Here is a 57,617-nt window from a genome sequence, read left to right as displayed (position 1 = left end):
ATCCCTCGAATGCCCCAAGACCAGCTGACCTAAATGGCCAGATCTTCCCGACATAGGACGTTGTCAGATCGGATGTACTCTGGGGTGCCGTGCCTCAGGAGCAGCGGATAAAGCGCTTCCAGAACATCGTCGGCTCCCATCCTGGCGCGTACCGTCACGGCCATAATCCGAGCAAACACCCCCATGTCGCGCCACCACTTCCAGCGGTTGTACAAGCTCTTTGGTGGCCTATACTCACGAGAGACATCAGACCACCGCAACCCCTTACAATTGATAAACACAATCCCGCTTAGCACACGCCCCCTCTCATTGGTTTGATTTGCAATCAACGGCCGGGTTGTGGATCGTTGGCTCTCGGCTTACCGTGGCTATTCGGGAAGTACGGCAGAAGATGATCCATCTGCACGTCAGTCAGCCAGAATAAGTTGCTGATGATACATCCTCTTAAAACCAGCGGTTTGAATCACGTAGCCTGGATAACGGCAACCTAACAAATGGGTCTGAATCCTATGGCTTTTGCCGACCAAGCCTCCAACAGATTGCGTCGTTTATCGAACAAATCCGAACGAGCATAGGCAGCCTCGGCCTTATCCTTTATCCCATGCGCCAACGCTGCTTCGATCACCTCGCGGGGGAATCCGGTTGTTTCGCCCGCCCAATCACGGAAAGTGGAGCGAAAGCCATGAACCGTGATGTCGTTGCGCCCCATGCGTCGAAGAACCGCCGTCATGGTCATGTCGGAAATCGGCTTACCCTTCTTGGCTTCACTTTCAAAAACAAGAGAATCCGCGTCGCGCATGTTTCCAAGCAAAGCGATGGCCGCATCAGTCAGTGGAACGCGGTGCTCTTTGCCCGCCTTCATACGTTGGGCGGGGATGGTCCAAATTCCTGCCTCCAGATCAATTTCGGCCCAAGTCATGCCGCGCGTCTCGCCCGACCGCGCCGCCGTTAAGATGGTGTACGCCAATGCGCGGGCAGCAACACCGGACCGCTGCTCAAGCGTTGCCATGAAAGCCGCGATCTCCGCGTGGGGCAGGGCCGGGTGATGTTTGACCGCCCGCATCTTGGTCGGCTTCGGCAGGAGATTATCCAAATGCCCGCGCCACCGAGCCGGGTTGTCGCCCGCCCTTATGCCTAACGCCGAAGCGTAGTCTACAACCGCTTCGATCCGCTGGCGCACACGGTTAGCGGTTTCGGGTTTCTTTGCCCAGATCGGTTTTAGCGCCGCGATCACATCCGCCGTCTCGATCTTTGCCACCTGCATTTCACCCAGCTTCGGAAAGGCATATGCTTCGAGGGTTGATGTCCATTGTGCAGCGTGCTTGGCATTTTTCCAGCCGGGGCGCTTGCTTTCAATCAACTCAAGCGCGGCGTCTCTGAACGTTTTGGGCTTGGCTTGCTGTTTCTTGGTGATCGGGTCATCACCCATAACAATGAGCCGCCGCGCCTCAGACGCACGCTCCCGGGCCATGGCGAGGCTCACGTCTGGATACGGTCCAAGGCCCAGATCACGCCGCCGTCCTTGAACCTGATAGCGCAATACCCAAGAGCGCGCGCCGGAGGGTTTTACATACAGGAAAAGCCCGCGCCCATCACCATGCCGCCCCGGCTTAGCCGCCTTAACCTTTTGAGCACTGAGAGCCATATCGTTCCCACACTTGTTCCCACACATTTTCCTGATTTAGGGCGAACCCGTGCGAACGTCAATGAGGGTGTGCAAGCTTATCTTATTGGTTTTATTGTTGTATTGTGAGCAGGGGTGAACGATGGCACACTCATCTAAACGCTGATTATACGGACTTCGTCTCCGCCACTACCACATTTTCTACGATTTGATCTGGCCGCCTTGGGCGGCCTTTTCTCTTTCTATCGTTGAATTTAACCTGCTTAGTCGGTTGTCTTGAGTTTCTTTCGATGATGCCTGTACTCATTTCTTGAGTGGTATGATTTGTTGTTATTTGGATGACCATATGCGCGCTCAGATCTCTTGAAAAGGCGCCGCGCGTTGATGAGCACGTGGTCGCAATTCGTCACATCGCGGATCAGGTAGTGGATCCAGCATGTGGACAATTCACATCAACGAACCTGAGCTTTGCTGCCTTAGGCTATCCCGGTGGCATTGAGTGAGGCCACTCCAGAGGCAAGGGCTCGCGCGATTGACGTCATGCGACATGAAGGTGTGAGTCTCGGCTTCCGCAATTTCCCTTTGGGGAAGGAAAAGTCCGAGGAAAATACGCAAAACGCTGATTTTGTGCATTGAATGGCGTGGACGGCCGCAAGCGATACGTGCCGATAATGGGCCTGAATATGTCAGTGGCACGCTTATGGAATGGGCCGACAAGCGCAACATCCGGCTTGAATACATCCAGCCGGGCAAGCCCCAACAGAATGCCTATATCGAACGATACACTCGCACCGTTCGTGGCGAATGGCTGGGCCAATCCATCTTTGAAATCATACAGGAGGTACAAGACCAGGCAACTGAATGGCTCTGGACTTACGACAAAATGACCCAACAGGGGCATCGGCGGCATCACACCCACAATGAAATTGAAAACAGCCACCTGAGTTCTACGGCTGGACACCATTAAGAAGGGGGGATTACCGATTGATCACCGTAAAGGTCTGGAAAGTCCGCGTTCCGGTCGTTCGCCTTTCGAAAAGGCTGCACAATGCACGAATAGCTGATCTGGTGAAGCTGGGCTGCATTGGCAGTCCCTGTTGCTAAAGGCAGGACTGAGTCGCGTGCCATGGTTGAGGAAATGGCTTGGCTGGGTTTACCGCACGCGCAATCTGGATGCTTTGAACTCGAGTTTGCATACTGGGCCGCTGAGCGGCAGGCAAGCCGCCCTACTGTGGCCACACCTCCGTTCCGGGGTAAAACTGCGACCAGGCGAACCAGAAGGCTTGATGGCTGCCGAGATCGGTGCCGCTTTCATTGACGGCTCGGACGCCGCCAGCGTCAAGTACCAAGCGAATATTTTCGTATGCGATCTCTTCGCCATTTTTCAACGCGAGGAAGGCTTTGCTACGCTGAAAGGCAATGGGTTTGCCGGACGCAGTGATCGCACCGATAACGTCTTCGTGCACAGGTAGACGCGGATCGACATCGCCTACCGGAAAGATTGGGCCGTTGGCGTCGCGCGTGTTTCGGAAATCGTGATCCCGGCCGAGAGCCAGCGCTTCGACCAGCACGGTGGTTTCAGGGTGGCTGCGTTTCCAGGTGCCCCAATCGGTGGTAACGACTGTCGCTTGCTTGAGCCGCACACCCCTCGTGGCGAGAGGCCCCGTGACAGCGATCCCGAGAAACGTGTCGAAGACCGAATAGGTTTCGAGGTCGAACATCACCTTATTGGAGCGGCTGAGCAGACCCGAGGTCCGCAGGACCGGGCGTTTCACACCCTCGGGGAGCTTGTCGGTGAAATAGGCCTGTGCCGCGCCGCAAAGCGTACAGTAAGGGATGCCCAGATTGCGCCCGCCGAGTGTGTCATTGACCATCTCCCGCACCTCCATGATTCGGCGCGGATAGGCACGGTATTCTCCATTCACCTCGACACCAAAAACGATGTCCTCGTCCCTAAGCCAACTGGCGTCTTCCGCGCTCGTGACGTCGGGATTGTCAGCGGCTGGGATGCAATTGCAGGGCTCATCGGTTGTGTCAAAGGGGCGATCATCGATCAGCACACCTCCCCAGGAAACGAGGCGCCAGTCGATATCGCCTTCGACGAAGATCCGCTCCCATCCTGGTATGATGCTGGTGAAGATCGCGCGTTTGACGGGCAAGTAGTCGGGGGGCGCAGGAACATCCCAAGCGACAAGACGATCGGTGACAACGGCCCAGGCGTTTTGAAGTGGCACGTCGATGCCGAGCAGGTCTGACGCCGCCGTTGCGAGGATCGAGTTAAGTTGCGGATTGGCGGCAAAGCGCATCAGGTCGCTAATCGGCCAAGCGAGTCGAGGGTCGCCCGATTCCGCAATCGAACGCAACGCGCGCGTCTGTTCGTCGCCCCAAGACCGATCCGCCATGCCGTCAACAAACGCAGCCTGCACTGCCGACTGAAGCCCATCGGAGAGCGGGCCTTGAGGCACAGGCGGCGGTGATCCAAATTCCGCGATGACGTAGTCGGGTAGAGCGCGCGCGTCCTGCGCGCGCGCGGCACTAACCAACCCAATCGATATAATGACCAGGCTCGCAACAAGAACACGCCGCGAACGAGAGAGGAGGGCCACGAGCATGTTCAAGCCTTTCGCGTGCAATCTGAATCATATGGGTTCAGCGGGTGAAGGACCGGTCTGACGCCTTAGAAGTTTGATCCAACTCTGCCACGGATGCGCCACTTCCGGCCAATCACGTCTGGGTCAGAACTCGGTGAAGTTCCAAGCATTCGTTTTCTGCCACGCCGCGTACATCGCTGGGAAGTTAGTGGGTTCGATTGCGGCGAATGTCTGGTATCGAGGGCCACGGTACAAAAAAGTGGTGCGCCACGGACTACTGTGATCCCACAAACTCTTGTAATGAATGAGAGCGCCTTTGGGGCAGGTCATTGTCGTTCCGAATTCTCGGAGCGACTCTTGTGAAGCGATTTATGCCACCGCGGCGCGCCGCGCCCAGAAGGGGCTGTTTTTCCAGCGCTGTTCCTGGCCATAGATCCGTGATCTTGCGTCCAGATAGGTCTGCACGCCCTGTGCCACGCCGTCGGCATAGGCCTGCATCTTCTGGCGGTCTTGGGCGAGGAACGCGTCGGCGGCCTGGATGGCGGACCACAGCGCGGTGGTTATCCCGTGCGAGGACAACGGATCAAAGGCCGCAGAGGCATCGCCAATCGCCACCCAACCCGGCCCGATGGCAGGCGCCAACCAGGTGCTATTGCAGGCGATGCGCTTAACTTCGCTGCATATTTCATAGCCGTAATCTGACAGAAAAGCGGATATGGTCTTGGATTGGCGTGCATTGCGATCCAGTTTTGGATTTGCAAAGCCGTGCAAATCCGCATCGGTATAAAAATTTACCACCACCCGCCGGTCTGCCAGGACGGACAAATACCACCAACCACGCTCTTCGGCTTCGATCAGGGTAACGGGTCTGGGTGTGCTTTTTTCCGGGCATTTGAAAATTGCAAATTGGCAAGTCAGCCGATCAGCCTGAAACCGAGGCGCGAATTTCGATGCAACGATAGCCTTGCGTCCTGTGGCATCAAACAGAAACCGCGCTTTTTGTATCGTGTCTTCAAGCTTCAGTTCCCAGGTTTGCCCCGTGATCCGGACATCCACCACATCGCGCTCGATCCGCTCAGCGCCCGCAGCGATGGCCTGCGTTGAAAGGGCTTTTTCAAAGCTGATGCGATCCAGAACTGTCGGTGGGCCTTCAAGCTGAACAATCGCGTTGCGTTCAGTCAAGAGCGCGCTGCCCCATGCGGAATAGGTGCTATGGGCATGGCGATGGACTTCTGCCCGCAGCAAGGCGTCGGACCCAAGCACCTTGAGAAGCGGGAGGGCCGCTGCGCTGAGATGCTCGCCGGGTTTGAAACCTGTGCGCGGGTTACGTGATATCCAGAGAGGCGACGCTCCGGCCTGCGCCAGGCGCAGGGCCGCCGTCGCGCCCGCGATCCCACCGCCCAGAACGGCAACGTCGTGGGTCAATTCGGCAGCATTCCCTGGTCGGGGGTCCAACTGAACCGCGTCTCCATGTTGTCGGCATGGCCACGCTCCACGAAGACATCGCCGCCGGGCGAGGGCATCCGGACGACAAATCCCATGCGTTGCCATAGCGTGATCATGTTGGTGATCCCGTCCCAATAGCTGCCATTTGCATGATAACCGATCCCGGCCACGCCACGCGACCAGCTTACCCGGTTGGCAAAGAACTTCGCGCGCTCTTCCTCTGACAGCGTGTCATCCATGCCAGCGGCGTAATAGGCCTCTGGCAGCACATCGATGGGCAGCAGGGCGGGCCACCAAACTGCCGTCGGATAATTCTGTTGCATCAGAACCTGCTGGCAGCTGAAGGCATCGCATTGCCAGGGCAGTCCCATCCAGCGCGTCAGATCCCCCGCCATCTGCGGGCCAATCGGTGGCGGTGTCCCGTCGAACCCGTCAAACGCAACTTCGGGTGTCAAAAGACGACCCAGGTTCTGGTTCAGGTTCGGGCGATCCCCATGGGCGATCCGGAAGGGCTCAGCTTCGGGATCCATGTTGCGGGCATACATTTCCTTGAGGCGCAGATAATAGGTCAATTCGACCCCTGGATGGAACGCGCCCCCCGAACACGGCTCCAATGCGGCTTGAGTCAGCGCGCCCGGTTGCAATTCCAGCGGGATGTCTTCGAAAGCCCCGAAGTCCGTGACTACGTCTTCGGCGACTGCGCCTTCGTAGTCATTGACGAAATCACCAGCGGCCCAGGCCTCAAGATAGCTATATTGCAGTTTCGGGAACTGGAACCACTGCAGTGGGCTGCCGTCATAGTTCACCCCGTCGCCCAGCATGTAAGGGATTTTGAGCCGTTCCTCGAGATAGGCCGTATCGCTTAGATTGTAGGGGTCACGGAACAGTGCAAATATCTGTTGTCTGAACTCTGCATTGCCGGGATCGGGGTCGGCCAGCTGGGCCACATAATCAGGGTCTCTCAGATCGCCGATTGCCATCCAGCCCTGTCGAAGGTTGGCGGCTTGGGTGACCCACGCCATCAAGGCAACCCGGCGGAACGTCGGATAAATGTATGTCATGAACGACAGCGGCAGTTCGGGCGGCTGGGTCCATCCATGTTCAACATTCATGTCCTGGATCACGTCGTAAAGCGTGGTGATCGGCGGAATTTCGGGTGCAAAGTTCGGCCCCACGCAGGCGACCCAGGAAGGTTCGGCCTCAAAGACCTTCCCCCCAATCTCCACCGACGCTGTGACCGGGCCATCGCACCAATCGTCGTGCCAGGCATTGTTGTCGGCAAAGCTGGTAATCGCGGCGTCGCTGGGCGAGTTGGACACGCCGTCTGGCGGCACCACCATCAGGCGGCCCGCGTCGTCGGTACGCAGTTGCCCAAGGCCGACCGAGATCGCATCTGGCTGCCCTCCCCAGAACGTGCCTTCGAAGGTGTAAGCGGCCTCTGTCCCGTCGGCATTGACACCAGGGCCGGATATCTCAAGAAGCCTGCCGTCGATCATCAGGTTTTCTTCACGGTCGGCGTCAGTGACAAAGTACTGGTTGCGTTTCTGAGACGGCAATCCGGGGGCCAAGTCGCCATTGTCGAGGGCGTTGTTAAACCCATACCAACCGGCCTTGGTGTTGGCCAAATGTACGCCCCAGGTGATGCCCTGGCCAGTGACCTCGCCGATCACCCGGTTGTCGGCGTCAAAGGCGTATACCCGGAAGCGTTGAACCTGCTTCTTGATCTTTTCAAGCCCGTCTTTGAAGCCTCCTTGGCCGGGGTCTGCGGGCAGTCCCGGCACCTCGGGTGCATAGAACCATTTCTCAGATCCACCGACCCGACTGATCCCGAGCGCCGGGTAGATCCGTACTTTGGCAACGGGGGCATCAGGCGGTGCAAGCTCATAGGCGCTTTGCGGCGTCACATTCGCCCGCGCAGGCCAGGGCGCGCCAGCAATCAACGCAGCACTTGATGCCATTGTAAGAAATTGGCGGCGAGAACTTGATGGGGTCCGATCTGACATTCTTGGCCTCAAATTTCGTTTTCAATGAAACTGGAACAAAGCTTTCCCGCAAAGGGAGGTGCAGTCAATCATGGATTGCATAATGGCTAGCAAAAAACACGGTAAGGTTTTATGATTCACTGGAGGAATGCGCAGGCTGCGTGCAGGCCAGTCCAAAACGAGAGAGTATTCATGTCTGACCGTGATGTCAGGCAGTGCGGTCTTCGTTGACAATCGGCCAGCTGATCCTGAACCCAATCAGGTCACGCGGATCCAATTCATCATTCCAGCCATCTGATGCGACAGCATGTGGCAATGGAACATCCAGCTACCGGGGTTCTCGGCGACAAACGCGATCTCGCGGGTCTGTCCGGAATTGACCAGAAGCGTGTCGCGCCATGGCCCGAACGTACCGTCGGCACGGACTTCGCGAAAGTGCATGCCGTGCAGATGCATGGCGTGCGGAAACGCGGTGTCATTGGTTATCGGGATGCGCACGGTTTCGCCCAGACCGGCATCGACCAGCGGCTCGTCAGTCATGCCCGCCATCCCGTTGAAAGCCCAGAACTGGTCCATCATCGCCAATTCCCGCATATCCATGCGGTTGCCTTTCCAAACGGCGCCGTCAGGCAGCCCGCGCATCGCGCCGCCTTCCATGCGCAAGGGTACAGTTCGGGCGCTGTCCAGCCGGACCTCGGGGAGTGTGTTGGGTGGCAAGGCAACGGGTGCCGGCCTTGCCGCTGCAGAAGATCCTGACACCCTGAACCCTGCCAAAGCATATGTTCCGTCCCGTTCAACCGATCCCAAAATGGCTTCTTCGCCGGCCTCTGCAATCACATCAACAAACAGGTCGACGCGCTGGGCGGGGGCAATGACGACCTCGGTCGTTTCGACTGGAGCGGGCAGGGGCATCCCGTCCAAAGCCACAATCCACGCCCGCAATCCGCGCACCCGCAAATCAAAGATCCGGGCCGTGGCCGTGTTGATCAACCGCAACCGCAGCCGCTGTCCGGATTCAACGTCATAGACGGCTTCGGATCGTCCGTTCACGGTGATGTAATTGCCCAGTCGACCCGCATGCGACAAGTCATGCCGGTTGTCGAACGAGTCGTGAATTTGCGCTTCTTCGGTCATCCGCCAGTCATCCAGCACGATCACCTCATCTGCATCCACGTCCGGGTGATCGGGTTCATCTATGATCAAAACCCCGGCCAACCCGCGCGACACCTGTTCAAGAGAATTGGAATGCGGGTGATACCAGAACGTCCCCGCATCGCGGGCCTCGAACCGATAATCAAAGGATGAGCCCGCCGCGACGGGAGGCTGAGTCATCCCGGGCACCCCGTCCATTGCATTTGGCAGGCGAAGACCGTGCCAATGGACGGTCGTCGGCTGATCCAGCCCGTTCATCAACCGCACATCAACCATGTCCCCTTGACGATACCGGAGCGTCCGCCCCGGAACCTGGTCGTCATAGGCCCAGACGCCGGTTTTCGGATACTCTGGCGGCGCGATCTGCACGAGTGCGGCCTGCGCCGTCAGGATTTCGGCAGGGGTTGCGGCTTGTCCAGGCACAGTCCCCAAAAATGGGATTGCGGCAGATCCAGCAAGTAACCGGCGGCGGGTCAATGGCATCATGGATCTCCTGTAAAAAGCATCTTCCCTTATCCTGCGGCCAACCCGCGCCGGGTCAAGTCGCGATTGCGTGTAATGTACGGGATTCGGTTGCCGCCCCGATCCGGCATTGCTAGCGTGCAGATCATGAAAACAGCTCTTCTGACACACGCCGACTGCCTGTCCCATGTCACGCCCACCGGCCACCCCGAGCGGGTTGCCAGGTTGGAGCACGTCCTGCACGCGTTGGAGCCTTTGGATCTGACCCGCGTGACCGCGCCCTTGGCCGCCGAGGATGACATCCTGCGTGTCCACCCGAAATCCCATCTTGAGGAACTGCGCCGCACCCTGCCAGCGGATGGATATTACCAGATCGATGGCGATACCTTTACTTCGCCCGGCTCACTGGATGCGGCGTTCCGCGCCGCCGGGGCCTGCGTGAAAGCCGTCGATATGGTGCTGGGCGGCGAAGCCCCGAATGCGTTCTGCGCAATTCGCCCACCGGGGCACCACGCGGAAACCGACACCGCCATGGGCTTTTGTCTGTTTGGTAATGCGGCGCTCGCGGCGAAACACGCGTTGGATCATCACGGCCTGTCCCGCGTCGCCGTGGTCGATTTCGACGTGCACCATGGCAACGGCACGCAAGACTTGTTGTGGGACGATGCCCGCGCGTTGACCATCACCAGCCAGCAAATGCCACTTTGGCCTGGCACCGGGCGCGCCGATGAAACCGGCGTGCATGGCAACGTGCTGAACATCCCGTTGGGCCCCGACACCGGTGGGGCCGAAATGCGCAGTGCATGGCGCGATCAGGCATTCCCCCGCCTGCGCAGCTTCCGGCCCGAGTTGATCATCATTTCAGCCGGGTTCGACGCACATCAGGACGATCCGCTGGCCCAGCTGAACTGGAGCACCGAAGATTTCGCCTGGATCACCGCCGAATTGTGCAAGATTGCCGACGAGGTTTGTGACGGTCGCGTGGTCTCGACTTTAGAAGGCGGATATGATCTGACCGCGCTAGCTGCCTCGGCGAAGGCACATGTGGAAGAACTGATAAAGGCCGCGACATGACCGACACGCCCGTGAACGAAATGACCTTCGAACAGGCCATGAAAGAGCTGGAAACCGTGGTGGATCAGCTTGAGCGTGGCGACGTCGCGCTGGATGCGTCGATCAACCTTTACGAACGCGGTGCGGCGCTAAAGAAACGCTGCGAAGACGAACTGAAGCGCGCTGAAGAAAAGGTCGCCGCAATCACGCTGGATGGCGACGGCACCGCTACGGGCACGACTCCTGTCGAAGGCATGTGAATGTTCGCCCAAAGGCTGACCGAAGACGGGGGGCTGATTGTCACCCATTTTGATACTGTTTTCAACCGGCTCGATGACCTTCCGGTGACCCGCGCCATGGCCTATGCCACCACCGGGGGAAAACGCCTGCGCGGTTTTCTGGTATTGGAAAGCGCGCGGCTGCATGACGTGGCGCCAGCCACCGCCATCTGGCCCGCCTGCGCCATCGAAGCGTTGCACGCCTATTCTTTGGTGCATGACGATCTGCCTTGTATGGATGATGACGACCTGCGGCGGGGGCGCCCGACGGTGCACGTTGCATTCGACGAAACCACCGCCGTTTTGGCCGGGGATGCGTTGCAGACGCTGGCCTTTGAGCTGGCGGCCCATCCCGACTGCGGCCCGGCTCAGGTCCGTGCCGATCTGGCATTGAGCCTTGCGCAGGCCAGCGGGGCCCAGGGCATGGTGCTGGGGCAAGCATTGGATATTGCCGCTGAAAGCACTGACACGCCGCTGACGTTGGAGCAGATCACCCACCTGCAAGCGGGCAAAACCGGAGCGCTGATCACGTGGTCGGCCTGCGCCGGGGCTGTTCTGGCGCAGGCCGAACCCGAGCCCCTGCGCCAATACGCCCAGGCATTGGGCCTTGCTTTCCAGATCGCTGACGACATCTTGGATGAAGAAGGTGACGCTGAAAAAGCCGGCAAACGCCTGCGCAAGGATGCCGATGCCGGCAAAGCGACGTTTGTGTCGTTGTTGGGGTTGGAGGCTGCTAAATCCCGGGCCGCAGACCTTGTCGATCAGGCGTGTACCGCAGTTGATGTTTACGGTGATCGCGCCGAAACCTTGCGGGATGCCGCCCGCTTCGTTATCTCGCGCGAAAGCTAACCCTGCTGCCGCAAGGAGGCGCAGATGCCAATCCGACCCGAGACCCCGCTGCTGGACCAGATCAACCGCCCTGCGGATATGAAAGGTCTGTCCGATGCTAAACTGACTCAGCTGGCACAAGAATTGCGGGCCGAAACCATCTCCGCCGTGTCGGTCACCGGGGGCCATCTGGGCGCTGGGCTGGGCGTCGTCGAACTGACCGTGGCGTTGCATGCGGTCTTCGACACACCGCGCGACAAGGTGGTTTGGGACGTTGGGCATCAATGCTATCCGCACAAGATCCTGACCGGGCGACGCGACCGCATCCGCACGCTCCGCCAGAAAGGCGGGCTGAGCGGGTTCACCAAACGCAGTGAATCGCCCTACGATCCGTTCGGGGCGGCCCATAGTTCAACCTCGATTTCGGCCGCGTTGGGCTTTGCGGTGGCGCGCGATCTGGGCGGTGTGACCCCTGAGGGTCTGGGCGACGCTATCGCCGTCATCGGCGATGGGTCGATGAGCGCGGGCATGGCGTTCGAAGCGATGAACAACGCAGGCCATTTGAAAAAGCGGCTGATTGTGATCCTGAACGACAACGAGATGTCGATTGCCCCGCCGGTTGGTGCGCTGTCGTCCTATCTGTCGCGCCTGTATGCCGAAGAGCCGTTTCAAGAGTTCAAAGCCGCTGCCAAAGGCGCGGTGTCGCTGCTGCCTGAACCGTTCCGCGAAGGCGCCAAACGCGCCAAGGAAATGCTGAAAGGCATGGCCGTGGGCGGGACGCTGTTCGAAGAACTCGGGTTTTCCTATCTTGGACCTATCGATGGGCACGACATGTACCAGTTGTTGCCGGTGTTGCGCACGGTCAAGGCCCGGGCGACTGGTCCGATCCTGATCCATGTGCTGACCAAGAAGGGTAAAGGCTATGCTCCGGCCGAAGCCGCCCGCGACAAAGGCCACGCCACGGCCAAGTTCGATGTTGTGACGGGCGAGCAGACGAAAACACCCTCAAACGCGCCGTCCTATACGTCGGTCTTTGGGAAAACACTGGTCGATTTGGCCGCCGCTGATGACAAGATCGTCGCTGTCACTGCGGCCATGCCCGATGGGACGGGCCTGAATTTGATGGCGGAACGCTATCCGTCACGCTGTTTCGACGTCAGCATCGCCGAACAGCACGGCGTAACTTTTTGCGCTGCATTGGCGGCGGGCGGGATGAAGCCGTTCTGTACGATGTATTCGACCTTTTTGCAGCGTGGCTATGATCAGGTTGTGCATGATGTAGCGATCCAGCGGCTGCCGGTGCGTTTTGCCATCGACCGTGCCGGATTGGTCGGGGCCGACGGCGCAACCCATGCCGGGGCATTCGACGTTGCCTATCTGTCCAACTTGCCGGGCATGGTGGTGATGGCCGCCGCTGATGAGGCTGAACTGGCCCGCATGGTGACGACCGCCGCCGCCCATGACGATGGCCCCATCGCGTTCCGCTATCCGCGAGGCGAAGGGGTCGGGGTCGAGATCCCTGAAAACCCGGAACCTTTGGAGATCGGCAAAGGCCGCATGGTCCGCAAAGGATCAGGTGTGGCGATCTTATCTTTTGGCACGCGCCTTGCAGAAGTTCAGAAAGCCGCCGAGGCGTTGAGCGCGCGGGGTATTTCCCCGACCATCGCAGATGCCCGTTTTGCCAAACCGCTGGACCGCGACCTGATCCTGTCTCTGGCGGCCGAGCACGACGCGCTGATCACCATCGAAGAGGGTGCGATTGGCGGCTTTGGCAGCCACGTTGCCCAGTTGCTGGCAGACGAAGGCGTTTTCGATCGTGGATTGAAATATCGCTCGATGGTGCTGCCCGACATCTTCATCGATCAATCCAGCCCGGATGACATGTACGCCATTGCAGGTATGAATGCCGAGCAGATCGAAGCAAAAGTGCTGGACGTTCTGGGGGTGGCCTCGCTCACCGACAAACGCGCCTGAGGTAGGGGCTCCCGCGCATCTCCCAGGCCTGACGGCCCGTCCTCTGGTTGGGCCGGGCGCCGCGCTGGCGCGCGGCGCGGTCGTTTGCCTTGGCAGGGCGGATCTCAGATCAGCCAGAGCAGGATCCCGGCCAGGCCGCCGGCCATCAGGTATCCCAACAGGACGTAGAGCCCGTCATGCGTCAGCAGGCCGAAGGCCAGAAGTGCGACGGCTCCGGCCCCGATAGACGTGACCATCGGCAAAAGTTCTAGTGCGGGCCAGAGGATCGGGATTATCATACACAGCAGAAACGCCACGCCGCGCGCCGGGCCTGTGGTCAGCCCACGCAGCCGTGGGTGGGAATGGCGGTCGATCCAGGCGCCCGGTTTGCGCAGCCAAGAAACTGCCTTGCGGAACCGGTCGGCATTGACCCGACGGCGCAGGATGAACCCGGGCAGCCACAACTGCTGGCGTCCGATGACGCCCTGCACGCTGATCATCACCATCAGGATCGCCGATAGCGTTGGCACGCCTGGGATGCCCGACAGGGGCGACACCAACAGCACCGCAAAGGCCAGAATGATCGGTGTATAGCTGCGTTCACCGATCTGGTTCAGGATGTCGCGTGTGCTGACATGTGGGCCGCTTGCGGCATTTTCCAACGCATCCAGCAAGTCGCCCAGGCTGGATGGGGCCGGGGGATCATCGTCGGTCATTCCTGCTCCAGCAGGGCTGCCAGACCGGTGCGATAGTCGGGATAAAGCAGACGCACACCCAGATCCGACTTGATCCGGTCATTCCACACCCGCTTGCTTTCACCATAAAAACTGCGCGCCATCGGCGTCATCTCGGCCGTTTCAAACGGGATCTCGGGCGGCACTGGAAGGCCCAGCAGTTCAGCTGCCAGGGCGATGACGTCCTGCGGCGGGGCGGGCAGGTCGTCGCAAACGTTATAGGCCGCGCCCGGTTCGGGATGCAGCATCGAGGCGTCCAGCACCTGCGCGATATCCTCGACATGGGTGCGGGAAAACACCTGACCGGGCTTGATGATCCGGCGCGCGGTGCCTGCGCGCACCTTGGCAAACGGCCCGCGCCCGGGCCCATAGATCCCGGCCAGTCGGAACACATGCAGGGGCAAGTTCGGGATTGCTCCCCATGCCTGTTCGGCGGCGACCCGCCATTCGCCGCGTCGGCTGGCAGGGGTCAGGGGCGTGGTTTCATCAACCCAACTGCCCTGATGATCGCCATAAACGGCCGTGGTTGACAGATATCCGACCCAGTCCAACCGATCAGCATTGGCGGCGATCCGGTCGCCCAGAATGGCCAGAACCGGGTCCCCATCAGCGGTGGGCCCAGCCGAGACCAACAAATGCGATGCCTGATCCAGCGGGAGATCACCCAACGCATCGGGCCACAAAACCGGCTCGACCCCGGCCATCCGCATCGCGTCAGCCTTGTCGGCAGACCGTGTGGTGCCAATGATCCGCCAGCCCCGCGGAAGTAGCCGTTTCGCCAGCGCCTGGGCAGAATACCCATGCCCGAATGAGATCAAAACCTTGTCCATGCAGACTACATGATCTGCACGCATCGCGGATGCAAGACCACAGACCGCTTGATCCGAATCGCTTCCGGTGGGTTTGATGGGGCATGACAACCGACAAACCCGATCTTGAAACCGCCTATGCGCTGGACACACCCGATGATTCTCGCCGGCTCTATGCCGAGTGGGCCGGGGATTATGACCAGACCTTTGCCGCGCGTGAGGACTATCAACTGCATATCCACACCGCGCGCGCTTTTGTCGGCGCGGGCGGGCAGGGACCGGTTCTGGATGTCGGCGCGGGCACCGGGCTTTGCGGTGCGGTGTTAAGCGATTTGGGTGTTGGCCCGATTGATGCCACGGATATCAGCGCCGAAATGCTGGATCAGGCGATGCGCAAAGACATCTATCGCGACGCGATCGAGGCCGATCTGAACGAAGGTATCCCAGTGCTACCGGAAAGCTATGCTGGCATCGTATCCTCGGGCACCTTCACCACCGGGCACGTCGGGCCGGATGCCATCGACGGGCTTTTGCGCATTTCCCGGTCGGGGGCGCAATTTGCCTTGTCGATCAACGCGCGCCATTTCGACTCTGCTGGATTCAGGGCCAAGTTTGACGCTCTGAAGAAGGGCAAGATCCACAACCTGACACTGTCCGAAACGCGGATTTATGGTGATCTTGCTGCTGGAGAGCACAAGGATGATCAGGCACTGATTGTCCTGTTCGAAAAGGTTTAGAGGCTGGAAATCCTGTAACTGTCTTGCTGCTTGTGTCTGAGGCGACGACTGCAAAGCAGTCAGCTGTTGCCTGCCGTCATTGAAGCGTCGCTGACCCGTTCCGGGCCGCCTGATTAAAGACCGCCTGATCTGCTTCTGTATAGCCTTCCAGTGGCTGGTTTTTGTCTGCATCCACATTGGGCAAGTTGATGGTATGGCACGCGCCGCACAATTCGGCCTCTTTGACACAATCGTCGTAGATTGGCGTGACGCCCATCGCATTCTGCATAGGTTTCTGCCGCACGCCGTCGAAAGGTCCGATCAGACGATCCGCCTGAGTCAGCCGGTAAGCGCCCGTCGTGCCGTTCATCAGATAGGTGTCGAGTGTATTATAGTCCGGTTGCCCTTCGGCGCGCTATGGCGGGGCGATATGGTGGCAGACCGCGCAAGAGATGCCTTCGCGGGCGAGGTTGCCATACTGATGATATGGATAAGTGCCGTTAGCTTTCTGCGCCTCTTCTTCGGCTTCGGTCAGGGGCGCATGCAAAAGTGTGTATGCCACTTTGAAACCATTGGGGTCCAAGCCGGCATCCGGGTTGGCATGGGCGTCAATCGCATGCTTTTTTGCGCCATTGCCCCATTGCCCCATTGCCCCAGCCCGCCATGACAGCCGATGCAATTGTCTGACGTCAGAAAATGCTGCGGTCCGTCGGGGCGGGCTGGGGCATGATCAAGCCATTCGCTGGGCAGCGTCTGCACATCCTCGGGGGGATTGCGATGCCATCCATGGGCGGAAACATAGCCGTCAAAACCGGGTTCACATGCGTCGGTGACGGCGCTGCCTTTGCATTGGAGTCCGCAAGTGCGGTTTCGTCGTGGAAAAGTCCTGGATCAACGCGGCTTCGCCTTTGCCCATCCCCGGGCGCTGCACTGTGGGCAGGTTGAATGGGCCGGGGGGAAAGGCATCCATGTCACGCCAGCTTTCGTCGGCTCGGAAAATCAACGGTTCAACGGGGAAGCCTTCGATGTTTTCGAGGGTGGAAAAGATCAGTTCTTCGGCGGCAGAGGCATGGCACCGCATGCACATGACATCGCCTGCCTGCCCGGACGGAGGTGAAAATGGCGCGTCGATATTGTCCACGGCGGCTGATTGTCCGACCGATACAAAGAACCAGCTCCCATGAGACGAAGCACTGCCTTTGACCATAACTGTCCAGTTCAAGCCACGGATCGTACGAAGAAAGCCAAGCATCTCTGTCTCGACCTGTGCAGGGTCATCAGGATACTTGGCTTCCAGAGTTTGCTGATACTCAACATAGCGCGCGGTCGGAGGGGACGCCATTTCCTTGACCACCATCGCACCGTCGGGAATGGGGCCCTTTCTTTCGGCTTTCAGCCAGGCCAGGATCTGGGGTGCATAATAGATCCGCACGGCAGGATGAACACCGTAAGACGTGTCAAGAATGAACGGCCCCGTATCGCGCCAGCTTTTGTCGCGTATCCAGTCGTCTGTCGCGAACGTGCGGGCAGCGATGAAAGGGTAAAGCTGAGCCTCATAATCCAGAAGCGGGAGTGCCGAGGGAAGCGGCAGATTGGCGCTTTCGGATTGCACCAAGGTGGCTCCTGCAAACGTAAGTGCCAGGAGGGCGGCGAGGGCGCTTTTGCGGAGCAGGTAGCAATTCCCCGTTAGCCAAATATGCGTCAACAATGCAATTTAGAGTTGTATCTGGCAAGTTTCTGGTGGGTATTGCGGCTTCTGCCCGCGGCACATCTAATTTCGCGCTTGACCCAACTGTGCATCATTTCGGTGCGGTCTAAGACCCTGTATCCGCAAGGCCTGTTTGGCCGGTCTTCTGCCGTCTTTCACGATGTGCAATGAACAGGCCAGCTGAGAAAATGACCATCGCTCCGATCCATGTCAGAGCGTCAGGAAATTCGCCAAAGAACCATGCACCCAGAATGGTTGTCCAGATCAGTTTCAGAAAATCCAGCGGTAACACAGCCGTCGGGTCAGTTTCCTTGAATGACTGGCTTAAAGTGACCTGAGCGATTGATCCGCACAGACCAATAAACGCCAGCCATATCAAATTCCAAACCGTCGGAGTCTGCCAGACCCAAAGCGCGGGGCCGACCGAAAAAGAGCACAGGAAAATCCCCATCCAGGCGACAATTGCCACGCTGCTTTCTGTCCGCGACAAAATTTTAATGAGGATCATTGCCACCGCCCAAAGTGCTGCCGCACCCGCAGCCAGAAGGGCACCGGGTTCAAGCGTTACAAAGCCCGGGCGCAGGATGATAAGCACGCCCAGAAATCCGAAAAGAATAGCGATCCAGCGATACAGTCTGAACCGTTCCCCCAGAAAGACGACGCTGAGGACAGCAGCGAAAATCGGCGCTGCGAAGCTCAGCGCGGTGACCTTTGCCAGCGGCGTGATCGAGAGGGCGGTAAAGAACATCAGCATCGCGCAGATGTTGATCAAACCACGCAGGGCGTGCAGGCCGATACGTCGGGTACGCATTTGTGCGAAGCCCGCTCCAACCAGTAAGGGCACAAGAAAAGCCAGTCCAAAGAGGTTTCGAAAGAACGCGATTTGAAACGGTGGCAGTTCTGCCGAGACGAAGCGAACGGACGCATGCATTATGGCAAAGGCTACGGTCGACATACACATCAGCACGACACCACGCATCACGGGCGTTTGTCTGCTCCACATGTGCAGAGCCGCGTGTTTGCCCGATGCGTATCTATCCGACATTGCATGTTTCCCCTCGCAAAGGTCTTTGACACGTCTGATGCCAAGGCCTCTGCCATATCTTGGATAACCTTAACCTGTTCAGCAGGTCCAGTCATAGGTCAAGCCCGTGTTGCGTGCGGGTGCGTTCAGAGGGGCGTTAGTGCCGCCGCAATCAGGGCTTTCCTTTCAACATCGTTTCGACCAGCTTTTGGACCCGCAAAGCTTCGTGAGGTGTTGCAAGGCGGTTCGGTTGTCCCGCGATGCACAACAGAAGGTCGTCCAGTTGTGCTTTCAGACTGTTCGCCCGCGGATCTGTGGGCCGTGCTGCAAGCTCGTCAAATGGGCCACCGTGCGAAACAGCGTCGATGTAGAATTCGGAGATACGCCGACTGGCAGCTTCTCCTTTGATCGTAAGTTCCTGGCGATCCGGTTGAGCCCCGCCAACGCTGGCCATGACAGTTACCGGCAACCCATCTGCGTTCTCAAGCCGGGCAAGCATTTGTGTTTCGCAAAGCGCTGGATCCGTCGGATAAGACGGGCGCGCCCAGACCACCGAAAGCGGGCCGAGGATGCGTTCAGAAAAGAACAGGAAGTGTGAAATCACTTCCCGTGTCAGACCACCCTCGTCACGAAACCGAAGCCAATCCGCCGTCTTTTGCCAAGCGCGGGGCCAGGCCGCATAGGTGACGACGATGTCGGCCCCGACCAGATTTCCCAACCCGCCCGATTGGGCCGCGTCAGCCACTCCGGTCAGGGCACTTCCTGCAGCTTGGGTGAAATTGACCGCAGCCGGAACACCATGCGCGGCGAGACCCGCGACGAGCTCTTCGCTTTGCGAGATGTCCACGCCCAGCGGCTTTTCCAGGAAGACGGCCTTGCCAGCGGCGGCCGCCTCCAAAGCATAGGCTTTGCGCGGCACAGGCGGGCAGGCAAGGTAAACAAGATCCGCAGCTGCGATAGCCGCTTGTGGCGAGGCGGTGACCCGGGCGTCCGGTGCCACGCCCGCCGCAGCGCGACAAGCCTCGGCGTCGGGGTCCCACAGGGCGACAGGCGTATAGCCGGGATGCAGCACCATATGCTCAAGCAACCTGCGTCCCATGATTCCAAGGCCAATAACTGCCACTGATACGGTCATCCGTTTTGTCCTTCATTTAATCCGCTTGCGGGTTTAGCAAATTGGTTTCCATCATCATGTGAACGCCTTTGTTTCCGTTGACAGTCTGCGTGATCCGCAGATCCCCGGCGAGCGAACACAGCATATAGGCGTCTTCCCGGCTTAACCCGGTCCGTGCGACAATCCACGCGATCATGTCCCTCAACGCCATTTCGGCACACCGATCAAGGTCTTCGTGCATTCCCATCGTGATAAGATGTGTCGGAGTTTCTGCCCGGGGGTAATCCCAGTCCAGATCATCGCGCAGTACCAGCTTGAAGGTGCCTTCCAGTGCGGTCTCGATGGCTGTAACACAGACTTCACCGTCCCCTTGGGCTCCGTGCCCGTCGCCGCAGGAAAACAGCGCACCCTCGGCGAAGACTGGCAGGTACAGCGTAGACCCGGCGCCCAGTTCCTTGTTGTCGAGATTACCGCCATGTGCTCGGGGCTGGATTGTCGAAATACGTCCCCAATTCTGCGGCGGCGCAACACCCATGACGCCAAAGAACGGCTTCAAGGGTAACTCCAGCCCCCAGGAAAGTCGCGCGGTCATGGCTTTGAGGTCAAGCGGAATGATCTCGGTTCGGGCGGTCGTGAACTCCCCCGGCAACGTCCCGGACAGCGGACGGATAATGTTCCAACCCCAGTTCTGGCGCAGCTTCACGCCGATGATCTGAACCTCAAGCACATGCCCCGGCTTGGCCCCGGCAATCGCAACAGGGCCGGTCAGGATATGCCCTGGCAACTGGCGCTCGGAACGGTCATGAATATCAAGAAGCTCTGCGGGAATGTCGAACCCGCCATCTTGTGGTGGTAATTGATCTGGCCCCCCGGAAACTGTTTCGATGACCACTGTATCGCCGCTTTGAACTTCTACGACAGGCTGCATCGCGGCATCAAAGAAACCCCAGGCACAGGTTTCGGGGCTGGACTTCAAATGGGTTGTCATATTGGTTTTCTTGTCCTCACAAAAACCGGAAGCCGAAGATTTCTTTTAGTCCGGACAGAACCAGTGTGGGCAAGGCCGCGATGCTGGCGCATCCGATCAGCGTGTAGCCGGACAGGCTGGTGGTGCCGAGCACGAAATGCCCCAGTGGCGTGAACACGGCTATGGCGGAGAGGCACAGTGACAGCGCCACGGCCATCAGCAGCTTCGGGTTTCCGATCGGAGATTTGCGAAACAGGGTCGAGGTTGATCGCGCATCGAACACGTGCCAGATCTGGGCAAACATCAACGTCACAAAGGCCATGGTCTGGGCGGCCTGCAGGTCCAACCCTTGCGTCAATGCCGTGCTGAAGACGTAGAAGGTCACGCCACCCACAGCCAGTCCGCGCAACAGGATCCGTTCTTTCATCCCGCCGGCAAAAATGTCTTCGTCCCTATGTCTGGGCTTGCGCTGCATGACATCGTCTTCAGCTTCCTCAAACCCCAACGCCAAGGCAGGAATACCGTCGGACACCAGATTGACCCAGAGGATCATCAATGGCGTCAATGGCATCAAAGGGTCAGACCCCATAAGGATAAAGGCGAACAGGATCGTCGACACTTCGGCCACGTTCGCGGTCAGGGCCTGGCGCACGAACTTGAGCAGGTTGTCATAGATCCGGCGTCCTTCCCGCACGGCTTTGACAATGGTCGAAAAATTGTCGTCCAGCAAAATCAGGGCGGCACTGTCTTTGGCCACAGAGGTGCCCGTGATGCCCATCGCGATGCCAATGTCGGCTGTCCGAAGGGCCGGGGCATCGTTGACGCCATCTCCGGTCATCGCGGCGACTTCGCCCCGGCGTTGCAGTGCGCTCACAATGCGCAGTTTGTGTTCGGGGGTCACGCGGGCAAAGACGGCTGCGTGGTCAACCACCTGTTCAAGATCGTCTTCCGTCATCAGGTCCAGCTCTGAGCCCGTATGAACGGTCTGATCGTCCCGTGTCTTGATGCCGATCTGTTCGGCGATGGCTTGCGCGGTCACGGCGTGGTCGCCGGTGATCATGACGGTGCGGATGCCAGCTTCGGTTGCGTCTGCAACGGCGACTTTCACCTCGGGACGCGGTGGATCCATAATACCGTGGATCCCGATCAGGATGATGTTCTGTTCCGGGTTGTTCGGATCGAATGTGCCGTCATCGGTTTGTCGGTAAGCCACAGCCAGTGTGCGCAGGGCTTTGCTGCCAAAGTCGTCGATGACGGCCTCGATCTGGGCGCGGCGGTCATCTGTCAGGTCGTGCTGTTCGCCGTTGATCCAGACACCTTTGGCGCGGGCCAGGATGACATCCGGCGCGCCTTTGGCGACAAGGAAATTCTCACCCGCTGGCAGTTTGACATGAAGGCTCATCATCTTGCGGGTGCTGTCGAACGGAAACGTCTGAAGCGTTGCGACCTTTTTTTCGTGCAACCGTTGCCGTGACAATCCGACCTTGGCTGCCGCGACGACCAGCGCCCCTTCTGTCGGGTTGCCCTGAACACCGGGCCGACCATCCATTTCGGTCAGTTCAGCATCGTTGCAATAGGCCGAGATGTTGAGCATCTGGCGCAGATCGAACTCTTTACGGATATTGGCCGCGTTGCCGTCCGGGTCGATGAACTCGCCATTTGGATCAAACCCCTCGCCAGTAACGGTCCAGACCTTTCCACCGGCCCAAAGCCGCATCACCTGCATCTGGTTCTGGGTCAGCGTCCCGGTCTTGTCCGAACAGATCACCGACGTTGTGCCCAGCGTTTCGACTGAACTTAACCGTCGTGCCAACGCGTTGTTCTGGGCCATGCGTTGCGACCCGAGCGTCAGCACGATGGTCACCACTGTCGGCAGACCTTCCGGGATGGCCGCAACCGACAAAGAGATACCGGTATTCAGCATCTCGGTCAGGTCCATGCCCTGAAATACGCCGATGCCAATGACCACGGCAACAACTGCCAAAGCGGCCCCGATCAGTATCTTGGAAAGGTGTTCGATCCTTTGTTGCAGCGGTGTCTTGGGTTCTTCCGCCGTGGCCATCAGGTGCGCGATATGGCCCACTTCGGTCTTCATGCCTGTGGCCGTCACGATCCCCAGCCCTGTACCGTTTGTGACCTTTGTGCTCATGAAACCCATGTTCAGGCGGTCGGCCAGCGTTACGTCCTCGGCCTGGATTGCCAGAGTGTGTTTGTCGACTGGTTCGGACTCGCCGGTGAGCGCGGCTTCGTCGATTTGCAGACTGTTGGCTTCGCCGAACCGGACATCCGCAGCAAGAATATCGCCAGCTTTGCACCGGATGATGTCGCCCGGCACAATATCGGTAGCCGGGATCTCTTGCCACGGGCCATCCCGTCGTACGAAGGCCAGCGGAGCAGCCATGTCCTTAAGTGCAGCCAACGATTGCGCTGCCCGGTTTTCCTGCAAAAAGCTGATCAGTGCGTTGATGATAACAATCACCAGGATTGCGACCGCATCGACGATATGGCCGGTATACCCCGAGATCAGGGCACCAATGATCAGGATAACCAGAAGCGGATTGCGGAATTGGTTCAGGAACAACATGAAGGGCGACACACTGGCGGACTCGGTCAGGCGGTTCTGCCCGACGCGCTGCAAGACAGACGTGGCGGCAACTGCCGTCAGGCCCGTTTCAAGAGATGTATTCAGATCCGCGGCGACGACTTCTGCCGATTGCATCCAGGGAGCGTCGCCAGACTGTGTTTCGCTAGCATTTTGGTGAGGGTCCGTACTCATCACATTCTCCCATAGGTCTGGCTGTATCTGCCGGGCATCTGTTACAGCGTTATCAAATCGACCGTATCAGGATCGATCGTCGTGCCTTTTTCCCCGCGCAAAGCATCCGGAATGTCAGCCAACGCACAGATAACGGCGGGTTTGCCGGTTGCGCGTGCAAAATCCTGTGCTGACTTGACCTTTGGCCCCATCGAACCGGCAGGGAAGTCGTAGTTGTCCATCTGATCGGGGGACGCACGTCGGATAGCCAACTGGTCAAGCGTACCCCAGTCGATGTAAACGGAGTCCGTATCTGTTGCGACGACAAACGCATCAGCCTCGATTTCGCGCGCCAACATCGACGAACAATGGTCTTTGTCGATTACGCATTCGACACCTTCCAGATTTCCTTCGGAATCGTACATTGTCGGGATGCCACCCCCGCCGGCAGCAATCACGATCGAGCCTTTGTCGAGAAGCCAACGGATGGGGCGGACCTGAAAGATACGCTTGGGGGCAGGCGATGGCACCACACGGCGCCACATGTCGCCATCCTGTTTGACGACCCATCCCTTTTCGGTGGCATTGGCTTTGGCGTCTGCTTCGGTATACACTGGCCCGATAAACTTGGTCGGATCGGCAAAGGCTGCATCCTTCGGATCGACCTCGACCATGGTCAGAACCGTGGCCAACGGTTTGTCGAACGGCAAAAGATTACCCATCTCCTGCTCGATCATGTAACCGATCATACCCATGGTTTCCCCAACCAGCACATCCAGCGGGTATTCGTCGACGGCTGTATAAGCGGCCTCCTGCAATGCCAGAAGGCCAACCTGCGGACCGTTGCCATGGGTAATGACCAGATCATTCTCCATCGCCAACGGGGCCAGCGTTGCAGCCGCAATCCGTACGTTTCCACGTTGGTTGTCCGCAGTCATTGCCTGCCCGCGGCGTAACAACGCGTTGCCGCCCAAAGCCACCACGATGCGCATGGCTCAGTTCCCTAACGTGGCCACGAGGATCGCCTTGATCGTGTGCAACCGGTTTTCCGCCTGTTCGAACGCGATGTTCATATCGCTTTCGAATACCTCGTCCGTGACTTCCATTTCGGTAATCCCGAATTTTTCATGGATGTCCTTGCCGACCTGGGTGTCGGTGTTGTGGAATGCCGGTAGGCAATGCATGAACTTGACGGCCGGGTTTCCAGATCGCTTCATCAGATCCATGTTCACCTGATACGGCGACAGCAACTTGATCCGCTCGGCCCAGACCTCTTGCGGTTCCCCCATCGACACCCAGACATCGGTATGGATGAAATCAACGCCTTCGACAGCGGCCAGATCGTCAGTAATGGTGATGCGGGCGCCCGACTTTGCGGCGCGTTCCATGGCCAGATCGCGAACGTCGTCATGCGGCTGAGTCTGCTTGGGAGATATCATCCGAACGTCACACCCCATGATCGCCCCCAGCATCAAAAGCGAGTTGCCCATGTTCGAGTGGCAGTCGCCGGTATACGCATAAGCGATGTCGCGACGCGGTTTGTCGGCATGTTCAATCATTGTCATCATGTCGGCCAGCATCTGGGTCGGATGCCATTCGTCGGTCAGACCATTGTAAACCGGCACGCCGGCATAATCCGACAGTTCTTCAACCATATCCTGTCCGGCCCCGCGAAACTCGATACCGTCGAACATCCTGCCCAGAACACGGGCGGTATCTTTCATCGATTCCTTGTGGCCGATCTGCGACCCCGACGGATCCAGATAGGTGATGTTTGCGCCCTGATCGTAGGCGGCGACTTCAAAGGCACAGCGGGTCCGGGTCGATGTCTTTTCGAAGATCAGGCAAATGTTCTTGCCCTTCAGGGATTGCTGTTCGGAATGTGAGTATTTCGCCCGCTTCAGATCGCGTGCCAGATCCAGAAGGAACAGCATCTCGCGTTGGGTGAAGTCGGCGATTTTCAGAAAGCTGCGGCTGGAAAGGTTGAAAGCCATTGAAGTGTCTCCTGGAAAAATGAGTTCAGTAAACAGGGTCGCGCAGGATGGGGCAGGTCATGCAGTGGCCGCCGCCACGTCCGCGGCCCAGTTCCTGACCGCTGATCTCGATGACTTCGACGCCCGCGTCGCGCATTCTGTTGTTGGTAAAGGTGTTGCGTTCGTATCCGACGACAACGCCGGGTTCGAGAGCGACGACATTGTTGCCGTCATCCCATTGTTCCCGTTGGGATTGGAAATCGTTGCCACCTGTCGGGATAACGATCAGGTCGGACAAATCTTGCGCTTCTTTATAGACGTCAAAAATAGACCCGCTGTCCTTATGGGTGACTATGCCGCCGTCGTCGTCGGGGCGCAGGGAAAAGCATGTGATCGCCTCGGCGACTTCCATAAACGCCGTGACCTTGTCTTGTTCCAAACAGGTAAACACGGTGTCCAGATGCATCGCGGCGCGCGATTTTGGCATGGCGCAGGCCACCACGCGGGTTGCCCCGCCTCGGGCAAAAAGGCTTTGAGCAACCTGGGCCACCGCCTGCCGCGTGGTTCGTTCGCCCATTCCGATTAAGACTGTGCCATGCCCGATCGGCATCACATCGCCACCTTCGAGGCTGGCATTCTGGAAGTGTTCGTCGCTGTTTCCCCACCAGAATTCAAACTCGGCCTGCATGAACATCGGGTGAAATTTATACACCGCGCGCTGGAACAGAGTTTCGGGCTTGCGGGCAGGCCAGTACATCGGATTGCAGGTGACCCCGCCGTAAATCCAGCAAGACGGGTCGCGCTGGAACAGGGCGTTCGGAACAGCAGGCGAAAGAAATTCGCTGCCTGGCAACTCCTGTTTGACCAGTTCCGTCAGTTCGCCTGTTGGGACATCTTCGACGACGATGCCCCCCATTAGCTGCCGCGCCAAAGCGGCGCCGTCCAATTCACCCAGCCAGGGGCGCATGCCTTGTGCCATGCCGGGCCCGACCGAATTTGGGGTGATCAGTCGATCAAGCAGGAAGGCCCTTGTTTCAGGGGTCTGATCAATTGCCTCGGCCAACAGGTCCTGAATATCAAAAACCTCGACACCGCGTGCTTCCATGACTTGTACAAATTCTGCGTGATCCTTGCGGGCCTGTTCGACCCAAAGCACATCATCGAACAGCAGTTCCTCGCAGTTTCCCGGTGTCAGGCGATCATGTGCCAGCGACGGACGGGAAACCATGACCTTTCGCAGTTTTCCAACTTCGGAATGAACACCAAGTCTCATGGCCAACCTCTAATAGTTCTGTTTCACTTCATAATATCGGGTTTGTGTTGGGCGTGACCCGCACGGCCAACCCCGGCAACATCTCAGGACATGGCCGCCCCGACACTCAGAACAGCAACGATAATAACCGCAAGAACCAACAGCAGCGGTGCGATGAACTTTAGCCAGCGGTCATAGGACACCCGGCCAATCGCCAACCCGCCCATGACAACCGCAAAGGTCGGGTTGAACAGATTCACCCAGCCATTCGCCGATTGATACGCGGTTACGACCAGATCCCGCCCGACGCCTGCAAAATCGGCCAGCGGCGCCATGATCGGCATAGACAGGGTTGCCAGCCCGGAAGACGACGGCACCAGGAAAGACATCAGGATCTGGATGCCGAACATCGCATTGATGAACATGTATTCGCTCAGCCCCGACACGAGGCCCTCGGCACTGGCCAGGATTGTATCGGTGATCCTGCCAGCATCCATGATGACAACCACGCCGCGTGCCACCCCAATGATCAGCGCGACACCCAAAAGGTCGCGTGCGCCGTTGATGAAGGTTTCGACAAAGGTCGCTTCGTCCATGCGCGAGCCTTCGTCAAACTTGCCGACGCCCCAGACGACAATTGACATGGCAAGGAACAAGCCGGACATTTCGCCCATCCACCAATCCAATGCGACCACGCCATAGATCATGACGGCAAATGTCAGCCCAAACAGGATCAGAATGATGGAGCGGACGCGCGTGAAGTCGGGAAACTCACCATCCGTTGCATCAGCATGCTGCAGGAAATGTGCGCGGTTTTCGTCAGCCTGATCTGCGACAACTGACTTGGAGGGATCGGCTTTGATCTTGGTGGCGTATCGCATGACAAAGACGATCCCCGCAGCCATGCTGAGCGCCAACACGACAAACCGCAGAACGATCCCGTCGGTAAACGGGATACCCGCGCCCTGTGACGCCACGACCGTTGCAAAGGCGTTAAAGGTCGATCCCATCGTGCCAATGCCTGCCCCCAGCATGATCACAGCCACGCCGGTCAGCGCGTCATACCCGGCACGCATGAACACCGGGATGATCAGCGCGTAAAACGCCAGTGATTCCTCGGCCATGCCATAGCTGGTACCGCCAAGGCCGAAGACGATCATCAGGATCGGGATCATGAGGATCTCGCGGCCTTCAAGCTTGTGAAGCAGCCAGCCGATTCCCGCATCGATGGCACCTGTGCGGGTGACCACCATCAGGAAGCCGCCGATGATGAGAACAAACAGGGCGACATCAATGGCCGCACTGGACGAAGACCCCAGTAACCCCGGATCGTACATGCCCGCGATCGGGGCCAGCAGAACGGCGGTCAATCCCTGTGGATTGGCATCAACACGGTGGTAGCTGCCGGGAATCGGCGCTTCGCTTCCAAGCGCGTCGTTCATGGCGCGATCATATTCGCCTGCGGGTATGACCCATGTCATCAGCGCGACGAAGGCGATCAGCGCAAATAGAATTGTGAACGCGGTGGGGAACTTGAACTTGTTCATGAAATCAAATCCGTCCGGCAAGCACGAAGCACGAAATCATGTCCTGCCTCGACACAAGCCTTGCACCGCCACAGTTGTTTTGCAAGATTCGTTCCCGAGTGTCCGGGGCGCGGATGATCTGTACAGGGCCAACTGACCTTCCGGGTTAGGGTTGGTGCAAGTCCAGACACGTGACCGGCATCAGGAGAAAATCAAAGCCATGCTTTTGCATGCGATAGAGCAACTTGCGGACTGGATCGATTTCTTTGCAATCGGTCTACTGATCTTCGGATTGATCACCGCAATGACCCTTGCGTGCAGAGCAGCTTGGGCCGCAGAAAGCGGGTCGCGTCTGCACCTCTCAGCATCGATCCTGCGATCCTTCCGAATGACGTTGGGCCAGTGGATTCTCGTTGCGCTTGAAGTGCTGATCGTTTCCGACATCCTGCACAGCATCGCGCATCGCACGCTGGACCAATTGGCGTTTCTCGCGGGAACTGTCGTAATCCGCGTGATACTGGCCTTTTTCCTGGATCAGGAAGTCCGGCAATTAGAACGGTCGCAATTGGAACCCGACAGCACCCCCATCAAATCTGACAAGGGATAGCCAAGGACATGAGTGAACAGGCTAATTCGGACGAACAGAACAGACAGCCGGGCACAACGGCTGCATTGGTGCCGATTTTTGTGCTGATGATCCTTTTGGGGTTTGCCTATTATCTGTTCGAAGATGAGGCCGCCAGCGGCCCGAACCAGATCGCCTTGTTGTTCTCGGCCTTGGTCGCGGCGATGGTCGGGCGCAGATTTGGCTGGTCTTTCAAGGAAATGGGCGAAGCCGCAACCGAAAGTGTTACGACCGGAATTGGGGCCGTGTTTATCCTGTTGGCGGTCGGATCTCTGATCGGAACCTGGGCGATGAGCGGCACATTGATCGCCATGGTCTATTGGGGCCTTCAGGTGTTGTCGCCCGATTATTTCTATTTCACCGTGGTTCTTATCTGTGCGGTTGTTGCCCTTTGTGTCGGCAGTTCCTGGACAGTTGCCGGGACTCTTGGAATTGGCCTGATGGGGGTGTCCTTTCAGATGGGGCTGAACCCGGCCATCACGGCGGGCGCCATTATTTCGGGGTCCTATTTTGGCGACAAATCCTCGCCCTTGTCAGACGCGACCAACCTTGCCACGGCGGCAGCAGGGGCGGATCTTTATCAACACATCATCGAAACACTGTGGACCTCGGTACCCACGCTTGTGCTGACCCTGCTGTTCTTCTGGTTTCTGGGGCAGCCAAGTGACTTTGACGCTACGGACATGACTGCGGGCTTGAGGCAACATTTCAATGTGTCCTTTATCCCGTTTCTGCCGCTCGTTGTCGTATTGGTTTTGGCGATCCTTCGGTTCCCGCCGTTTTTGACTATTTTCGTCGGGGCATTGGCTGGTGGTATTGTGGCTGTCACCCTGTCGCCGGAAAACGTGCTGTCGCTCGCAGCGGATCCTGAGCTTCCTAATGGCCTTGGACTTCTCAAGGGAGTCTGGTCTGCGATGGCCAACGGGTATGTCTCGGACACCGGCGCGCCGGTTCTGGATCAGTTTCTAAGTCGCGGTGGTATGTCCAGCATGCTGGTCACGATCTGGCTGATCCTGACAGCGCTGGCGTTCGGCGGGATCATTGATCGGATCGGCGTTCTGGATCGGTTGATTGCCCCAATTCTTGCCGCAGCCAAGACCACCGGTCGCCTTGTGACATCGCTGGTTGTCGCGGCAATCAGCACCAATCTGCTGGCCTCGGATCAATACATTGCCATCGTCCTGCCAGGAAAGCTGTTTCAAAAGGCGTTCCGGAAAATGGGCCTCAGCCCCGTGGTTCTGTCACGCGCGGTCGGGGATTCAGCGACCGTGACCAGCGCGCTTGTTCCCTGGAACAGCTGTGGCGCCTACATGGCCGCAACACTTGGCGTGGCCACGATTTCCTATTTGCCATTTGCAATCTTCAATATTCTCAACCCGCTGATCACAATCACCTTCGCCTATGCCGGGTTTCGCATGATCCCGGCTGACGGGACCAATTTGGCAAAGACCTAAACGCCGTGACTGGGCGAGGTCAGAAGAAAAACGACAAAGTCGCTAGAATACGGCCGCCTTCAATGGCACTATGGATTGCGCGCAGATCAATCGCTGCAAAGTCCGTGATGCCCTTGGTCAGGCCGATATCTGCATAAACGGCATCCTCGCTCAGATCGCGCGAGCCAAAGTCAGATCCGACCCCACCGGACAAAACCATGTCCCAGGGCAGACCGCCAATTCCGCCGTGCAGATAGACGGTGGTGTAGTCAGCATAGACTTCGTGCCAGACCTTCAGGCCGACATGGCCGTCGTCAGAAAAGTCATAATTCGCATAGACATATGCCTCGCCATAGTCGGCCTTGTCGACGCGGTAAAAATACTGAACAAACCCGATATCAAGGTCTAGCTTACCGACCGACGGCCTGACGCCGACGCCGACGTCGTATTCGGTGTCATTCACACCGCCAAACCGTGCATTCGACGCAAAAAGGCTCAGATAAACCGAACCATAGGCAAATTCAATATAGGGCTGAATAGCCGGTCTGTCTTCGGTCTGAGTGAATCCTTTGGCCAAGTAATTTGACGTTATATCAATGCTATACGAGATTGCGATCTCTTGCGCGGCAAGAGGTGCCGGTCCCAGAAAACAAGCGGTTGCAGCCAGTCGGGCGACCCACCGCGTGTGCGAAGTCGGTTTGCGACAACGGCTGGCTGAGTTGTGTTTGAACGGCACAGCTTCATCTCCGGGCACTGAATTGGATACCTCAAAAGGATGCCTGTGATTTTACGGCATGGCAATGGGAGCGCTGTCTGGAAATGATCACGTTCCGGTTTCGCTGAGGACATAAAACGATCTGCCTGCGCGCTCACTATGGACCAAGCCGACCAATGCGATGTGCGAATGTGACTTGAAAAAATGCTAGTTGGGCTGCGTCAGCTTAGGGCAGGCCTAATCAAAGCTGACGCAGACTGTTCTTTTCCATACCCGGCCGCGTGGCACATTTAGGTCCAACCCAGATTGGGCGCACAGAGTCGCTGGCACCGACAATCATTCATTGGGGCCACCTGAAAGGGACACGAACATGTCAGTTGAGAAAGTAGATACGCTTGTTGTTGGTGCGGGTCAGGCCGGTATCGCGATGAGTGAGCACCTGACAAACAATGGCGTGTCCCATCTGGTTCTTGAACGCGAACGGATCGCCGAACGCTGGCGGACAGGACGCTGGGATTCACTGGTTGCCAACGGCCCGGCCTGGCATGATCGCTTTCCAAATCAGGAGTTCAAGGGCGTTGACCCGGATGGATTTCCCGACAAGGAATGCGTGGCAGATTACTTTGTTGATTATGTCAAAATGATCGACGCCCCCGTGCGGTGCGGGGTCGAGGTGTTAAGCGCGAAACGCAACGAAGGCCGCGCTGGATTTGTGGTCAAGACCTCGGACGGAACGATTGAGGCGCGCAATATTGTGGCCGCAACGGGTGCGTTTCAGCATCCGGTAATCCCGCCTCTTGTGCCTGAATCCGCAGACATAACGCAGATCCATTCGTTCAATTATCGCAATCCCGATCAGTTGCCCGACGGCGCGGTTCTGGTTGTCGGGGCCGGGTCATCCGGCGCGCAGATCGCAGATGAACTGATGCGGTCTGGTCGCAAAGTGTACCTGTCCGTCGGTCCGCATGACCGCCCGCCACGCAGCTATCGTGGGCGTGATTTCGTGTGGTGGCTGGGCGTTTTGGGCCTGTGGGATGTTGCAGCAATGAAGCCGGGCACCGAACACGTAACGATCTCGGTCAGCGGGGCTTATGGTGGCAAAACCATCGATTTCCGCAATCTGGCGTCCGAGGGTATGACACTTGTCGGTATGACCCAAAGCTATGAAGATGGCACAATGCACTTTGCCCCGGATCTGGCGCAAAACATCGCGGCGGGCGATGCCAATTACCTGTCGATGCTGAAAATGGCCGACGCTTATATCGATCGGAACGGGCTGGATTTGCCGGAAGAGCCCGCAGCCTGGGATTTGGGGCCAGCCCCCGAATGCGTGACGACCCCAATGCTGGATCTGGATTTGGCCAAGGCCGGTGTCAGCACGATCCTCTGGGCCACCGGATTTTCACAGGATTTCGACTGGCTTGAGGTCGACGCCTTTGATGATGCTGGAAAGCCCCGGCATCAGCGCGGTGTGTCGTCAGAGCCGGGTATCTATTTTCTCGGTCTGCCCTGGCAATCACGACGGGGGTCGACCTTTATCTGGGGGGTCTGGCATGATGCAAAACATGTGGCCGACCATATTGCCACCCAACGAATTTACCTATCCTATCGCAGTCCTGCCGATTGCGAAAAAACAGACGCCTGAAAGGACCCGAACACATGGCTAAAGACCTTGTCGACCCGGTTGATGAATTGCGCCAGAACACGGCGCAACCTTTTGAACGCGCCCATGCAATGCCGCCGTCCGTCTATACGTCTGATGCGTTCCTGAAGGAGGAACTGGAGCATGTTTTTTCCAAAGACTGGTTCTGCGTCGGGCGTTCGGATTCACTGGCCAATGCGGGCGATTACACGACCTGCGAACTGGCCGGCCAACCCATTCTGGTGATCCGCGATCGCGACGGCGAACTGCGCGCCCTGTCCAATGTCTGTTTGCACCGGATGTCGACCCTGTTGCACGGTCGCGGCACCGCCCGCTCGATTGTCTGCCCGTATCACGCCTGGACGTACAATCTGGACGGCTCCCTGCGCGGTGCGCCCGCGATGACCCTGAACGAGGGGTTCTGCAAAGATCAGTACCAGTTGCCCAAGGTTCGCTGTGAAGAATGGCTGGGTTGGGTTTTTGTCACCCTGAGCGAAGATGTACCCCCGGTGGCGACACAGCTGGCGCAGGTCGAAGACATGGTCGCCGGATACGATATGACCAACTATGCCGAGACGTTTTACGAAGAACACGTCTGGGACACCAATTGGAAGGTTCTGGCCGAGAACTTTATGGAAAGCTATCACCTGCCGGTCTGCCATGCGGGCACGATTGGAGGGTTGTCCAAGCTGGAAGATATGGTTTGCCCGCCGGGTTTGCCTGCCTTCAACTATCACACGATCCTCAAGGATGATCAGCTTCGCATTGCGATGGCGCATCCCAGCAATGACCGTCTGAAGGGCGAGGAGCGCCGCACGACCTTTTTGCTGGCAATCTATCCCAGCCTGATGATCACGCTCACGCCCGGTTATTTCTGGTACCTCAGTCTGCATCCCAAAGGTCCGGGGCAGGTCCATATCCGGTTTGGCGGTGGAATGTCGGATGACTATGCAGACGATGCCGATGCACAGAAGAATTTCGAGGCTCTCAAGACGCTGCTGGACGAAGTGAATGTTGAAGACCGCGGGTGCACGGAAAAGGTCTACAACGGCTTGTGTTCAGACCGTGCCGTTCCGGGGCATCTTAGCCATCTTGAACGTCCGAATTATGACTTTGCCCAGTATCTGATGGCCAAGATCGAACAAGGGCGCGCTGCTGCGTCGCTCTGACTTACCCGGACCACGAACAGGAGCCCAAATGGCCCATACTCGCCTTCGCAAATTTAACACCAGCGACACCTATCCTGAACAGAACCTCGATAATGATCTGTGTCAGGCCGTGGTCACTCAGGGCGGTAAAACAGTCTGGTTGCGCGGGCAGTGCCCGCAAAATCTGGACGATGCGGTTAATCTCGACAGCCATGATCCTGTCGAACAGACCCACAAGGTCATGCAGAACATCCAGCAGTTGATCGAAGAAGCGGGCGGGTCGATGGAGCATCTGGTCAAGGTCGTTGTCTATATCACGGACGTGCGCCACCGCGAAGCGGTGTACCGCACGATGGGCGAATACATCAAAGGCGTTCATCCGGTGTCGACCGGCTTGGTCGTGCAGGCACTGGCGCGTCCTGAATGGCTGGTCGAAATCGATGGCACCGCCGTGATTCCGGAGTGATACAATGACCTTTTCGCTTGTTGCACGCTGTCCCGAGACCGGGATGTTCGGGGTTGCCATCGCGTCTTCGTCACCAGCTGTTGCTGCCCGGTGTGCCTATGCCCGTGCCGGGGTGGGCGCCGTTGCATCCCAGAACGTGACGGACCCAACGCTGGGACCTTTGACATTGGATCTGATGCAGCAAGGGTTGAATGCGGGCGATGCCATTGCCCGCGTGAAAGAGTTGGGTAAGTTCATCGAATACCGGCAGGTGCTTGCGGTTGATGCGACCGGAAAAACGGCCATTCATTCAGGCCCTAACAGCCTTGGTATCTGGACGCAGGCCGAGGGCGCAGGCGTTGCTTCGGGCGGAAATCTTTTGGCGAATGATACCGTTCCGCAAGCCATCGTGGATGGGTTTCTGGCAAGTTCTGGCCACCTTGGCGACCGTTTGATTGCGGCCATGCGGTCCGGTCTGGCCGCAGGTGGTGAGGCTGGTCCGGTGCATTCAGCGGGCATGATGCTGGTCGATAAGGTGGCATGGCCAGTTGCCGATCTGCGCTGTGACTGGACCGAAGATTGCCCGATCAATGCGATTGCGACGGCTTGGGATGTCTATAAACCTCAGTTGGACGCCTACGTCCAGCGCGCGCTCGACCCGCGGGAAGCGCCGTCTTACGGTGTCCCCGGAGACGAATAAGCCGGGTCGGGGCTGTCATCACTCTTGCAGCGCAATGTCGCGCGCAGGATAAAGGCACATGGCGTTACGGTTCACCCTCAGGCAGTTGGAATACTTCGTTGCGGTTGGCGAAGAAGGTTCGATTGCGCAGGCCAGCGAACGGGTGAACGTGTCATCTCCATCGATCTCGGCGGCGATTTCGCAGCTTGAAAGTGAATTCAGCCTGCCGCTGTTCGTGCGAAAACATGCGCATGGGTTAAGCCTGACACAGGCCGGGCGGCAATTCCTGATCCAGGCCCAGCAGGTTCTGCGCGAGGCCGAGGCGCTGAACCGGCTGGCCGGCGACATATCCGGCAATGTGCAGGGGCCGCTGAACATCGGGTGTCTGCTGACCTTTGCACAGGTGTTGTTGCCGTCGATCCGCCGTCAGTTCGAACTGAAATACCCAGACACCCGGGTTCAGCAATTCGAGTTGGATCAGGTCGCGCTGATCGAACGTCTGCGGCGGGCCGAAATTGACGTCGCGCTATCCTATGATCTGGAGATCCCGCCAGATCTGGAGTTTACGCCTTTGCGCAGCCTGCCGCCCTACGCCATGGTGCCCGAGGGGCACCCCCTTGCGCGGTCCAACGGTGTCTCAGTTGAGGAGCTTTTGGACTATCCTATGGTTCTGTTGGATCTGCCGATCAGCAGTGACTATTTCTTGGGCTTCTTCAGTGCAATTGGGCGCAAGCCAAAAATCGTTGAACGCACACGCGACATGGCGGTCATGCGGTCGCTGGTTGCCAATGGTTTCGGCTATGCCATCGCCAATATCCGGCCCATTTCAGACCTGTCCCCGGATGGCCGAAAACTGTGCTTCATTCCGCTGAAAGGCGACCAACGCCCGATGCGGCTTGGGTTGATTATCCCCGAAGGTGCTCGCAACGTGCTGACCGTGAACGCCTTCATCGAACACGCACAAGAGGTTATTTCGGATTGGGGATATCCGGGCAAGGCCATCCCGCATTGAGCTTAACCAAGTCCTAAGCCATGCTTTCGCAACCATGACTTTAGCCTAACCGGGCAATCTGCGACGGTCTTTTTGGCAATTCGATCCCGGCAGGAGACTAAACATGCGCGATCCCCGCTATGATATCCTTTTTGAACCGATGGACATTGGCCCGCTGACGGCCAAGAACCGGTTTTATCAGGTGCCCCATTGCAATGGCGGAGGATATCGCGATCCCTCTGCTGCAGCCGCCATGCGTGGATCAAAGGCCGAAGGCGGCTGGGGTGTGATTTTCACCGAACAGACCGAGATGCACCACACCTCGGAAATCACGCCCTATATCGAGTTGCGTTTGTGGGAAGACAGGGACATCCCGCAACTGCGAAAGATGTCGGAACGGATGAAAGAATACGGCGCACTGGCGGGGATCCAACTGGCGTATTCGGGGGTGAACGGGCCGAACCTGTATACCAAGGAAGTTCCGCTTGCGGTCAGCGCGCAACCGATCCGCACGTTCACCAATGATCCGGTTCAGGCGCGTGCCTTGGACAAAAGAGACATCCGTGATCTGCGCCGTTGGTTCGTGAACGCGGCCAAACGCTCAAAAGGTGCCGGGTTTGATCTGATCTGTCTTTACGGGGCACATGGGTTCGGGATTTTCCAGCACTTCCTGTCCCGTGCCACCAACCACCGGACCGACGAGTACGGCGGCAGCCTCGAAAACCGGTCGCGCTTTGCGAACGAAGTGATTGGCGATATCCGTGACGCCGTTGGCGACACGATGGCGATCACAATGCGGGTCAGCCTGGACGAAACCGTCGGGGACCTTGGTTTTTCCAACGCCGAAGTGCGCGAATTCATCGAAATGAACCGCAATTTGCCCGATCTCTGGGATCTTGCGCAGGGGACCTGGGAAGACTGTTCCGGCCCATCCCGGTTCAAGGATGAAGCGGCGCAAGAGCTGTTGGTCAAGGGCATCCGCGACCTGACCGACAAACCTGTCGTCGGGGTTGGTCGCTTTACCAGCCCGGATGTGATGGCCCGGATGATCCGATCCGGGACGCTTGATTTCATTGGGTGCGCGCGGCCTTCCATCGCTGACCCGTTTCTGCCGAAAAAGATCGAAGAAGGCAGGACCGAGGATATTCGGGAATGCATCGGCTGCAACATCTGCATCACGGGTGACATGACCATGTCGATCAGCCGCTGTACCCAGAACCCGACCTTTATGGAGGAATGGCGCAAAGGCTGGCATCCGGAACGGATGAACGTCAAGGGCGACAGTTCAAACGTGTTGGTTGTGGGCGCCGGACCTGCCGGGCTGGAGGCGACGCGCGCCTTGGCTGAACGCGGATATGATGTTGCCTTGGCCGAGTCGGGGACCATTCTGGGCGGTCGCGTCGCCCGTGAACGGGTGCTGCCGGGGTTGTCGGCCTGGGGACGGGTTGCGGATTATCGCGCGTATCAGATCGGTCAGAAACCGAATGTCGAGACCTATTTTGACAGTCACTTGTCGGCGGATGAGGTGCTGGACTTCGGGTTTCAGAACGTCTGCATCGCGACTGGTGCCAACTGGCGTAGAGACGGTGTTTCGCGGCAGCATGTCGTGCCCTTTGCCACTGATCCGGGGATGCCGCTGTTCACGCCTGACGATCTGATGAATGGGACCGAGCCGTCTGGGCACGTCGTGATCTATGATGATGATCACTATTACATGGGCGGGGTGATGGCTGAACTTCTGGTGCAAAAGGGATGCACAGTCACACTGGTCACACCCGCGGCCTATGTCAGCGAATGGACAGTTAACACGTTGGAACAGCACGAAATTCACCGCCGTCTGGCGGGTATGGGCGTTCGGATTGAACTGAACCGGGGTGTCATTGGGATTGGAAGGGATCACGTTGAAACCAATTGCACGTTCACGGATCAGCGTACCCAGATCGCATGCGACGGCGTGCTTTTGGTGACGTCGAAGTTGGAAAACAATCAGGTTTACAGAGACCTCAAAGCGCGCGAAGCGGATTGGGCCGATGCTGGTATCAGGTCGGTGCAATTGATCGGAGACGCCAATGCGCCGGGCCCGATTGCGTGGGCAACTTACGCCGGACATCGCTATGCGCGCGAACTGGATATGCCGGACATTGGCGACGCTTTGCCATTCCGGCGGGAGATAACCGAATTGGCTGCGGATTGACTATCCACTTGTTTTCTTTCGCAAATACAGACGGGTTTCTGCCGGGCAGGGTGACATGACACGAACTTTGGACATTCTTGAGCGTTTGATCGCCTTTCCGACGGTCAGCGCGGACAGCAATTTGGCGCTGATCGATTATGTGCAGGATGTGTTGGTGAAAGTGGGGTTTGATGTGACCCGCATCCCGTCGCCTTGCCGTCAGAAAGCCGGGCTTTTTGCGCGTATTGGCCCTGCAATACAAGGCGGAGTTTGCCTGTCTGCGCACACCGATGTCGTTCCGGTCGGGCACCAGACTTGGACTGTGCCCCCATTCAAATTGACCCGCAAAGATGGCCGTGTGCATGGTCGTGGCACGACCGATATGAAGGGGTTTCTTGCGTCGGTTTTGGCGATGGCCGAGCGGTCTGGCGCGGCGGATCTAAGCGAACCTTTGAGCCTTGTGATCTCGTATGACGAAGAGATCGGCTGTGTTGGTATTCGCGAAATGATGCCGGATATCAGAGGGTTGATCGGTAAGCCGTGTGCGGTGATCGTTGGCGAGCCGACGTCGATGCAGGTGGCCATTGGTCACAAAGGCAAGGCGGCGTTGCGCGCGACCTGTCATGGTGAATCCGGGCACAGCGCCCAGGCGCCGAACTTTGTGAACGCGATCCACGTGGCTGCGGATTTCGTTCAGGGGCTGAGAAAGGTCCAGACGGATCTTGCAAATGGAGCGCAGGATAAGGCCTATGCGATCTCGTATTCAACCGTTCATGTTGGAAAAATTCGCGGCGGAGAGGCGTTGAATATCGTTCCAGATCAGTCTGTTGTGGATTTTGAGATCCGCCACCTTGCGCTAACACCGGTGGATGAAATTCGCGCCATGATCGATGCTGCGGCCCGCCGGGTCGAAGCCGGTTTCAAAACTTCGGCAGCAAAAATCGTTATCGAAGAGGTCAACCGATATCCCGGTTTGGACACGCCTCGAGAGGCGGATATCGTGTCTTGGGCCAATCATATGGCAGGCGAAACGGGCATAACCAAGGTTGCGTTCGGAACCGAAGCCGGGGTGTTTGATGAACTTGGTTTACCGGTTGTGGTCATGGGACCTGGCGACATGACGCGGGATGGGCATAAACCGGATGAGGGTTTGGACCTGTCAGATCTGACCGCGTGCGATGCAATGCTGGACCGGGTTTTGTCCGATTTGTAACGCCTGCTTCTGGACGATTGTCCGTTTTGTACACACCTGAATATCGGCTCATCGGGTACCTCGATGCCTTGTTGACCCCCTGAGGCTGACGTCAGGTCATGCAAATTGTGCCGTTGCGTCATCTGTTTCGGCCCTTCGATTTCGACTCTGGACGACGCTTTGATCCTTCGGTCATAAATTGTTGCACGGGCAAAAAGCTCATTTGCGAGTCAACTTTGCAGACTGCCCAGTTTGAACCTTGATCCGGGCAAACGGGTCGGCCGGTGGTAATCATTTTTGTGGTTGTGTTCGATCAATGAGAAATAACTCAAAACAGGTCCATTATGCCAACAAGAACATCATCTCAAACCACCATCGCCATTGGCGGTGAATTTCAGATCAACACCTACACTCCGGACGACCAGTTTGATCAGGTTGTGACGGCTTTGGTCGGCGGTGGCTTTGTCGTCAGCTGGGAATCCGAAGGTCAGGACGGCGAAAACCTTGGCGTGATTGCGCAGGTGTACGACGCAACCGGAGCGGCTATCGGGGCGGAAATCGCCGTTAACGAAACGACAACAGGTTATCAGTATGATCCCCGTGTGATCGCCTTGGAAGGGGGCGGTTTTGTGGTTGGCTGGTACGATACGTCGTTGAACGACGGCAGCCCCAGCACGCCGGATTATTATGATGTTTCGTTGCGTGTTTATGCGGCGGATGGAACGCCGGTCACGGGCGAATTTGTCGCAAATGATCCGGGCGACAGGTTGGCGTTCACAAATGACATGTCGCTGACAGCGCTGCCGGGCGGCGGGTTTCTGGCGGCGTGGAGTGCGAAAGAAGACCGCACGATGGTCCAGACGTTTGATGCGGATGGTGTGCCAGTTGGCGAAGAGTATATTGTGGAGTTGAATGCAGGGCTGTTTCAAGGCGCCACAAGTGCCGCGACCCTGACGGATGGCGGATATGTCGTCGCGTGGGAGACCTATAACGCCGGGATCCGATCTGTGACCTTCAGTGCCGATGGCACGCCGTTGTCGGTCAATGCGCAGGTCACACAGGATGGTGACTACCGTCCGTCGGAACCTGTTGTGACGGCATTAACCGGTGGGGGCTATACCGTCACCTGGATCACCTACGGAAGGGACGGAAGCAGTACGAGCGTTCATACACGGGTCTTTGACAGTGCAGGCACGCCGACGACACCCGAAATGCAAGTCAATACGACTGTCGAGAGCTTGCAGTATCTGTTTGATGTTGCAGCATTGGTTGATGGTGGGTTCGTGGCGACCTGGCTTTCGACGGATGATGGCAGTGGCGATATTCACGCCCAGGTCTTTGACGCATCGGGATCGCCCGTGGGGGGCGAGATCGCTGTGAATGCACAGACCGAAGGATCGCAGACCGGCCAGAGCGTTGCTGCGTTGGACAATGGTGGGTTCATTGTGACGTGGTCTTCGACGTATGACGAAGACGGCTATGACTATGGCATCTACATGCAGGCCTTTGACGCCGATGGCACAAAGGTTGGCGACGAAATGCTGGTTAACACCACGGTTGATTATCGCCAGTTTGATCCGGTGATTGAGACGCTGGAGAATGGTGATTTCGTTGTCACCTGGGAAAGCGAACATCAGGATGGCGACGATCAAGGGGTGTTCGGGCAGGTTTTCTCGGTGAACGCAGTTTCGACCGGCGATCCGATCCTCGTCGGGAACGCGGGGACGGGCGTACCGTTGACGGTGGACACATCGTCGATTGCCGATCTGGATGGCTTGGGTGACTTCAGCTATCAGTGGCAACGCGATGGAGAGGATGTGGTCGGTCAGACCCGGGCGCGATACATTGTCGGCGAAGACGATGTCGGCAGCACCCTGACCGTGACGGTGACCTATACCGACGGTCAGGGAACGATCGAGGCCATCGTGTCTGACGCATCCGATGTGGTGACCCTGTACCGGATCAAGGGCGACAACACGGCCAACACCCTTGTCGGCAGTGACGATGTCAACGTGATCTATGGCTATAACGGTGGTGACACACTGATCGGGCTGGGTGGCAACGACACGCTGATCGGCGGTGTGCGTGACGATTGGTTGGAGGGCGGTGACGACGATGACCTGCTGCGCGGGGATCTGAACGATGACACGCTGTTTGGCGGGGCCGGGCAGGATCGGATGGTCGGCGGCAAGGGCGATGACGTGCAGACCGGCGGGGCCGGGGCCGATGTGTTTATGTTCCGCGGGACGGACTTTGGCACGGATGTGATCACCGATTTCGAATTGGGTGTGGACCGGTTGTTGCTGGCCGAAAGCGTGGACACATCTTCGGATGTGACATCGAACGGCGACGGCGATGCGGTGCTGACCCTGAGCGAAGGCACGATCACCTTTGAAGGGATCACCGCGGCGGATCTGATCGGGTATTTCGACACGCTTTGAGGGATTGTCCCGCGCCCCTTGGCGGGGGCGCGGGTGTTTTGCGCCAGATCGGCTTTGGCTGATCTGAAGGGGCCCGGATTTGCCTGAACGCTTTGGTTCAGTTGCGATTTTTGCGATTTTGGCCCGTAAAACTCCGGAAATACATGTCAGTATTGGTGACCTTCTGCGCGCGCCTGTTTGTATTGTTTTAATTCAATGCGTTAGGTGTTTTTACGCTCAAATGAGGTGCGTACCTCAAATAAATTCTAGACTTGAGGTGCGTACCTCAAATAGCGTTTCAGGTGTCTGATTGACGATTCGACGGCCTCAAAGAGTCGCCGGATTTATTCTGGGAGGAACACATGAAGAAATTTGGATTGGCGTCCGTCAGTGCCTTGAGCCTGGCGGCAACCGCATTCGCAAGCAGCGCGCAAGCCGATGACCTGACGCTGTGCTGGGCCGCATGGGACCCGGCCAACGCACTGGTCGAACTGAGCAAGGAATTTGAAGCCCAGTCGGGGCACAACATGAGCTTTGAGTTCATCCCGTGGCCGAATTTTGCGGACCGGATGCTGAACGAGTTGAACTCGGGCGGGAAGCTGTGTGACCTGCTGATTGGCGACAGCCAGTGGATCGGTGGCGGCGCCGAGAATGGTCATTACGTCAAGCTGAACGACTTCTTTGACGCCGAAGGTATTTCGATGTCGGACTTCGCTGATGCGACGGTCTATGCCTATTCGACGTGGCCCAAGGGCACGCCGAATTATTATGCGCTGCCCGCGATGGGTGATGCGAACGGCTGGTTCTATCGCAAGGACTGGTTCGCACGCGATGACATCCGCGCCGCGTTCAAGGAAGCGACGGGCCGGGAACTGGGTGAACCAAAGACCCAGAAAGAAATGCTGGAAATCGCGCAGTTCTTTCAGGGCCGCGAGATTGACGGCAAGAAGGTTTACGGGGCCGCAATCTTTACCGAGCGCGGATCCGAAGGGATCACGATGGGCGTGACATCAGCGCTGTACCCGTGGGGGTTCAAATACGAGAACACGCCGGGATCTTATGACATGGAAGGCGCTGTGAATTCGCCCGAAGCCGTCGAAGCGCTGGAATTCTATAAGGAATTCTATAAGACCGCGACGCCTCCGGGATACACGAACTCGTACATGGGTGAGAGCCTCGATGCGTTCAAATCCGGTCAGGTCGCGATGGCGATGAACTGGTTTGCGTTCTTCCCGGGGCTTTATGCTGATCCGAATACCGGTGGTGACAAGATCGATTTTTTCGTCAACCCGCCGCAAAATCAGGCTGGTTCGACGCTGGGCGGTCAGGGCATTTCGGTTGTGTCCTATTCGGACAAGAAGGACGCCGCGCTGGAGTACATCAAGTGGTTTGCGAACCCCGATGTGCAGGCAAAGTGGTGGGAACTGGGTGGATATTCGGCCCACAACGATGTTCTGAATGCACCTGACTTTAAGGACAGTGCTCCGTTTGCCGGTGACTTCCTGATGGCGATGGGCGCGGTGCAGGATTTCTGGCAGGAGCCGGCATATGCCGAACTGCTGCTGGCCATGCAAAAGCGTATCCACGACTATGTGGTCGCCGATCAGGGCACAGCGCAAGAGGCGCTGGATAAGCTGATCGAGGACTGGACTGAAGTCTTCGAAGACGAAGGCAAGCTTTAAGCAATCTCCCGTCGGTGGCCCTGAGGGGCCGCTTCCGACCAAGACGGTCTGCCCCGGAACATTTCCGGGGCATGCCTTCCCTGTACTCTCACGACCGGGTTCACCACTATGTCCGACACTCCTGTCGACCGTGCTGCAACAGCCACGCCACCCCGTGTGGCGCGCAAGATCAAAGGCCTGAGCGACCGCGCCATTGCGTGGATCTTTGTTGGCCCGACGATCTTCCTGCTGTTGGCGATCAACATCTTTCCGCTGATCTGGACGATCAAACTGTCCTTCACGAACTTCAAGGCCAACCGCATCGGGCGCGAGGTCAAGAACATCGGGTTTCGCAATTACGAACGGATCCTGACGGACAGCGACATCTGGCTGAACATGCAGGCCACGGCGCATTTTCTGTTCTGGACGATCTTCTTTCAGGTGCTGATCGGGTTCACGCTGGCCTATCTGATTAACAAGAAATTCAAGGGCAACGATCTTTGGACGACGATCATCGTTCTGCCAATGATGCTGTCGCCGGCGGTGGTCGGGAACTTTTGGAAGTTCCTGTATCAGCCGCAAATCGGCCTGTTTAACTATGTCGTCGCGTTCTTCACGGGCAAGGATCCGTCCAGTTTCGAGATGCTGGGCAGTGTGCAACTGGCGCCATGGTCGATTGTGATTGTGGACACCTGGATGTGGACGCCGTTTGTGATGCTGATCTGTCTGGCGGGGCTGCGGTCGATCCCGGATTATATCTATGAAGCGGCCGAAGTGGACCGCGCGTCGAAGCTGCGCCAGTTTTTTACGATCACCATCCCGATGGTGCTGCCGTTTTTGATGCTGGCGGTGCTGTTCCGCGGGATCGAGAACTTCAAGATGTTCGATCTGGTGGTGCAGCTGACCGGCGGCGGGCCTGGCTCCACGACGGAACTCACCTCGATCAACCTGAAACGCGAGGCGTTTGAGAAGTGGCGCACCGGCTATGCCTCAGCCTATGCGATCATCCTGTTCGTGACGGTGTTCGGCCTTGCCTCGATCTATGTCAAAGCCCTGAATAAGGTTAAGGAAAGATGAGCAGTTTCTCAGTCACAGAGCCGTCAGACCGGTCCAAGTGGTTCGCTGGCACGCTGGTCATCGTCTATGCGTTGATCACCATGATGCCGCTTGCATGGATCATGCTGACCGGGTTCAAGTCGCCCTCGGATGCGATTTCTTATCCGCCCAAGGTGGTGTTTGAGCCGACGCTTGAGGGATACGTCAACCTGTTCACGACCCGCACGCGGCAGACCGAAGAGTACCTTGAGGCGAACCCGCCCGAGACCTGGTACGAAGAGATCGTGCGCGAATACGATATGGTCATCGCTGGCCCGTCGAAATTTGGCGAGCGGTTCATGAATTCGGTTATCATCGGCTTTGGGTCGACGTTTCTGAGTATCGTGCTGGGGACATTGGCGGCCTATGCGTTCTCGCGGTTCAAGATCCCGCTGGCGGACGATCTGCTGTTCTTTATACTGAGTACGCGGATGATGCCGCCGATTGCGGTCGCGATCCCTATTTTCCTGATGTACCGGACCCTTGGCCTAAGCGATACGCATCTTGGGATGATCCTGCTGTACACGGCGGTCAATATCTCGCTGGCGGTGTGGCTGCTGAAAGGGTTCATCGACGAGATCCCGCGCGAATATGAAGAGGCGGCGTTGATTGATGGCTACACAAGGTTTCAGGCGTTTTACAAAGTAGTGCTGCCGCAGGCGGCGACGGGCATCGCATCGACCGCGATCTTCTGTCTGATCTTTGCCTGGAACGAATACGCCTTTGCAGTGTTGCTGACATCCGGCACGGCGCAGACCGCGCCGCCGTTCATCCCGACCATCATTGGCGTCGGCGGGCTTGACTGGCCTGCGGTTGCGGCGGGGGCGACGATCTTTTTGCTGCCGGTCATGGTCTTCACAATCCTGCTGCGTAAACACCTGTTGCGCGGGATCACATTCGGAGCGGTGCGCAAATGAGCAACTTCTTCACCGGACTTCTGCAACTGCGCCGTGGCCCATGGGAGATGGTCGCAACCATCCTGATCGGCCTTGGGGTGTTCATGCTGATGCAACCCTTCGTGCTGTGGGGGTTCACCTATTCGTTCATCACAACTCTGATTGGGACGGTGATGTTTATCGTCGTCTCGCACTTCAAGGAATAGCGGGATGCTGGAAACAACAGCTGCCATTCTACCGGCCAGGGATTTTGATGAAACAGTCGCATTCTATGCGCGGCTTGGGTTCCGCGAGACCGGGCGCTGGGACGAACAACAGTATCTGATCCTTGTGCGCGATAAGGTCGAAATTCACTTTTTCGGGCATAAGGACCATGATCCGGCGACTTGCGATCATGGCGCCTATATCCGCTCGTCCGATGTGGACAGCTTTAGTGATGCGGCCAGCCAAGCTGGCTTACCCGTCACGGGCCGGCCGTGCTTTCGTCCGGCTGAAGACAAGGATTGGGGCATGCGCGAGGCAGTTGTGATCGATTGTAATGGCAACCTTCTGCGTATTGGGCAATTCCTAGATGGCTAAGATTGAAATCAAAAACGTGCGCAAGGAATTCGGAGATTTCGTTGCGGTCAGGGAGTCGAGCTTTACCATCGAGGATGGCGAATTTTTCATGCTGCTTGGGCCTTCGGGGTGTGGCAAGACCACGACGTTGCGGATGATTGCCGGGCTGGAATTGCCGACCTCGGGTGAGATTTATCTGGACGGCGAAGAGATCAGCCAGAAACCTCCGTCACAGCGTGACATTGCTTTCGTGTTTCAGATGTTCGCGCTGTATCCGCATCTGAATGTGCGCAAGAACCTGAGCTATCCCTTGGTATCGCAAGGGATGCCGAGGGCGCAGGTCAAGTCCAAGGTCGCCGAAGTTGCCGGTATTCTGGGGATCGAGGATATCCTGAACCGGCCTGTCGGGGGCCTGTCGGGCGGGGATCGTCAGCGCGTGGCGCTGGGCCGCGCGATTGTGCGTGATCCCAAGGCGTTCATGATGGATGAACCGCTGGGGGCGCTGGATGCAGAGTTTCGCGAACACATGGCCGAAGAGCTGCGGGCGCTGCATGACCGGATGAACGCGACCACGGTCTATGTGACCCATGATCAGCTTGAAGCCATGCAGATGGGTGACAAGATCGTGGTGATGAACAATGCGGTGGTCGAACAATTCGGCACCCCGCAGGAAATCTATGACAAGCCCGCAACGATGTTCGTGGCAGATTTCATTGGCTCGCCGTCAATGAATTTTCTGGGCTTTGACGGCAAGGTGGCCGAGGGCGCCGGGGCGATTGAACTGAACGGGCAGACCATCGGCGTGCCACGGCAGATGCAGGGCGCGGCAGGTGAGCTGGTGTTCGGGGTGCGCCCGGAACATATCGGGTTTTCGGACAGTGGCGGGTATCGCGGCAAGGTGCTGGCGACCGAGTATCTGGGCACCACGCAAATCGTCACGCTGGACACGCCGAACGGAGAACTGAAGGCGCGGCTGGACAGTGCGCAGCTGGCGACGGTGGGTGAAACCGTTGGTCTGGGGTTCGAGGCGTCGAAAGTCACCTTGTTTGACAAGGCCAGCGGTCAGGCGTTGCGGTCGGAATTGAACCACGAGGTGTTGGCGCATGGCTGAGGTGACTCTGAAAAACCTGTGCAAGTCCTTTGGCGAGGATGTTGCGGTCGATGATGTTTCGATGACGATCCCGGATGGGGCGTTCGTGGTTCTGCTGGGGCCAACGGGCGCGGGCAAGACGACGACATTGCGACTGATTTCGGGGCTGGAAAAGGAAGACAGCGGAGAGATCTGGATTGGCGGGCGTAACGTATCGGGCGAGACCCCGGCGCAGCGCGATGTCGCGATGGTGTTCCAGCAATACTCGCTTTATCCGCATCTGACGGTGAAGGACAATCTGGCGTTTCCGCTGAAATCGCCGATCCTGAAGACGCCTCAGGCCGAGATTGATCGCAAGGTTGCCGAGGTCGCCGAGGTTCTGCAGATCAGTCACAAGCTGGACAACAAAGCGACCGAGCTGTCGGGGGGCGAAATGCAGCGGGTGTCGATCGGGCGCGCCCTGGTGCGCGAACCGGCGGTGTACCTGATGGATGAACCGCTGAGTTCGCTGGATGCCAAGCTGCGCACCGATCTGCGGGTCGAGTTGAAGCGCATTCAGGGCAGCCTTGGCGCGACGTTGTTATACGTGACGCATGACCAGATCGAAGCCATGACGATGGCGACCCATGTCGGGGTTCTGGATCAGGGGCGGCTGGTGCAGTTCGGCACCCCGCGCGAGATCTATGAAGATCCGGATTCGCTGTATGTGGCCAGTCGGCTGGGCCTGCCCCGGATCAATGTTTTGCCAGCGGATGTGTTTGGCGGCGTACCGCCCGGCACCACCCAGATCGGGATGCGGCCCGAGCATATCCGGCAGGGTGACGGGCAGGACGCGGAAGTGATGCGGGTTGAACATCTGGGCGATCAGAACCGTCTGCATCTGACCCTGAAAGGCCATGCCATTACGACGATTGCCGACCCGTCGACCGATTATGAACCGGGCGCGCATATCAAGATCGCGCCGAAGAACCCGCTGTGTTTTGACGCCGATGGCAATCGCATTCGATGAGGAGACCCTAGTATGAACCAGTTCATCAATGAAAAAGAAACACTTGTTACCGATGCGATCGACGGGCTGCTTGAAACCACCGGCGGCGCGCTGACGCGGCTGGATGGGTATCCTCATATCAAGGTGGTGTGTCGGACAGATTGGGACAAATCCAATGTCGCGCTGATCTCGGGGGGCGGATCGGGGCATGAACCGGCCCATGCGGGGTTTGTCGGTGCCGGGATGCTGACGGCCGCGGTGTGTGGGGAGGTGTTTGCCTCGCCTTCGGTTGATGCGGTGCTGGCGGGTATTCTGGCCGTGACGGGCGATGCGGGCTGTTTGCTGATCGTCAAGAACTACACCGGGGACCGGCTGAATTTCGGACTGGCCGCAGAACGCGCGCGCGCCTTCGGCCTGAAGGTGTCGATGGTCGTGGTGGATGACGACATCGCCTTGCCGGATCTGCCTCAGCCGCGTGGCGTGGCCGGGACGTTGTTCGTGCACAAGATCGCAGGGGCATTGGCGGAAACCGGGGCGGATCTGGACACTGTCACAGCGGCGGCGAGCGCTGCGATTACAGGTATGGCGTCGATCGGGAAGTCGCTGGATACCTGTACGGTGCCGGGATCGGCCAAGGAAGAACGCATTGCGCCCGGTATGGCGGAACTGGGTCTGGGGATTCACGGCGAGGCAGGCGTTCAGCAGGTTGCGTTCAAGGATGCGAAGAACGCCATGGATCTGGTGTTGGAAAAGCTGGAATCAAGGATCGGATCGGGGCCGCATGTTGCGATCCTGAACAATCTTGGATCGACGACACCGCTTGAGATGTCGGTTTTGGCGCATGAACTGGCAACGTCGCCAAGGGCCGCGAACATCAAATACGTTATCGGGCCAGCGCCCTTGATGACCTCGCTGGATATGCACGGGTTTTCGGTCTCTGTTTTGGCTGTTGATGACAGCAACAAGGCGCAGCTTGAGGCGCCGGTTGGTCCGGCAGCCTGGCCGGGGATGAATGCGATTGCACCGGTTCAGACACGTCCGTTGCCGGATGGGTTAAGCCCGATCAAGCCGATCCCGTCGTCCAACCCAGAGACGCGGGATTTGCTGGAACGTTGTTGCGATCTGTTGCTGGGGGCCGAGCAGGAGCTGAATGAGCTGGATGCGAAATCTGGCGATGGCGACACCGGCAGTACGTTGGCGACGGCGTCCCGTGCGTTGAAAGCGCGGCTGGATGATCTGCCGCTTGCGGATCCCACGCAACTGTTTCGGGCCATTGGCATCGAGCTGAGCCAGACCATGGGCGGGTCATCGGGCGTGATCCTGGCGATCTTTTTTGAAGCGACGGGGGATGCCTGCGCCAGCGGTCTGCCGATGCCCAAAGCGTTGTTGGCCGGGTTGAACCGGATCAGCGAAGTGGGCGGCGCGTCTGAAGGGGATCGCACCATGATTGACGCGTTGGCCCCGGCCTTGAAAGCGCTGCCGGACGGGTTGTCTGCCGCGTCGGGTGCGGCCCGGAATGGCGCGGACGCGACGGCGAAAATGACCCGTGCTAAAGCCGGACGTGCCGCGTATGTGCCCGAAGAAAACTTGATCGGGTTCAATGACCCGGGCGCGGAAGCCGTGGCACGGTTGTTTGCGCACCTTGCGTAGATAGGAAAAGGACCAAAATGCCCTCGAACCAAGATACGAAATCCAAGCCGACCGTCCGGGATGTTGCGCGCGAGGCGCGTGTCAGTCTGGCCACGGTTGACCGGGTTTTGAACAATCGCGAGGGCGTGCGTGAGGCAACGGTTAAAAGGGTCCGCACGGCGATCGAAAAGCTTGGATATGTGCGCGATCTGTCAGCGGCCAATCTGGCGCGGCGGCGCACCTATCGGTTCGTGTTTGTCCTGCCGGACGGCAAGGGGCAGTTTCTGACCGGCTTGCGGCAATCCATTGACGAAGCCGTTGAAGGCCAGCTGTATGACCGGGTCGAAGCGCGCAAGGTTTTGATCTCAAGCCGGAATAACACGGATCTGGTTCAAAAGCTGATGGCGCTGGATCCGGATGAGATTGACGGCCTGGCGATCATGGCGAATGAAACGCCGATTGTGCGCGATACGATTGCGCGGCTGAAAAAGCAGGGCGTGGCCGTTGTGTCGATCGTATCGGACCAGCCGAATTCGGATCGCGATCATTTTGTCGGGTTCGACAACGTCTCGGCAGGGCGCACGGCGGGCACGTTGCTGGGACGGTTTGTCGGAGATCGCCCCGGAAGGGTCGCCGTGGTCGTGACCTCGATGCAGGCGCGTGACATGATTGAACGGCGGCTTGGGTTTGACAGTGTGATGGCCGAACAGTTCCCGAACCTGAAGCCGCTGCCCAGCATCGAAGCCTATGATGACCCGGAACTGGCGGAACGGCTGACCACCCGGTGTTTGCGCGAAAATGACAATGTGGTCGCGGTATATTCTGTCGGGGCAAGTGTCCGGGGGGTGGCGGATGCGCTGACATCACATGTGTCGGACAAACGTCTGATCTGCGTTGACCACGAATTGACCGACAATTCGCGCGATCTGCTTGAGGATGGCGTGCTGGACGCGGTGATCAACCAGAACACCGGCCATCTGGCGCGAAGCGCGCTGCGGGTGATGCGCGCCATATGCGACGATGCCCCGGTGATTGCCTCGCAAGAACATATCCGGATCGAGATTTTGATCCGCGAGAACCTGCCCAAGCGGCATGACCCAAACCCCATTTGAAAAGTCGGAGGATACCATGAAGACGATCAAAGGCCCGGCGCTGTTTCTTGCGCAATTTGCTGGTGACGAGGCGCCGTTCAATTCGTGGGATGCGATCACGAAATGGGCAGCCGACTGTGGCTATAAGGGGGTGCAGGTGCCCAGCTGGGACGGACGATTGTTCGATCTGGCCAAGGCGGCTGAGAGCAAGGATTATTGCGACGAATTCAAAGGGCAGGCCGCAGCGAACGGCGTTGAGGTGACCGAGCTTTCGACGCATTTGCAGGGCCAGCTGGTGGCGGTGCACCCGGCGTATGACACGGCATTTGACGGGTTCGCGGATCCGTCGGTGCATGGCAACCCGGCGGCGCGGCAGGAATGGGCCGTGGATCAGGTGATGAAAGCGATTTCGGCCTCGGCCAACATGGGGATCAAGAACCATGTGTCTTTCTCGGGCGCGCTGGCCTGGCCCTATGTTTATCCGTGGCCGCAGCGCCCTGCCGGGTTGATCGAAACCGCGTTTGACGAACTGGCGCGTCGGTGGCGTCCGATCTTGGATCATGCGGATGAAAACGACGTCAACATCTGCTATGAAATCCATCCCGGAGAAGATCTGCATGACGGCGTAACGTTCGAGATGTTTTTGGAGCGGGTCGACAATCATGCGCGCTGCAACATGCTGTATGATCCGTCGCATTACGTACTGCAATGTCTGGATTATCTGGACAATATCGACATCTACAAAGACCGGATCAAGATGTTCCACGTCAAGGATGCCGAGTTCAATCCGACGGGGCGGCAGGGGGTTTATTCGGGTTATCAACCTTGGGTCGACCGCGCTGGGCGGTTCCGGTCGTTGGGCGATGGCCAGGTCGATTTCGGGGCTGTGTTTTCCAAGATGGCAGCGATGGATTTTGACGGCTGGGCCGTGGTCGAATGGGAATGCTGCCTGAAGCACCCTGAAGACGGGGCGCGCGAGGGCGCGCAGTTCGTCAAGGACCATATCATCCGGGTGACCGAGCGGGCGTTTGACGATTTTGCCGATGGTGGCACGGATGAGGCTGCCAATCGCAAGATGCTGGGGATTTCATAAGATGACGCGGATCAGACTTGGCATGGTGGGCGGCGGCAATGACGCCTTTATCGGCGGGGTGCACCGGATCGCGTCGCGCATTGATGATCGGTATGAACTGGTGGCGGGCGCGCTGTCGTCGACTCCGGAAAAGGCGCAGGCCTCGGGCGAGGCGTTGGGATTGCCGCGCATCTATGACGACTTCAAGCAGATGGCGATCCGCGAGGCGCGGTTGAAGAACGGGATCGAGGCGGTGTCGATCGTGACTCCAAACCACGTGCATTATGCCGCCGCGCGCGAGTTTCTGAAGCGTGGGATTCACGTAATTTGCGATAAGCCGCTGACCTCGAACCTTTCGGATGCCAAGAAGCTGGTGAAGGCGGCGGAAAATTCGGGGGCATTGTTCATCCTGACGCATAATTACACGGGCTATCCGATGGTGCGGCAGGCGCGTGAAATGGTGGCCAACGGCGCGATTGGCAAGATCCGTGTGGTGCAGGTTGAGTATCCGCAGGATTGGCTGACGGTTGAGCAGGACTTTAAGCAGGCTGAATGGCGGACAGATCCGGAACGGTCTGGTGCGGGCGGATCGACCGGCGACATCGGCACGCATGCCCATAATCTGGCGCGGTTCATTACTGGTCTTGAGGTCGAAAGTCTGGCGGCTGATCTGGATGCGTTTGTTCCGGGACGTCGGGTGGACGACAACGGTCATGTGATGCTGCGGTTTGAGGGCGGCGCAAAGGGGATGTTGTGGTGCAGTCAGGTCGCGCCGGGCAACGAAAACGCCCTGCGCATCCGCGTCTATGGCGAAACCGGCGGGCTGGAATGGGCACAGGAAGATCCCAATTATCTGTGGCACACGCCGCTGGATGAACCCAAGCGCCTTATCACGCGCAACGGGGCCGGGGCAGGGGACGCAGCGGCACGGATGAGCCGGATCCCGCCCGGGCACCCCGAAGGGTATCTGGAAGGGTTCGCCAATATCTACAGCGAAGCTGCGGAGGCGATTGAGGCACATCGGGACGGTCGGCCGGTCGATGCCGAGGTGCTGTTCCCCACGGTTCACGATGGCTTGCGCGGTGTCGAATTTGTTGACGCTTGCGTGCGGTCTTCGGCGCGCAATGCAGCGTGGGTCAATCTGAGAGGGTAAGGGGGCCCGTGGCCAATTGGGGCTGGCGGTCAGATCGGGTTTTCCTGTTAATGGCAGGGGCGTAGCCAGACTGCGTGCAGTGCTGCCAAAGGGACCCCGATGAACCAAAAGCCTCTGATTGCCCTGGAAATTCACGATGTATCGATTGCCGAACCATCGCGTGTTTTGCCTGTTGTCGAGACGATGGAGCAGTGGGGGTACAACGCCCTTGTGCTGCACCAGAACGATCTGCTGGATTCCTGCACGCAGCTGGGATTGACGGCGAACTACGGTGTTTCAGATCTGCGGCTGAAGAAAGTGCGCAACACTGCGGCGTGGCTGAACACGCTGGTTGACCGGCTGGACCGGTTCGATGCGCGGCTGTTTCTTGAGATCAAGGAGCCGTCTTTTCAGGACTATGCGCTGGAGCTGTATCCCGATCTTCTTGGGTCTGACGGCGCACCTGATCCAACGCTGCCGCGCTGGGTCGAGTTCTGTCGGAGGAAAACCGCAGACCTGCTGGCGCGGGTGCCGGGGATTGGTGGGTTTATCATCAATCTGTCCTCGCCTGAATCGCGTGTGTCGTTGCCCGATCACCTTGCGCAAAGCGCTGTTGGGTTTGATGGGGAGCGATGGTTTGACGATATGATCGAAGCGTTTCACGGCCCCTTGGCGGCGGCTGACAAGGATCTGTATGTGCGCGACTTTTCCTACACGACCGACATGCAGTCAGGCGTTCTTGCGGCGGTTGACCGGTGCGCGGGGCAGGTTGGTGCAAGTGTGAAGATCACCGCGCATGATTATTTTCCCGAGTTTCCGGAAAATCCCGTCGCACGAACGGTGCAGGCGCCGGTTATTCTGGAGTTCGAGGCGTTTGGCGAGCATACCGGGTGGGGCGTGATCCCCAATTGTCGGGTCGAAGAGTTCTGCCGTCGCATGGTGGGTTATCGTGAGATTGGTGCCTCTGGGTTTCTGATGCGCACCAGTTGGGAGGCCATTACGGGGGCCAACGCCCTGGATTCGCTGAGCGCGGTGAACGTGTTTGTCTTGCCGAAGCTGGTCGAGACAGACGTGGACGCGCGTGTTTTGATTTCCGGGTGGTTGAAAGACGGGTTTGGGGTCGACGGGAATGTTGCCGATCAGGCGGTCGATCTGCTGCTGCAAAGCTGGCATATCCCGGCGGCCGCGTATTGGAACAGCAAGGTTTTCCCGCGTCATTCGTGTTTGCCGTCAACCTGGCAGGAGGGCTGGTTGTCGATGGCATCCTCGGGCATGGGGCGGCGCGACCGTGATCTTGCGATCCTGCCCGACGATCCGGAGTTGTCCGAAGCGGCGCGTGTTTCCCTTTTTGCGGCCAAGGACGCGGTGGTTGTCCTTGCCGATCAGCTGGCGAGCGATGCCCGGACCCTGTCCGCCCAGTTGCCGAATGACCTTGCCCAATTGTTCAAGACGTTTGCCTGGGTGCCGGTCTTTGCCCGACAATTTGAACTTGCCACAAAAGCGACCTTCTTTGCCGCGCGTGGGGCCGCATCGGATCTGGAGCAGCTTGGCAGGTTGCGCGATGATCTGATGTCGCTTGCGGACGATCTGGAGCGTCAGCTTGGCGCGGCTGGTGATCTTCCGCACCATCATATGGTGCTTTTTGATCCCGAGCAGATCAGGCGGTTTGTGCAGTCCCTTCCAGTGGTTAGTCATACTTGAAATATGCTCAGCGCGCCATGACTGGCGGCTGAGCATGAGAGGGGGCTAGGCTGTGCCAACCGGTGTTCGATCCGGGACAACATCATCCGGGCGACTGGCGATGTGGCGCTCCAATTCGGTCCGGATTTCTGCGGCGTCTGGCGCATCGAACAGATTGGTAAGTTCGCCGGGGTCCGCCACAAGATCGTATAGCTCTCCGGCGCCGGAGTTGAGATCGATTGTCATCTTATGGGTCCGTGTGCGGACGGTGCGCAGTTCCAGCGCGACGCCGACCCGACCTGGCCCCAAGCCCCATTCGTTCAGCGCAAAATCGCGTTTTGCGTCCGCGGTTTCCAAAAGCGGGCGCAGGCTGGACCCGTGCTGGGTCTGCAATGGCTGTGCCGCGCCATAGTCGAAAAAGGTCGGCCCAAGATCGAGGGTTGAGATGGGTTCATCGACCGCCACCCCTTTGCGCACGCCGGGGCCGCGCACGATCATCGGAACCCGCAATAGGCCTTCATAATGCATGGGGCCTTTGAGGATCAGGCCGTGATCGCCCAGCCAATCGCCGTGATCCGAGATGTATATGACGATGGTGTTTTCATCCAACCCCGCCTGTTGCAGCGCGATCAGCATTCGCCCGACCTCGTGGTCAATATAGGCGATCTGGCCATAGGTATTGGCGATGATCTCGCGCAGTTGCTCATCCGTTTGCGGTTGAATGCGGCTGTATTGCTTTCGGATTTCGGCGAATTTCGGGTCTGAGGGTTCGCCTTCGAGCGCTGCCTGATGCCACCATGGTTTGCCTTCGAAAGACCGGGTGCGGTTTTCGGGCAGGTCAACCTCGGCCGGGTCATGCAGGCGCGACCATGGTTCGGGGCAGTCGAACGGGTGGTGAGGATCGGGAAAGCTGACCCATGTGGCAAAGGGTTTGTCTGGGTCGCGACCGTGGTTCATCCATTCGATGAACCTGTCCGAGGTCCAACTGGTGTTGTGATACGCGGTGGGCAGTTTTGAGTGCCAGACCTGGGCCGCGCCCTTGGTGTCTCCTGCGTTTTCCCACATCAATTCCGTGCGTTCATCTCCGCGCCCGTCGGCATGGTAGAACCGTTCGTAATGCTGCCCTCCGGGTGGTTTTTCCGGCGCCCACCAGTTATGGCCGACAAGCATCAGTTCGAGATGCTGAAACCCCATGTAAGGTCCGTTCCAGTCGGCAGGGTATTGCGCCGATGAGCGCAGGCATTCGGGCGAGCCTGTGGGTTCGTACGTGTGGTAGGTCGAGAAATGCGCCTTGCCAAAAAAGCTGGTCTGATACCCGGTTTCAGCCAGCGCCCCCGCCCAGCCTTTTTCGCCGACCTCGGGGGTCAGATCGATGCCATTGTCGTGCACCCCATGTGTGCGGCAGAGCTGCCCGGTCAGGATTGAGGCCCGCGCCGGCTGGCATACGACCGAAGGGGTGATGCAGGCGGTAAAATGGGTGCCATCGGCGGCCAGTTGATCCAAGTGCGGCGTTTTCACCTTGCGCCCCATGAAGCCAAAGCAATCGGCGCGTTGCTGGTCCGCAGAGATCAGAAGGATATTGGGGCGGGTCATGTACGGGCCTCTTTCGGTTTGCGAAGGGATAAGGTGACCACCAGAACGGTGAGCGCCATGAAGGCGATGGAAACAGAGCTGGAGAACAGGAACCACGCATCGCCACCTGTGGCGGCAAAGGCCTGGCGCGCGCTTTCTTCCAGCTTGCCGCCGAGTATGTAGGCGATGACAAATGGCAAGGGCGAAATGCCAAGACGGCGCATGAGATAGCCCAGAACGCCAAACCCGATCGTGAACCAGATCGCCACCATGCGGGTTTCCTGCACGTAGATTGAGGTCAGTGTCAGCAAAAGCACGACCGGCAACAGGATGTGTTTCGGAATGCGGCTCATGAACCCCATTGAGCGCATAAAGGCGCCGCCGATGGTCCAGTTCAGCAGGTTTGCGATCATCATGCAGGTGAACAGGCCAAAGGCGATCACCATCTCGGGGTTCACCTGATCACCGGTAAAGCGAAAGACGGATGGGCCGGGGTTGAACCCACCGATTGAATCCGCCGCAAGGATCAGGAACACCGCCGCCGCATTGCCGGGAATGCCAAGCGATAACACCGGGATCAAGTTGGCACCTGAAACCGAGGAGTTCGCCGCTTCGGTTGCGGCAATGCCTTCGGGGGCACCTTGCCCAAACGCCGGGCTGCGCCCTTTGCGGGCGTGGGCGGCACGACCGGTGGTATAGCCCAGCGTCGCGGCCAGGGTCGAACCGATGCCCGGAAGAGCGCCGATGGCGGTGCCAATCACGGCGGATCGCGAGATGTAGGGGAGCAGGCGTTTGATGTCTGCCCAGTGCAGGCGTTGATCGCCGGATTGTTCGACAACCGCAAGCGCACCGCTTTTGCGGTTTTCCTGCCAAAGCTCCTCAATGCTTTTGAACACTTCGCCCAGGATCAGCACGCCCAGCACAACAGCTGCGATGGGAAACCCTTGGGCAAGGGTTTGCGACCCCATGCTGAGCCGTGGATAGAAGTCTTCTCCCGTGCCGACGTAGGCCGCCAAAAGACCCAGCCCGAGCGAGATCAGACCTTTGCCGACCGAGCCGCCAATCACGGCGGCGATGAAGGCAAGCGACAGGATCAGAAGCGCGGTCTTTTCCGGCAGGTCGAGATACCTTTCGACCACAACAGCCAGAAACGGGGCGCAGAAGATCAGCACAATATCGGAAAACGTATCCCCCGAGGCTGAGGAAAAATGGGCCACCCGCAGCGCCTTGCGCGCCTGACCGGCCTTGGTCATCGGATATCCGTCAAGGGTGGTCATGAAGGCGTCCGGCGTGCCCGGCGTGTTGAACAGGATCGCGGGCACCGCACCTCCGATGGTGGCGCCTTTCATGATCCCCAAGAGAAAACCCATGACCGGCAACAGCGCGTCCGGCGTGAAGCCAAAGATCGAAATCAGGATCGGCAGGGCCACGGCCATGGCCATCGGCCCGGCAAGCCCGGGGGTCGCGCCCACGGCCACGCCCATCAAGAACCCCATCAGGATCATCACGATGGTCACCGGGATGGCCAGCCCCAGAATGGAAAACATCTCGGGGCCCTGAAAGACTGCCAGAATGCCCATCCAGACATAGTCGAACCAGCCCATCACACGTCCCCGTTGGGGGGCAAAAGCAGATCTTCGAACGGCAGGTCATAGACCACGATCAGCCCGATGGCTGCGGCCAGACCAACAAGAATGCCGCGCAGGGTTAGGCGACCTTCGACCAGACCGATCAGTGCGGCGA

49 protein-coding genes and 2 pseudogenes (1 of these 51 only partly in view) are annotated in these 57,617 nt (G+C 58.3%); 28 read left to right on the top strand and 23 right to left on the bottom strand.

From position 1 onward, the window contains the following. Window positions 1-161: 161 nt before the first annotated feature. Window positions 162-433 (bottom strand): annotated as a pseudogene (locus tag FOY56_RS20200) (transposase); the annotation flags it as partial. Window positions 434-487: 54 nt separating this feature from the next. Next, complete coding sequence (locus FOY56_RS20195; RefSeq protein WP_146347962.1) at window positions 488-1,645, bottom strand: tyrosine-type recombinase/integrase; 1,158 nt, start codon at window positions 1,643-1,645, stop codon at window positions 488-490. Window positions 1,646-2,249: 604 nt separating this feature from the next. Here FOY56_RS20195 and FOY56_RS20190 point away from each other — a divergent pair. Further along, window positions 2,250-2,568, top strand: a pseudogene (locus FOY56_RS20190) (integrase core domain-containing protein); the annotation flags it as partial. A gap of 282 nt (window positions 2,569-2,850) precedes the next feature. Here the strand turns inward: FOY56_RS20190 and FOY56_RS20185 are convergent. From FOY56_RS20185 to FOY56_RS20170, 4 genes are all read right to left on the bottom strand, one after another. Further along, entirely contained in the window at window positions 2,851-4,236 is a 1,386-nt protein-coding gene (locus FOY56_RS20185) for a DUF3179 domain-containing (seleno)protein (RefSeq protein ID WP_146347965.1), read from the bottom strand. A gap of 348 nt (window positions 4,237-4,584) precedes the next feature. After that, window positions 4,585-5,640 (bottom strand): glycine oxidase maturase GoxB, encoded by a 1,056-nt coding sequence (goxB, locus tag FOY56_RS20180; protein ID WP_186766408.1) that lies wholly within the window; start codon window positions 5,638-5,640, stop codon window positions 4,585-4,587. Further along, entirely contained in the window at window positions 5,637-7,664 is a 2,028-nt protein-coding gene (gene goxA, locus FOY56_RS20175) for a CTQ-dependent glycine oxidase GoxA (RefSeq protein ID WP_425468380.1), read from the bottom strand. The genes goxB and goxA overlap by 4 nt, the downstream gene beginning before the upstream one ends. A 237-nt stretch (window positions 7,665-7,901) precedes the next feature. Then, entirely contained in the window at window positions 7,902-9,278 is a 1,377-nt protein-coding gene (locus tag FOY56_RS20170) for a multicopper oxidase family protein (protein ID WP_146347959.1), read from the bottom strand. A gap of 126 nt (window positions 9,279-9,404) precedes the next feature. Between FOY56_RS20170 and FOY56_RS20165 the strand changes: the two genes are divergently transcribed. Genes FOY56_RS20165 through dxs form a run of 4 tightly spaced genes read left to right on the top strand, consistent with a single transcriptional unit; the run spans window position 9,405 to window position 13,390 of the window. Continuing rightward, window positions 9,405-10,331 (top strand): histone deacetylase family protein, encoded by a 927-nt coding sequence (locus FOY56_RS20165; protein WP_146347958.1) that lies wholly within the window; start codon window positions 9,405-9,407, stop codon window positions 10,329-10,331. Next, window positions 10,328-10,570, top strand: coding sequence for an exodeoxyribonuclease VII small subunit (locus FOY56_RS20160; RefSeq protein WP_146347957.1), 243 nt, complete (start codon window positions 10,328-10,330; stop codon window positions 10,568-10,570). The genes FOY56_RS20165 and FOY56_RS20160 overlap by 4 nt, the downstream gene beginning before the upstream one ends. Further along, window positions 10,571-11,437, top strand: a complete 867-nt coding sequence (locus FOY56_RS20155; RefSeq protein ID WP_146347956.1) for a polyprenyl synthetase family protein — start codon at window positions 10,571-10,573, stop codon at window positions 11,435-11,437. It begins immediately after the preceding gene. A 24-nt stretch (window positions 11,438-11,461) separates the two neighbouring features. Further along, window positions 11,462-13,390 carry a 1-deoxy-D-xylulose-5-phosphate synthase gene (gene dxs / locus FOY56_RS20150; RefSeq protein WP_146347955.1) on the top strand — a complete coding sequence of 643 codons (1,929 nt, stop codon included), beginning with the start codon at window positions 11,462-11,464 and terminating at the stop codon, window positions 13,388-13,390. 104 nt (window positions 13,391-13,494) lie between these two features. Here dxs and FOY56_RS20145 read toward each other — a convergent pair whose 3' ends face one another. Both FOY56_RS20145 and FOY56_RS20140 read right to left on the bottom strand, forming a co-directional pair. Beyond that, window positions 13,495-14,085: an exopolysaccharide biosynthesis protein gene (locus FOY56_RS20145; protein ID WP_146347954.1), complete on the bottom strand. Its 591-nt coding sequence runs from the start codon at window positions 14,083-14,085 to the stop codon at window positions 13,495-13,497. After that, window positions 14,082-14,933, bottom strand: coding sequence for an SDR family oxidoreductase (locus FOY56_RS20140; RefSeq protein WP_146347953.1), 852 nt, complete (start codon window positions 14,931-14,933; stop codon window positions 14,082-14,084). Before FOY56_RS20140 ends, FOY56_RS20145 begins: the two co-directional genes overlap by 4 nt. 83 nt (window positions 14,934-15,016) lie before the next feature. On the opposite strand from FOY56_RS20140, the gene FOY56_RS20135 reads away from it, so the two are divergent. Further along, window positions 15,017-15,649, top strand: coding sequence for a class I SAM-dependent DNA methyltransferase (locus FOY56_RS20135; protein WP_146347952.1), 633 nt, complete (start codon window positions 15,017-15,019; stop codon window positions 15,647-15,649). 76 nt (window positions 15,650-15,725) lie between these two features. Here FOY56_RS20135 and FOY56_RS20130 read toward each other — a convergent pair whose 3' ends face one another. The 11 genes from FOY56_RS20130 to FOY56_RS20085 form a co-directional block, all read right to left on the bottom strand. Further along, window positions 15,726-15,998: a hypothetical protein gene (locus FOY56_RS20130; protein ID WP_146347951.1), complete on the bottom strand. Its 273-nt coding sequence runs from the start codon at window positions 15,996-15,998 to the stop codon at window positions 15,726-15,728. A gap of 45 nt (window positions 15,999-16,043) precedes the next feature. Then, complete coding sequence (locus FOY56_RS23680) at window positions 16,044-16,190, bottom strand: hypothetical protein (protein ID WP_186766407.1); 147 nt, start codon at window positions 16,188-16,190, stop codon at window positions 16,044-16,046. A gap of 255 nt (window positions 16,191-16,445) precedes the next feature. Further along, on the bottom strand, window positions 16,446-17,240 hold the full coding sequence (locus FOY56_RS20125) for a hypothetical protein (protein WP_146347950.1): 795 nt from the start codon (window positions 17,238-17,240) through the stop codon (window positions 16,446-16,448). A gap of 202 nt (window positions 17,241-17,442) precedes the next feature. Further along, window positions 17,443-18,381, bottom strand: a complete 939-nt coding sequence (locus FOY56_RS20120; protein ID WP_146347949.1) for a DMT family transporter — start codon at window positions 18,379-18,381, stop codon at window positions 17,443-17,445. A 151-nt stretch (window positions 18,382-18,532) separates the two neighbouring features. Beyond that, the gene (locus FOY56_RS20115; protein ID WP_146347948.1) at window positions 18,533-19,495 is read right to left on the bottom strand and encodes a Gfo/Idh/MocA family protein; all 963 of its coding nucleotides are present in this window, start codon (window positions 19,493-19,495) and stop codon (window positions 18,533-18,535) included. A gap of 16 nt (window positions 19,496-19,511) precedes the next feature. Continuing rightward, window positions 19,512-20,462, bottom strand: coding sequence for an acetamidase/formamidase family protein (locus FOY56_RS20110; RefSeq protein ID WP_146347947.1), 951 nt, complete (start codon window positions 20,460-20,462; stop codon window positions 19,512-19,514). Between the two features lie 16 nt (window positions 20,463-20,478). Beyond that, a complete protein-coding gene (locus FOY56_RS20105; protein ID WP_146347946.1) occupies window positions 20,479-23,217 on the bottom strand; it encodes a cation-translocating P-type ATPase in 2,739 nt (912 codons plus the stop codon). Between the two features lie 41 nt (window positions 23,218-23,258). Further along, window positions 23,259-24,188 (bottom strand): carbamate kinase, encoded by a 930-nt coding sequence (gene arcC, locus FOY56_RS20100; RefSeq protein WP_146347945.1) that lies wholly within the window; start codon window positions 24,186-24,188, stop codon window positions 23,259-23,261. A gap of 3 nt (window positions 24,189-24,191) precedes the next feature. Continuing rightward, window positions 24,192-25,190 carry an ornithine carbamoyltransferase gene (locus FOY56_RS20095; protein WP_146347944.1) on the bottom strand — a complete coding sequence of 333 codons (999 nt, stop codon included), beginning with the start codon at window positions 25,188-25,190 and terminating at the stop codon, window positions 24,192-24,194. Between the two features lie 25 nt (window positions 25,191-25,215). After that, complete coding sequence (locus FOY56_RS20090; RefSeq protein ID WP_146347943.1) at window positions 25,216-26,442, bottom strand: arginine deiminase; 1,227 nt, start codon at window positions 26,440-26,442, stop codon at window positions 25,216-25,218. Window positions 26,443-26,525: 83 nt separating this feature from the next. Beyond that, a complete protein-coding gene (locus tag FOY56_RS20085; protein WP_146347942.1) occupies window positions 26,526-27,968 on the bottom strand; it encodes a YfcC family protein in 1,443 nt (480 codons plus the stop codon). Window positions 27,969-28,167: 199 nt separating this feature from the next. Between FOY56_RS20085 and FOY56_RS20080 the strand changes: the two genes are divergently transcribed. Together FOY56_RS20080 and nhaC are read left to right on the top strand one after the other, a co-directional pair. Continuing rightward, window positions 28,168-28,554, top strand: a complete 387-nt coding sequence (locus FOY56_RS20080; protein ID WP_146347941.1) for a DUF1622 domain-containing protein — start codon at window positions 28,168-28,170, stop codon at window positions 28,552-28,554. 8 nt (window positions 28,555-28,562) lie between these two features. Beyond that, a complete protein-coding gene (nhaC, locus tag FOY56_RS20075) occupies window positions 28,563-30,026 on the top strand; it encodes a Na+/H+ antiporter NhaC (protein ID WP_146347940.1) in 1,464 nt (487 codons plus the stop codon). 19 nt (window positions 30,027-30,045) lie between these two features. Here nhaC and FOY56_RS20070 read toward each other — a convergent pair whose 3' ends face one another. Continuing rightward, window positions 30,046-30,741 carry a TorF family putative porin gene (locus FOY56_RS20070; protein ID WP_186766406.1) on the bottom strand — a complete coding sequence of 232 codons (696 nt, stop codon included), beginning with the start codon at window positions 30,739-30,741 and terminating at the stop codon, window positions 30,046-30,048. Window positions 30,742-31,090: 349 nt separating this feature from the next. On the opposite strand from FOY56_RS20070, the gene FOY56_RS20065 reads away from it, so the two are divergent. The 20 genes from FOY56_RS20065 (at window position 31,091) to FOY56_RS19970 (ending at window position 54,323) form a co-directional block, all read left to right on the top strand. Then, window positions 31,091-32,365, top strand: a complete 1,275-nt coding sequence (locus FOY56_RS20065; protein WP_146347938.1) for a flavin-containing monooxygenase — start codon at window positions 31,091-31,093, stop codon at window positions 32,363-32,365. Between the two features lie 14 nt (window positions 32,366-32,379). Next, entirely contained in the window at window positions 32,380-33,531 is a 1,152-nt protein-coding gene (locus FOY56_RS20060; protein WP_146347937.1) for an aromatic ring-hydroxylating oxygenase subunit alpha, read from the top strand. Window positions 33,532-33,559: 28 nt separating this feature from the next. Then, the gene (locus FOY56_RS20055; RefSeq protein ID WP_146347936.1) at window positions 33,560-33,976 is read left to right on the top strand and encodes a RidA family protein; all 417 of its coding nucleotides are present in this window, start codon (window positions 33,560-33,562) and stop codon (window positions 33,974-33,976) included. Window positions 33,977-33,980: 4 nt separating this feature from the next. Then, entirely contained in the window at window positions 33,981-34,655 is a 675-nt protein-coding gene (locus tag FOY56_RS20050; RefSeq protein WP_146347935.1) for a DUF1028 domain-containing protein, read from the top strand. 58 nt (window positions 34,656-34,713) lie between these two features. Then, window positions 34,714-35,646 carry a LysR family transcriptional regulator gene (locus tag FOY56_RS20045; RefSeq protein ID WP_146347934.1) on the top strand — a complete coding sequence of 311 codons (933 nt, stop codon included), beginning with the start codon at window positions 34,714-34,716 and terminating at the stop codon, window positions 35,644-35,646. 103 nt (window positions 35,647-35,749) lie between these two features. Continuing rightward, window positions 35,750-37,819, top strand: coding sequence for an oxidoreductase (locus FOY56_RS20040; protein ID WP_146347933.1), 2,070 nt, complete (start codon window positions 35,750-35,752; stop codon window positions 37,817-37,819). A 55-nt stretch (window positions 37,820-37,874) separates the two neighbouring features. Continuing rightward, a complete protein-coding gene (gene argE, locus FOY56_RS20035; RefSeq protein ID WP_146347932.1) occupies window positions 37,875-39,011 on the top strand; it encodes an acetylornithine deacetylase in 1,137 nt (378 codons plus the stop codon). A gap of 323 nt (window positions 39,012-39,334) precedes the next feature. Beyond that, on the top strand, window positions 39,335-41,431 hold the full coding sequence (locus FOY56_RS20030; protein ID WP_146347931.1) for a calcium-binding protein: 2,097 nt from the start codon (window positions 39,335-39,337) through the stop codon (window positions 41,429-41,431). A 341-nt stretch (window positions 41,432-41,772) separates the two neighbouring features. Next, window positions 41,773-43,092: an ABC transporter substrate-binding protein gene (locus tag FOY56_RS20025; RefSeq protein ID WP_146347930.1), complete on the top strand. Its 1,320-nt coding sequence runs from the start codon at window positions 41,773-41,775 to the stop codon at window positions 43,090-43,092. A 108-nt stretch (window positions 43,093-43,200) separates the two neighbouring features. Then, window positions 43,201-44,148, top strand: a complete 948-nt coding sequence (locus FOY56_RS20020; RefSeq protein WP_146347929.1) for a carbohydrate ABC transporter permease — start codon at window positions 43,201-43,203, stop codon at window positions 44,146-44,148. Continuing rightward, window positions 44,145-45,083 (top strand): carbohydrate ABC transporter permease, encoded by a 939-nt coding sequence (locus tag FOY56_RS20015; protein ID WP_146347928.1) that lies wholly within the window; start codon window positions 44,145-44,147, stop codon window positions 45,081-45,083. The genes FOY56_RS20020 and FOY56_RS20015 overlap by 4 nt, the downstream gene beginning before the upstream one ends. Continuing rightward, the gene (locus FOY56_RS20010; RefSeq protein WP_146347927.1) at window positions 45,080-45,268 is read left to right on the top strand and encodes a hypothetical protein; all 189 of its coding nucleotides are present in this window, start codon (window positions 45,080-45,082) and stop codon (window positions 45,266-45,268) included. The genes FOY56_RS20015 and FOY56_RS20010 overlap by 4 nt, the downstream gene beginning before the upstream one ends. Before the next feature lie 4 nt (window positions 45,269-45,272). Then, entirely contained in the window at window positions 45,273-45,641 is a 369-nt protein-coding gene (locus FOY56_RS20005; protein ID WP_146347926.1) for a bleomycin resistance protein, read from the top strand. Then, complete coding sequence (locus tag FOY56_RS20000) at window positions 45,634-46,731, top strand: ABC transporter ATP-binding protein (RefSeq protein WP_146347925.1); 1,098 nt, start codon at window positions 45,634-45,636, stop codon at window positions 46,729-46,731. The genes FOY56_RS20005 and FOY56_RS20000 overlap by 8 nt, the downstream gene beginning before the upstream one ends. After that, on the top strand, window positions 46,724-47,719 hold the full coding sequence (locus FOY56_RS19995; RefSeq protein ID WP_146347924.1) for an ABC transporter ATP-binding protein: 996 nt from the start codon (window positions 46,724-46,726) through the stop codon (window positions 47,717-47,719). Before FOY56_RS20000 ends, FOY56_RS19995 begins: the two co-directional genes overlap by 8 nt. Window positions 47,720-47,731: 12 nt before the next feature. Further along, on the top strand, window positions 47,732-49,348 hold the full coding sequence (locus FOY56_RS19990; RefSeq protein WP_146347923.1) for a dihydroxyacetone kinase subunit DhaK: 1,617 nt from the start codon (window positions 47,732-47,734) through the stop codon (window positions 49,346-49,348). Window positions 49,349-49,365: 17 nt separating this feature from the next. Beyond that, window positions 49,366-50,439, top strand: a complete 1,074-nt coding sequence (locus tag FOY56_RS19985; protein WP_146347922.1) for a LacI family DNA-binding transcriptional regulator — start codon at window positions 49,366-49,368, stop codon at window positions 50,437-50,439. A 16-nt stretch (window positions 50,440-50,455) separates the two neighbouring features. Next, the gene (locus tag FOY56_RS19980) at window positions 50,456-51,511 is read left to right on the top strand and encodes a sugar phosphate isomerase/epimerase family protein (protein ID WP_146347921.1); all 1,056 of its coding nucleotides are present in this window, start codon (window positions 50,456-50,458) and stop codon (window positions 51,509-51,511) included. A gap of 1 nt (window position 51,512) precedes the next feature. Further along, window positions 51,513-52,643 (top strand): Gfo/Idh/MocA family protein, encoded by a 1,131-nt coding sequence (locus tag FOY56_RS19975; RefSeq protein WP_146347920.1) that lies wholly within the window; start codon window positions 51,513-51,515, stop codon window positions 52,641-52,643. A gap of 99 nt (window positions 52,644-52,742) precedes the next feature. Further along, window positions 52,743-54,323, top strand: a complete 1,581-nt coding sequence (locus tag FOY56_RS19970; RefSeq protein ID WP_146347919.1) for a hypothetical protein — start codon at window positions 52,743-52,745, stop codon at window positions 54,321-54,323. Window positions 54,324-54,368: 45 nt separating this feature from the next. On the opposite strand, the gene FOY56_RS19965 is transcribed toward FOY56_RS19970, so the two are convergent. The 3 genes in view from FOY56_RS19965 to FOY56_RS19955 are tightly spaced (each overlapping or abutting the next) and all read right to left on the bottom strand, a layout consistent with a single transcriptional unit that may run on beyond the window. After that, on the bottom strand, window positions 54,369-55,895 hold the full coding sequence (locus tag FOY56_RS19965; RefSeq protein WP_146347918.1) for a sulfatase-like hydrolase/transferase: 1,527 nt from the start codon (window positions 55,893-55,895) through the stop codon (window positions 54,369-54,371). Continuing rightward, window positions 55,892-57,478, bottom strand: a complete 1,587-nt coding sequence (locus FOY56_RS19960) for a tripartite tricarboxylate transporter permease (protein WP_146347917.1) — start codon at window positions 57,476-57,478, stop codon at window positions 55,892-55,894. Before FOY56_RS19960 ends, FOY56_RS19965 begins: the two co-directional genes overlap by 4 nt. Continuing rightward, window positions 57,478-57,617, bottom strand: the final stretch of a protein-coding gene (locus FOY56_RS19955) for a hypothetical protein (protein WP_146347916.1). It continues 409 nt past the right edge of the window; 140 of the gene's 549 nt are visible here — the last part of the coding sequence; its start codon lies beyond the right edge, outside the window; it ends in the stop codon at window positions 57,478-57,480. The genes FOY56_RS19960 and FOY56_RS19955 overlap by 1 nt, the downstream gene beginning before the upstream one ends.

The sequence above is a fragment of the Falsiphaeobacter marinintestinus genome, assembly GCF_007923355.1.
Taxonomy (GTDB): domain Bacteria; phylum Pseudomonadota; class Alphaproteobacteria; order Rhodobacterales; family Rhodobacteraceae; genus Phaeobacter_A; species Phaeobacter_A marinintestinus.
The sequence above is the reverse complement of the archived record's forward strand: the minus strand, read 5'-3'. Positions and strand labels throughout refer to the sequence as shown.

What these genes read in the sequence shown, in the direction of transcription:
- FOY56_RS20005 (WP_146347926.1), top strand. Translation starts at nt 45,273, where the DNA reads ATGCTGGAAACAACAGCTGCCATTCTACCGGCCAGGGATTTTGATGAA.
- FOY56_RS20195 (WP_146347962.1), bottom strand. Translation starts at nt 1,645, where the DNA reads ATGGCTCTCAGTGCTCAAAAGGTTAAGGCGGCTAAGCCGGGGCGGCAT.
- FOY56_RS20000 (WP_146347925.1), top strand. Translation starts at nt 45,634, where the DNA reads ATGGCTAAGATTGAAATCAAAAACGTGCGCAAGGAATTCGGAGATTTC.
- FOY56_RS20065 (WP_146347938.1), top strand. Translation starts at nt 31,091, where the DNA reads ATGTCAGTTGAGAAAGTAGATACGCTTGTTGTTGGTGCGGGTCAGGCC.
- FOY56_RS20050 (WP_146347935.1), top strand. Translation starts at nt 33,981, where the DNA reads ATGACCTTTTCGCTTGTTGCACGCTGTCCCGAGACCGGGATGTTCGGG.
- FOY56_RS20020 (WP_146347929.1), top strand. Translation starts at nt 43,201, where the DNA reads ATGTCCGACACTCCTGTCGACCGTGCTGCAACAGCCACGCCACCCCGT.
- FOY56_RS20105 (WP_146347946.1), bottom strand. Translation starts at nt 23,217, where the DNA reads ATGAGTACGGACCCTCACCAAAATGCTAGCGAAACACAGTCTGGCGAC.
- arcC (WP_146347945.1), bottom strand. Translation starts at nt 24,188, where the DNA reads ATGCGCATCGTGGTGGCTTTGGGCGGCAACGCGTTGTTACGCCGCGGG.
- FOY56_RS20155 (WP_146347956.1), top strand. Translation starts at nt 10,571, where the DNA reads ATGTTCGCCCAAAGGCTGACCGAAGACGGGGGGCTGATTGTCACCCAT.
- FOY56_RS20130 (WP_146347951.1), bottom strand. Translation starts at nt 15,998, where the DNA reads ATGAACGGCACGACGGGCGCTTACCGGCTGACTCAGGCGGATCGTCTG.
- FOY56_RS20015 (WP_146347928.1), top strand. Translation starts at nt 44,145, where the DNA reads ATGAGCAGTTTCTCAGTCACAGAGCCGTCAGACCGGTCCAAGTGGTTC.
- FOY56_RS19965 (WP_146347918.1), bottom strand. Translation starts at nt 55,895, where the DNA reads ATGACCCGCCCCAATATCCTTCTGATCTCTGCGGACCAGCAACGCGCC.
- FOY56_RS20170 (WP_146347959.1), bottom strand. Translation starts at nt 9,278, where the DNA reads ATGCCATTGACCCGCCGCCGGTTACTTGCTGGATCTGCCGCAATCCCA.
- FOY56_RS20030 (WP_146347931.1), top strand. Translation starts at nt 39,335, where the DNA reads ATGCCAACAAGAACATCATCTCAAACCACCATCGCCATTGGCGGTGAA.
- FOY56_RS20080 (WP_146347941.1), top strand. Translation starts at nt 28,168, where the DNA reads ATGCTTTTGCATGCGATAGAGCAACTTGCGGACTGGATCGATTTCTTT.
- FOY56_RS19990 (WP_146347923.1), top strand. Translation starts at nt 47,732, where the DNA reads ATGAACCAGTTCATCAATGAAAAAGAAACACTTGTTACCGATGCGATC.
- FOY56_RS20115 (WP_146347948.1), bottom strand. Translation starts at nt 19,495, where the DNA reads ATGACCGTATCAGTGGCAGTTATTGGCCTTGGAATCATGGGACGCAGG.
- FOY56_RS20185 (WP_146347965.1), bottom strand. Translation starts at nt 4,236, where the DNA reads ATGCTCGTGGCCCTCCTCTCTCGTTCGCGGCGTGTTCTTGTTGCGAGC.
- FOY56_RS20055 (WP_146347936.1), top strand. Translation starts at nt 33,560, where the DNA reads ATGGCCCATACTCGCCTTCGCAAATTTAACACCAGCGACACCTATCCT.
- FOY56_RS20060 (WP_146347937.1), top strand. Translation starts at nt 32,380, where the DNA reads ATGGCTAAAGACCTTGTCGACCCGGTTGATGAATTGCGCCAGAACACG.
- FOY56_RS19975 (WP_146347920.1), top strand. Translation starts at nt 51,513, where the DNA reads ATGACGCGGATCAGACTTGGCATGGTGGGCGGCGGCAATGACGCCTTT.
- FOY56_RS20045 (WP_146347934.1), top strand. Translation starts at nt 34,714, where the DNA reads ATGGCGTTACGGTTCACCCTCAGGCAGTTGGAATACTTCGTTGCGGTT.
- FOY56_RS20135 (WP_146347952.1), top strand. Translation starts at nt 15,017, where the DNA reads ATGACAACCGACAAACCCGATCTTGAAACCGCCTATGCGCTGGACACA.
- FOY56_RS19960 (WP_146347917.1), bottom strand. Translation starts at nt 57,478, where the DNA reads ATGGGCTGGTTCGACTATGTCTGGATGGGCATTCTGGCAGTCTTTCAG.
- FOY56_RS20120 (WP_146347949.1), bottom strand. Translation starts at nt 18,381, where the DNA reads ATGTCGGATAGATACGCATCGGGCAAACACGCGGCTCTGCACATGTGG.
- goxA (WP_425468380.1), bottom strand. Translation starts at nt 7,664, where the DNA reads ATGTCAGATCGGACCCCATCAAGTTCTCGCCGCCAATTTCTTACAATG.
- FOY56_RS20110 (WP_146347947.1), bottom strand. Translation starts at nt 20,462, where the DNA reads ATGACAACCCATTTGAAGTCCAGCCCCGAAACCTGTGCCTGGGGTTTC.
- FOY56_RS20010 (WP_146347927.1), top strand. Translation starts at nt 45,080, where the DNA reads ATGAGCAACTTCTTCACCGGACTTCTGCAACTGCGCCGTGGCCCATGG.
- FOY56_RS20165 (WP_146347958.1), top strand. Translation starts at nt 9,405, where the DNA reads ATGAAAACAGCTCTTCTGACACACGCCGACTGCCTGTCCCATGTCACG.
- FOY56_RS19970 (WP_146347919.1), top strand. Translation starts at nt 52,743, where the DNA reads ATGAACCAAAAGCCTCTGATTGCCCTGGAAATTCACGATGTATCGATT.
- dxs (WP_146347955.1), top strand. Translation starts at nt 11,462, where the DNA reads ATGCCAATCCGACCCGAGACCCCGCTGCTGGACCAGATCAACCGCCCT.
- nhaC (WP_146347940.1), top strand. Translation starts at nt 28,563, where the DNA reads ATGAGTGAACAGGCTAATTCGGACGAACAGAACAGACAGCCGGGCACA.
- FOY56_RS19980 (WP_146347921.1), top strand. Translation starts at nt 50,456, where the DNA reads ATGAAGACGATCAAAGGCCCGGCGCTGTTTCTTGCGCAATTTGCTGGT.
- FOY56_RS20095 (WP_146347944.1), bottom strand. Translation starts at nt 25,190, where the DNA reads ATGGCTTTCAACCTTTCCAGCCGCAGCTTTCTGAAAATCGCCGACTTC.
- argE (WP_146347932.1), top strand. Translation starts at nt 37,875, where the DNA reads ATGACACGAACTTTGGACATTCTTGAGCGTTTGATCGCCTTTCCGACG.
- FOY56_RS20025 (WP_146347930.1), top strand. Translation starts at nt 41,773, where the DNA reads ATGAAGAAATTTGGATTGGCGTCCGTCAGTGCCTTGAGCCTGGCGGCA.
- FOY56_RS19995 (WP_146347924.1), top strand. Translation starts at nt 46,724, where the DNA reads ATGGCTGAGGTGACTCTGAAAAACCTGTGCAAGTCCTTTGGCGAGGAT.
- FOY56_RS19985 (WP_146347922.1), top strand. Translation starts at nt 49,366, where the DNA reads ATGCCCTCGAACCAAGATACGAAATCCAAGCCGACCGTCCGGGATGTT.
- FOY56_RS20145 (WP_146347954.1), bottom strand. Translation starts at nt 14,085, where the DNA reads ATGACCGACGATGATCCCCCGGCCCCATCCAGCCTGGGCGACTTGCTG.
- FOY56_RS20160 (WP_146347957.1), top strand. Translation starts at nt 10,328, where the DNA reads ATGACCGACACGCCCGTGAACGAAATGACCTTCGAACAGGCCATGAAA.
- FOY56_RS20085 (WP_146347942.1), bottom strand. Translation starts at nt 27,968, where the DNA reads ATGAACAAGTTCAAGTTCCCCACCGCGTTCACAATTCTATTTGCGCTG.
- FOY56_RS20040 (WP_146347933.1), top strand. Translation starts at nt 35,750, where the DNA reads ATGCGCGATCCCCGCTATGATATCCTTTTTGAACCGATGGACATTGGC.
- FOY56_RS20140 (WP_146347953.1), bottom strand. Translation starts at nt 14,933, where the DNA reads ATGGACAAGGTTTTGATCTCATTCGGGCATGGGTATTCTGCCCAGGCG.
- FOY56_RS20090 (WP_146347943.1), bottom strand. Translation starts at nt 26,442, where the DNA reads ATGAGACTTGGTGTTCATTCCGAAGTTGGAAAACTGCGAAAGGTCATG.